The 57,671-nt window shown below is 48.2% G+C and carries 58 protein-coding genes, 1 tRNA gene and 1 other annotated feature (2 of these 60 only partly in view); of the genes, 17 read left to right on the top strand and 42 right to left on the bottom strand.

What is annotated here, in order from left to right; genetic code table 11:
- The 3 genes from BFJ94_RS11115 to BFJ94_RS11125 form a co-directional block, all read right to left on the bottom strand.
- Window positions 1-779: the 5' end (the start) of a ComEC/Rec2 family competence protein gene (locus BFJ94_RS11115; protein ID WP_120462734.1), read on the bottom strand. It extends 1,864 nt beyond the left edge of the window; 779 of the gene's 2,643 nt are visible here — the first part of the coding sequence; it begins with the start codon at window positions 777-779; its stop codon lies beyond the left edge, outside the window.
- A 119-nt stretch (window positions 780-898) separates the two neighbouring features.
- A complete protein-coding gene (locus BFJ94_RS11120; RefSeq protein ID WP_120462735.1) occupies window positions 899-1,423 on the bottom strand; it encodes a deoxycytidylate deaminase in 525 nt (174 codons plus the stop codon).
- Window positions 1,424-1,437: 14 nt separating this feature from the next.
- Entirely contained in the window at window positions 1,438-2,022 is a 585-nt protein-coding gene (locus BFJ94_RS11125) for a ComEA family DNA-binding protein (protein ID WP_120462736.1), read from the bottom strand.
- A gap of 214 nt (window positions 2,023-2,236) precedes the next feature.
- Here BFJ94_RS11125 and comER point away from each other — a divergent pair, with 214 nt between their 5' ends.
- The gene (comER, locus tag BFJ94_RS11130) at window positions 2,237-3,073 is read left to right on the top strand and encodes a late competence protein ComER (protein WP_120462737.1); all 837 of its coding nucleotides are present in this window, start codon (window positions 2,237-2,239) and stop codon (window positions 3,071-3,073) included.
- A 131-nt stretch (window positions 3,074-3,204) separates the two neighbouring features.
- Here the strand turns inward: comER and leuS are convergent, their stop codons facing one another.
- Complete coding sequence (leuS, locus tag BFJ94_RS11135; RefSeq protein ID WP_120462738.1) at window positions 3,205-5,643, bottom strand: leucine--tRNA ligase; 2,439 nt, start codon at window positions 5,641-5,643, stop codon at window positions 3,205-3,207.
- A gap of 67 nt (window positions 5,644-5,710) precedes the next feature.
- Window positions 5,711-6,003 (bottom strand) — a binding site (T-box leader).
- Between the two features lie 179 nt (window positions 6,004-6,182).
- Between leuS and BFJ94_RS11140 the strand changes: the two genes are divergently transcribed.
- A tRNA-Pro gene (locus tag BFJ94_RS11140) sits at window positions 6,183-6,256 on the top strand.
- A gap of 570 nt (window positions 6,257-6,826) precedes the next feature.
- Window positions 6,827-7,201: a hypothetical protein gene (locus BFJ94_RS11145; protein ID WP_120462739.1), complete on the top strand. Its 375-nt coding sequence runs from the start codon at window positions 6,827-6,829 to the stop codon at window positions 7,199-7,201.
- Here the strand turns inward: BFJ94_RS11145 and BFJ94_RS11150 are convergent.
- Window positions 7,196-7,402: a helix-turn-helix transcriptional regulator gene (locus BFJ94_RS11150; RefSeq protein ID WP_120462740.1), complete on the bottom strand. Its 207-nt coding sequence runs from the start codon at window positions 7,400-7,402 to the stop codon at window positions 7,196-7,198. The genes BFJ94_RS11145 and BFJ94_RS11150 overlap by 6 nt on opposite strands.
- A gap of 222 nt (window positions 7,403-7,624) precedes the next feature.
- Between BFJ94_RS11150 and BFJ94_RS11155 the strand changes: the two genes are divergently transcribed.
- The 3 genes from BFJ94_RS11155 (at window position 7,625) to BFJ94_RS11165 (ending at window position 10,509) form a co-directional block, all read left to right on the top strand.
- Window positions 7,625-8,452, top strand: coding sequence for an AraC family transcriptional regulator (locus BFJ94_RS11155; protein WP_120462741.1), 828 nt, complete (start codon window positions 7,625-7,627; stop codon window positions 8,450-8,452).
- A 187-nt stretch (window positions 8,453-8,639) separates the two neighbouring features.
- Entirely contained in the window at window positions 8,640-9,311 is a 672-nt protein-coding gene (locus BFJ94_RS11160; RefSeq protein ID WP_120462742.1) for a ThuA domain-containing protein, read from the top strand.
- 94 nt (window positions 9,312-9,405) lie between these two features.
- The gene (locus BFJ94_RS11165; RefSeq protein WP_120462743.1) at window positions 9,406-10,509 is read left to right on the top strand and encodes a Gfo/Idh/MocA family protein; all 1,104 of its coding nucleotides are present in this window, start codon (window positions 9,406-9,408) and stop codon (window positions 10,507-10,509) included.
- Between the two features lie 90 nt (window positions 10,510-10,599).
- On the opposite strand, the gene BFJ94_RS11170 is transcribed toward BFJ94_RS11165, so the two are convergent.
- Complete coding sequence (locus tag BFJ94_RS11170; protein WP_120462744.1) at window positions 10,600-11,265, bottom strand: bifunctional 2-keto-4-hydroxyglutarate aldolase/2-keto-3-deoxy-6-phosphogluconate aldolase; 666 nt, start codon at window positions 11,263-11,265, stop codon at window positions 10,600-10,602.
- 287 nt (window positions 11,266-11,552) lie between these two features.
- Between BFJ94_RS11170 and kduI the strand changes: the two genes are divergently transcribed.
- Genes kduI through kduD form a run of 3 tightly spaced genes read left to right on the top strand, consistent with a single transcriptional unit; the run spans window position 11,553 to window position 13,989 of the window.
- The gene (gene kduI / locus BFJ94_RS11175) at window positions 11,553-12,386 is read left to right on the top strand and encodes a 5-dehydro-4-deoxy-D-glucuronate isomerase (protein ID WP_120462745.1); all 834 of its coding nucleotides are present in this window, start codon (window positions 11,553-11,555) and stop codon (window positions 12,384-12,386) included.
- Window positions 12,387-12,438: 52 nt separating this feature from the next.
- The gene (locus BFJ94_RS11180; RefSeq protein WP_120462746.1) at window positions 12,439-13,221 is read left to right on the top strand and encodes a DeoR/GlpR family DNA-binding transcription regulator; all 783 of its coding nucleotides are present in this window, start codon (window positions 12,439-12,441) and stop codon (window positions 13,219-13,221) included.
- A gap of 15 nt (window positions 13,222-13,236) precedes the next feature.
- A complete protein-coding gene (gene kduD, locus BFJ94_RS11185) occupies window positions 13,237-13,989 on the top strand; it encodes a 2-dehydro-3-deoxy-D-gluconate 5-dehydrogenase KduD (protein WP_120462747.1) in 753 nt (250 codons plus the stop codon).
- A 79-nt stretch (window positions 13,990-14,068) separates the two neighbouring features.
- Here kduD and BFJ94_RS11190 read toward each other — a convergent pair whose 3' ends face one another.
- The 9 genes from BFJ94_RS11190 to BFJ94_RS11230 all read right to left on the bottom strand — a co-directional run bounded on the left by BFJ94_RS11190 (window position 14,069) and on the right by BFJ94_RS11230 (window position 24,872).
- A complete protein-coding gene (locus BFJ94_RS11190; RefSeq protein WP_120465195.1) occupies window positions 14,069-14,893 on the bottom strand; it encodes an alpha/beta hydrolase in 825 nt (274 codons plus the stop codon).
- A 107-nt stretch (window positions 14,894-15,000) separates the two neighbouring features.
- Window positions 15,001-15,819: an NAD(+) synthase gene (nadE, locus tag BFJ94_RS11195; protein WP_120462748.1), complete on the bottom strand. Its 819-nt coding sequence runs from the start codon at window positions 15,817-15,819 to the stop codon at window positions 15,001-15,003.
- 47 nt (window positions 15,820-15,866) lie between these two features.
- Window positions 15,867-17,366 (bottom strand): nicotinate phosphoribosyltransferase, encoded by a 1,500-nt coding sequence (locus tag BFJ94_RS11200; protein WP_120462749.1) that lies wholly within the window; start codon window positions 17,364-17,366, stop codon window positions 15,867-15,869.
- A gap of 17 nt (window positions 17,367-17,383) precedes the next feature.
- Window positions 17,384-17,944: a cysteine hydrolase family protein gene (locus BFJ94_RS11205; RefSeq protein WP_120462750.1), complete on the bottom strand. Its 561-nt coding sequence runs from the start codon at window positions 17,942-17,944 to the stop codon at window positions 17,384-17,386.
- 32 nt (window positions 17,945-17,976) lie between these two features.
- Window positions 17,977-18,762, bottom strand: a complete 786-nt coding sequence (locus BFJ94_RS11210) for an NUDIX hydrolase (protein WP_120462751.1) — start codon at window positions 18,760-18,762, stop codon at window positions 17,977-17,979.
- A 215-nt stretch (window positions 18,763-18,977) separates the two neighbouring features.
- Complete coding sequence (locus tag BFJ94_RS11215) at window positions 18,978-21,218, bottom strand: helix-turn-helix transcriptional regulator (protein ID WP_120462752.1); 2,241 nt, start codon at window positions 21,216-21,218, stop codon at window positions 18,978-18,980.
- Window positions 21,219-21,331: 113 nt separating this feature from the next.
- Complete coding sequence (locus BFJ94_RS11220; RefSeq protein ID WP_120462753.1) at window positions 21,332-22,963, bottom strand: extracellular solute-binding protein; 1,632 nt, start codon at window positions 22,961-22,963, stop codon at window positions 21,332-21,334.
- Window positions 22,964-23,019: 56 nt separating this feature from the next.
- Window positions 23,020-23,928, bottom strand: a complete 909-nt coding sequence (locus BFJ94_RS11225; RefSeq protein ID WP_120462754.1) for a carbohydrate ABC transporter permease — start codon at window positions 23,926-23,928, stop codon at window positions 23,020-23,022.
- 11 nt (window positions 23,929-23,939) lie between these two features.
- Window positions 23,940-24,872: an ABC transporter permease gene (locus BFJ94_RS11230; protein ID WP_120462755.1), complete on the bottom strand. Its 933-nt coding sequence runs from the start codon at window positions 24,870-24,872 to the stop codon at window positions 23,940-23,942.
- Window positions 24,873-25,177: 305 nt separating this feature from the next.
- Here BFJ94_RS11230 and BFJ94_RS11235 point away from each other — a divergent pair, with 305 nt between their 5' ends.
- The 7 genes from BFJ94_RS11235 (at window position 25,178) to BFJ94_RS11265 (ending at window position 32,373) form a co-directional block, all read left to right on the top strand.
- Entirely contained in the window at window positions 25,178-25,525 is a 348-nt protein-coding gene (locus tag BFJ94_RS11235; RefSeq protein WP_120462756.1) for a DUF2294 domain-containing protein, read from the top strand.
- 231 nt (window positions 25,526-25,756) lie between these two features.
- A complete protein-coding gene (locus tag BFJ94_RS11240; RefSeq protein WP_120462757.1) occupies window positions 25,757-26,836 on the top strand; it encodes an ABC transporter substrate-binding protein in 1,080 nt (359 codons plus the stop codon).
- Window positions 26,837-26,866: 30 nt separating this feature from the next.
- Entirely contained in the window at window positions 26,867-27,805 is a 939-nt protein-coding gene (locus tag BFJ94_RS11245; protein WP_120462758.1) for a nucleoside hydrolase, read from the top strand.
- A 142-nt stretch (window positions 27,806-27,947) separates the two neighbouring features.
- Window positions 27,948-28,769, top strand: coding sequence for an ABC transporter permease (locus tag BFJ94_RS11250; RefSeq protein WP_120462759.1), 822 nt, complete (start codon window positions 27,948-27,950; stop codon window positions 28,767-28,769).
- Between the two features lie 4 nt (window positions 28,770-28,773).
- Window positions 28,774-29,562, top strand: a complete 789-nt coding sequence (locus tag BFJ94_RS11255) for an ABC transporter permease (RefSeq protein ID WP_120462760.1) — start codon at window positions 28,774-28,776, stop codon at window positions 29,560-29,562.
- Between the two features lie 16 nt (window positions 29,563-29,578).
- Window positions 29,579-30,634, top strand: a complete 1,056-nt coding sequence (locus BFJ94_RS11260) for an ABC transporter ATP-binding protein (protein WP_120462761.1) — start codon at window positions 29,579-29,581, stop codon at window positions 30,632-30,634.
- A gap of 17 nt (window positions 30,635-30,651) precedes the next feature.
- Window positions 30,652-32,373, top strand: coding sequence for an adenine deaminase C-terminal domain-containing protein (locus BFJ94_RS11265; protein WP_120462762.1), 1,722 nt, complete (start codon window positions 30,652-30,654; stop codon window positions 32,371-32,373).
- Window positions 32,374-32,896: 523 nt separating this feature from the next.
- Here BFJ94_RS11265 and BFJ94_RS11270 read toward each other — a convergent pair.
- From BFJ94_RS11270 to spoVAC, 17 genes are all read right to left on the bottom strand, one after another.
- The gene (locus BFJ94_RS11270; RefSeq protein ID WP_120462763.1) at window positions 32,897-33,859 is read right to left on the bottom strand and encodes a sugar kinase; all 963 of its coding nucleotides are present in this window, start codon (window positions 33,857-33,859) and stop codon (window positions 32,897-32,899) included.
- Window positions 33,860-34,050: 191 nt separating this feature from the next.
- Complete coding sequence (gene rnjA, locus BFJ94_RS11275) at window positions 34,051-35,757, bottom strand: ribonuclease J1 (RefSeq protein WP_120462764.1); 1,707 nt, start codon at window positions 35,755-35,757, stop codon at window positions 34,051-34,053.
- Between the two features lie 169 nt (window positions 35,758-35,926).
- Window positions 35,927-36,706 carry a class I SAM-dependent DNA methyltransferase gene (locus tag BFJ94_RS11280; RefSeq protein WP_120465196.1) on the bottom strand — a complete coding sequence of 260 codons (780 nt, stop codon included), beginning with the start codon at window positions 36,704-36,706 and terminating at the stop codon, window positions 35,927-35,929.
- Between the two features lie 27 nt (window positions 36,707-36,733).
- Entirely contained in the window at window positions 36,734-37,639 is a 906-nt protein-coding gene (locus BFJ94_RS11285) for a CvfB family protein (RefSeq protein WP_120462765.1), read from the bottom strand.
- Window positions 37,636-37,983, bottom strand: coding sequence for a ribosome silencing factor (rsfS, locus tag BFJ94_RS11290; RefSeq protein ID WP_120462766.1), 348 nt, complete (start codon window positions 37,981-37,983; stop codon window positions 37,636-37,638). The genes BFJ94_RS11285 and rsfS overlap by 4 nt, the downstream gene beginning before the upstream one ends.
- A gap of 60 nt (window positions 37,984-38,043) precedes the next feature.
- The gene (gene yqeK, locus BFJ94_RS11295) at window positions 38,044-38,625 is read right to left on the bottom strand and encodes a bis(5'-nucleosyl)-tetraphosphatase (symmetrical) YqeK (RefSeq protein WP_120462767.1); all 582 of its coding nucleotides are present in this window, start codon (window positions 38,623-38,625) and stop codon (window positions 38,044-38,046) included.
- The gene (locus BFJ94_RS11300) at window positions 38,606-39,202 is read right to left on the bottom strand and encodes a nicotinate-nucleotide adenylyltransferase (protein WP_120462768.1); all 597 of its coding nucleotides are present in this window, start codon (window positions 39,200-39,202) and stop codon (window positions 38,606-38,608) included. The genes yqeK and BFJ94_RS11300 overlap by 20 nt, the downstream gene beginning before the upstream one ends.
- A gap of 67 nt (window positions 39,203-39,269) precedes the next feature.
- Window positions 39,270-39,560 (bottom strand): ribosome assembly RNA-binding protein YhbY, encoded by a 291-nt coding sequence (gene yhbY, locus BFJ94_RS11305; RefSeq protein ID WP_120462769.1) that lies wholly within the window; start codon window positions 39,558-39,560, stop codon window positions 39,270-39,272.
- A 65-nt stretch (window positions 39,561-39,625) separates the two neighbouring features.
- Window positions 39,626-40,489 carry a shikimate dehydrogenase gene (aroE, locus tag BFJ94_RS11310; protein WP_120462770.1) on the bottom strand — a complete coding sequence of 288 codons (864 nt, stop codon included), beginning with the start codon at window positions 40,487-40,489 and terminating at the stop codon, window positions 39,626-39,628.
- Window positions 40,490-40,660: 171 nt separating this feature from the next.
- Window positions 40,661-41,788 (bottom strand): ribosome biogenesis GTPase YqeH, encoded by a 1,128-nt coding sequence (gene yqeH / locus BFJ94_RS11315; RefSeq protein WP_120462771.1) that lies wholly within the window; start codon window positions 41,786-41,788, stop codon window positions 40,661-40,663.
- Window positions 41,785-42,312 carry a YqeG family HAD IIIA-type phosphatase gene (locus BFJ94_RS11320; RefSeq protein ID WP_120465197.1) on the bottom strand — a complete coding sequence of 176 codons (528 nt, stop codon included), beginning with the start codon at window positions 42,310-42,312 and terminating at the stop codon, window positions 41,785-41,787. The genes yqeH and BFJ94_RS11320 overlap by 4 nt, the downstream gene beginning before the upstream one ends.
- A 171-nt stretch (window positions 42,313-42,483) precedes the next feature.
- On the bottom strand, window positions 42,484-44,736 hold the full coding sequence (locus BFJ94_RS11325) for a DUF4129 domain-containing transglutaminase family protein (RefSeq protein WP_120462772.1): 2,253 nt from the start codon (window positions 44,734-44,736) through the stop codon (window positions 42,484-42,486).
- The gene (locus tag BFJ94_RS11330) at window positions 44,733-45,998 is read right to left on the bottom strand and encodes a DUF58 domain-containing protein (RefSeq protein WP_229716779.1); all 1,266 of its coding nucleotides are present in this window, start codon (window positions 45,996-45,998) and stop codon (window positions 44,733-44,735) included. Before BFJ94_RS11330 ends, BFJ94_RS11325 begins: the two co-directional genes overlap by 4 nt.
- Window positions 45,999-46,958: an AAA family ATPase gene (locus tag BFJ94_RS11335; RefSeq protein ID WP_120462774.1), complete on the bottom strand. Its 960-nt coding sequence runs from the start codon at window positions 46,956-46,958 to the stop codon at window positions 45,999-46,001.
- 511 nt (window positions 46,959-47,469) lie between these two features.
- Complete coding sequence (gene spoVAE, locus BFJ94_RS11340; protein ID WP_120462775.1) at window positions 47,470-47,820, bottom strand: stage V sporulation protein AE; 351 nt, start codon at window positions 47,818-47,820, stop codon at window positions 47,470-47,472.
- Window positions 47,817-48,839: a stage V sporulation protein AD gene (gene spoVAD, locus BFJ94_RS11345; RefSeq protein ID WP_120462776.1), complete on the bottom strand. Its 1,023-nt coding sequence runs from the start codon at window positions 48,837-48,839 to the stop codon at window positions 47,817-47,819. The genes spoVAE and spoVAD overlap by 4 nt, the downstream gene beginning before the upstream one ends.
- 1 nt (window position 48,840) lies before the next feature.
- A complete protein-coding gene (gene spoVAC / locus BFJ94_RS11350) occupies window positions 48,841-49,341 on the bottom strand; it encodes a stage V sporulation protein AC (protein WP_120462777.1) in 501 nt (166 codons plus the stop codon).
- A 445-nt stretch (window positions 49,342-49,786) separates the two neighbouring features.
- On the opposite strand from spoVAC, the gene BFJ94_RS11355 reads away from it, so the two are divergent.
- Window positions 49,787-50,860: a M42 family metallopeptidase gene (locus BFJ94_RS11355; protein WP_120462778.1), complete on the top strand. Its 1,074-nt coding sequence runs from the start codon at window positions 49,787-49,789 to the stop codon at window positions 50,858-50,860.
- A 350-nt stretch (window positions 50,861-51,210) separates the two neighbouring features.
- Here BFJ94_RS11355 and BFJ94_RS11360 read toward each other — a convergent pair whose 3' ends face one another.
- From BFJ94_RS11360 to BFJ94_RS11405, 10 genes are all read right to left on the bottom strand, one after another.
- A complete protein-coding gene (locus BFJ94_RS11360) occupies window positions 51,211-51,621 on the bottom strand; it encodes a hypothetical protein (protein ID WP_120462779.1) in 411 nt (136 codons plus the stop codon).
- A 71-nt stretch (window positions 51,622-51,692) separates the two neighbouring features.
- The gene (locus tag BFJ94_RS11365) at window positions 51,693-52,055 is read right to left on the bottom strand and encodes a type III toxin-antitoxin system ToxN/AbiQ family toxin (protein ID WP_205571019.1); all 363 of its coding nucleotides are present in this window, start codon (window positions 52,053-52,055) and stop codon (window positions 51,693-51,695) included.
- An 816-nt stretch (window positions 52,056-52,871) separates the two neighbouring features.
- Complete coding sequence (locus BFJ94_RS11370; protein ID WP_120462780.1) at window positions 52,872-53,696, bottom strand: hypothetical protein; 825 nt, start codon at window positions 53,694-53,696, stop codon at window positions 52,872-52,874.
- A gap of 38 nt (window positions 53,697-53,734) precedes the next feature.
- Window positions 53,735-55,648 carry a DUF2075 domain-containing protein gene (locus BFJ94_RS11375; RefSeq protein ID WP_120462781.1) on the bottom strand — a complete coding sequence of 638 codons (1,914 nt, stop codon included), beginning with the start codon at window positions 55,646-55,648 and terminating at the stop codon, window positions 53,735-53,737.
- An 11-nt stretch (window positions 55,649-55,659) separates the two neighbouring features.
- Window positions 55,660-55,992 carry a nucleotide pyrophosphohydrolase gene (locus BFJ94_RS11380; RefSeq protein WP_120462782.1) on the bottom strand — a complete coding sequence of 111 codons (333 nt, stop codon included), beginning with the start codon at window positions 55,990-55,992 and terminating at the stop codon, window positions 55,660-55,662.
- 57 nt (window positions 55,993-56,049) lie between these two features.
- Entirely contained in the window at window positions 56,050-56,289 is a 240-nt protein-coding gene (locus BFJ94_RS25610) for a DUF1963 domain-containing protein (RefSeq protein ID WP_205571020.1), read from the bottom strand.
- Between the two features lie 211 nt (window positions 56,290-56,500).
- Window positions 56,501-56,749, bottom strand: a complete 249-nt coding sequence (locus tag BFJ94_RS11390; RefSeq protein ID WP_120462783.1) for an Imm3 family immunity protein — start codon at window positions 56,747-56,749, stop codon at window positions 56,501-56,503.
- Between the two features lie 30 nt (window positions 56,750-56,779).
- Window positions 56,780-56,914 carry a deaminase domain-containing protein gene (locus BFJ94_RS11395; RefSeq protein ID WP_120462784.1) on the bottom strand — a complete coding sequence of 45 codons (135 nt, stop codon included), beginning with the start codon at window positions 56,912-56,914 and terminating at the stop codon, window positions 56,780-56,782.
- 109 nt (window positions 56,915-57,023) lie between these two features.
- Window positions 57,024-57,401, bottom strand: a complete 378-nt coding sequence (locus tag BFJ94_RS11400; protein ID WP_120462785.1) for a 1,4-dihydroxy-6-naphthoate synthase — start codon at window positions 57,399-57,401, stop codon at window positions 57,024-57,026.
- Window positions 57,402-57,406: 5 nt separating this feature from the next.
- On the bottom strand, window positions 57,407-57,671 hold the 3' portion of the coding sequence (locus tag BFJ94_RS11405) for a nucleotidyltransferase domain-containing protein (protein ID WP_120462786.1). The gene runs 95 nt beyond the window's last position; the window shows 265 of its 360 coding nt (coding positions 96-360); its start codon lies off the right edge, out of view; its stop codon occupies window positions 57,407-57,409.

A 57,671-nucleotide genomic window follows, 5' to 3' on the forward strand; every position in this document is an offset into this window, starting at 1 on the left:
GCCAGCCCGACTAGCAGTCCTTTCATATAACCTGCCTGCCATTCCGGAAATAGCTGCTCTACCCGGGCTCCTATCCGTTGCCGCAGCTTGTCCACTTCCCCCAGCAGAGCCGATCCGCTCAATCCCCCGGATTGAACCTCGATCGACGATGCTCCCGCTACCTTGAAGATCCAATGAATGCGCTTGGATCGCAAATACTCGCTATAGTCGAACCCGCCGAAGTTCCGCGCCTCTGCTGGCTGTTCTATGCTTCCAAGCAGCTTGACCTTCTGCCCCCGCCTCCAGGACGCTGCTATATTCTGCTCCGCCTGTGCGGCCAGCTTAACTTGTACAGCCACCCTCTCACCGGAAATGGCGGTCTTGGTCTTCCCTGCAGCCGGATTTATCCCCGCTTCAGCAGTAGAGTGGCGTTCAATGCTATGTATAGAAGCTGTGAAAGCAACCCGGTCGCCGTCAATTTTAATGGCAGATACGATGGTTCCCGCCGCTAGGACTGACATAGCGTCCTTCTTCATTCCCGACACTTTCATTTCTAGCACAGCGCTAATTTCACTAGTATTTCTACTATCATTAATCATCCAGTATACCACGCCAAGTGAGAAGGCAAGCCATAATAGAATCAGCTGTCTAGGTTTGTATCTCAGTACAATGCCAAACAATGGAATGAGCAGAGTGAGTCCGCCCCACATCAGCCACACTGAGCTTCCATGAAGCAATATGACGCTCCCACTCCCAGCAATCCAGCAGCAGGCTATCGCGGCCAATGGTCTATTTTTCATAAATTCTCCCCCTTCCTGGCATCTATCACATAAGCAAAAAAACAAAAACCCCACCTGCTAATAAGCAGATGAGGTTCTTCCTACATCATTGTGCATGAAAATCTATATTTAAGGCGCCTCTAGTTCTCCACCGAGCTCGCTGCCTCATGTGGCGGCTGATACGAGTCCAACCTGCGGAACTTGATCCCTACCTGTTCCATCATCGCCCTGACTTTATCGGTATCCTTCGGATAAGGACGATGGAAGACCACTTCTGTAATCCCACTGTTCGCAAGCATATTCGCGCAGGTCCAACACGGCTCATCCGTTACGTATACGCTAGAACCTTCGCGGTCGATGCGGTCGGTGAACAGCAGCAGATTCTGCTCTGCATGGATGGTACGGACACAGCGCTGTTTTTTGACCATGGTTTCTCGACCATCCTGGATGACCAGCTCATATTCCTCGGAGATCATACAGCCCGCTTCAGAGCAGTCTGGAACGCCAGAGGGCGCTCCATTATACGCAGTTCCAAGCAGTTTCTTCCCCTGCACCAATACAGCGCCGACATGGCGACGGCTGCAGCGGGAACGGGTTGACACCATATAGGCGATATCCATGAAGTACGTATCCCAGTCTTTACGTCTTTCATGATCATGAGTCATCGTTCGTTAGCCTCCTAGTTCAGCCCAATATACGGCTTCATTTTTTCAAGCATTTTTGTGCCGATCCCTTTCACTTGAGTTAGATCGTTAACCGACTGAAAAGAGCCGTGCTCGTTCCGGTAATGAATAATTGCCTGCGCCTTCTTCTCGCCAATTCCAGGAATCTCCTGAAGCTCAGCCAAGCCAGCCGTATTAATATTAATTAATCCGCTCTTGCCTTGAGTCTCAGCGACCGATTCATTCCCTTGCTTGGCGCCATCCGATGAAGTAGCAGCTTTTACATCTAACCGATCATTCTGTCCCTTATCGTTGACAGCTGCCCCTGTCCCTTCTCCAGTAGAAGTCTCCGTTGAGGGAGCTACCTGTTCTCCGCTTGAGATTCCGACCGCTTGCCTTGAAGTCTCCGCCGCATCCACAGCCGATTGGCTAGTTGCCCTATTCGCTCCGCTCATCGACTCCTCTAGACTCATGGCGACTTCTCGGTTCACCGGGGTCCAGCCCTCTATCCCGGACGCCCGGCTACCTCCCAGGGCCAGGAGCATTATTGCAGCGCCTGCCAGAGCAGAACAGATTGAGGTGATAATATAGCCTCTCTTCATTATATACACTCCATTCTCAAAAGAATCTGTACCGTGAGGTCATGAAGATCCAATCAAGATGCATACATATATAAAAACACTGCATAGAGCTCATATGTCGCTAACGAAACCACAGAACGCTCCCCCGTTCCGTTACCATTTTCAGCTGCCCTTTTTGGCGCAAATAGCGATACTCTGTTTCGTTAGAAATCTATGCACGAAAGGAGGGAACGGGATGAAAGTGGCTTTCATCGGAACAGGATCAATGGGCGGTCTGCTGATCGAAGCATTTCTACGCTCCGGTGCGCTACACCAAAGCTTCATTTGCATTAGCAATCGCTCGCAGCAAAAAGCAGAACAAATTGCAGGTCGCCATCCCGGAGTTCGTGTCGTAACCAGCAATGTCGATGCCGCACGGGAGAGCCAGATTATATTCCTATGTGTGAAGCCGCTAGACTTCCCTGGAGTCCTCTCGGAAATCAAGGATGTGCTGACTGAAGGGCAAATTATCGTCTCGATTACGAGCCCTGTACAGATTGAAATGCTCGAACGAGCCGTCCCGTCACGCATCGCCAAGATTGTTCCCAGTATCACGCACTCCGTCCAAAGCGGAGCCTCGCTCTGTATCTATGGATCACGCATCCAACCCGAGGATCGCCTCTTGCTAGAGCAGCTCATGTCATCCATCAGCACCCCGCTAATGATCAAGGAATCGCAGACCCGGATCGCCTCCGATATTTCCAGCTGCGGCCCGGCCTTTATCGCCTTTATTCTGCAGCGTTGGGCTGAGACGGCCGCCGAAATGACCAGTATCGATCGAGCCGATGCAATCTCTCTGGGGGCGCAAATGCTGCTCGGCACAGGGAAGCTGCTTACGGAAGGCGGACTCTCCCCGGAAGAGCTCCAGCGGCGCGTCGCCGTACCCGGCGGAATCACAGCCGAAGGGATCGCCATTCTGGACTTGGGGCTTCAGGACGTATTCTCCAAGCTTATCGACGCCACACATCAGAAATATAATGAGGATCTGGACAAATTAGACATATTGTTCAACGAAACATTTGATGATTATTAATTCAACGAGTTAACGAGCTTCCCATTATTTCAAGCGATGCTTCACTACATATTCTAATGTATATAGCAAGAAAGGAAGACCGCCGGGATCGGCCGGTCTTCCCAGTCCTTGTCTAACATTTATAAAATGGATTATCCGACGACGATATTCACGAGCTTGCCCGGAACCGCAATAACCTTGCGTACGGTTTTACCCTCAATAGCCTGCTTGACATTAGGCAGGCCCATGCTGTGCTCCTGCATGGCTGCTTGGTCGAGATCCTTGGAAATCTTCGTACGTTCGACGATTTTGCCGTTCACTTGAACGACGATCTCCACTTCAGCCTCAACGGTCCAAGCTTCATCATAGGTTGGCCATGACACATAGCTGATGCCTCCAGTATGGCCGAGGCGCTCCCATAATTCCTCAGCAATATGCGGTGCAAGCGGAGACAGCATCTGCACGAAATTCTCGGCAGCTTCCTTCGGAATACTATCCGCTTTATAAGCTTCATTGACGAAGATCATCAATTGGCTGATCGCGGTATTGAAGCGCAGAGCCTCAAGATCTTCCGTGACCTTCTTCACCGTCTTATGCCAGGTACGCTTGAAGTCATCGCTACCTGCCCCGCCGATCTTAGCATTCAGGCTGCCATTCTCAGTAACGAACAGGCGCCAAATCCGGGACAGGAATCGATGCGCTCCCTCAACCCCGTTCTCACTCCATGGCTTGGTTGCTTCAAGCGGTCCCATGAACATTTCATACATACGAAGTGTATCTGCACCGTAACGGTTCACGATATCATCCGGGTTAATGACATTACCGCGGGATTTACTCATCTTCTCGTTATTCGTCCCCAGAATCATGCCTTGGTTCACGAGCTTATGGAAAGGCTCCTTCGTAGATACGACACCAAGATCATACAGCACCTTATGCCAGAAACGAGCATAGAGCAGATGCAATACCGCATGCTCTGCACCACCGATATACAGATCGACCGGAAGCCATTCCTGCTGCTTCTCCTTGGAGCACAGCTCCTTATCATTACGCGGATCGATATAGCGCAGGTAGTACCAGCAGCTTCCCGCCCATTGCGGCATCGTATTAGTCTCACGGCGAGCCTTGAGTCCTGTCTCTGGATCTACCGTATTCACCCAATCCGTAACATTCGCCAATGGGGATTCACCGGTGCCAGACGGCTTGATATGCTCAACTTCCGGCAGGACAAGCGGCAGCTGATCCTCAGGCACCGGCTTCATCGTTCCGTCTTCCAAATGAAGGATCGGAATCGGCTCGCCCCAATAACGTTGACGGCTGAACAGCCAGTCACGCAGACGATAAGTTATTTTGCCATGACCTTTGCCGTTCTCTTCAAGCCAGGAGATCATCTTCTTGATGCCTTCTTCTTTATCCAGTCCATCGAGGAACCCGGAGTTCACATGCAGGCCGTCTCCAGTATAAGCTTCCTTGGACAGGTCGCCACCGGACACCACTTCGATGATCGGAAGATCGAATTGCTTGGCAAATTCATAGTCGCGTTCGTCGTGGCCCGGAACAGCCATAATTGCCCCAGTACCGTAGCCGGCAAGTACATAATCCGCGATCCAGATCGGCAGCTTCGCACCATTCGCCGGATTAATCGCATACGCACCTGTAAATACGCCTGTCTTCTCTTTGGCCAGGTCAGTACGCTCCAGATCGCTCTTATGAGCCGCCTGTTCCTGATAGATCTCTACCGAGTCACGTTGAGCATCGGTCGTAATCTTAGCTACCAATTCATGCTCCGGCGCAAGCACCGCATAGCTGGCACCGAACAAAGTATCCGGACGGGTCGTAAATACGACCAGCTGATCCTCATGCCCATCGATGTCAAATACGACTTCCGCCCCTTCGGATTTACCGATCCAGTTGCGCTGCATGTCCTTGATACTCTCCGACCAGTCGAGCTCCTCAAGGTCTTCCAGCAATCTCTCTGCATATTCAGTAATCTTCAGCACCCACTGACGCATCGGCTTGCGGATAACCGGATGCCCGCCGCGTTCACTCTTGCCGTCAATCACTTCTTCATTGGCAAGTACAGTACCCAGTGCTGGACACCAGTTTACTGGAATTTCCGCCACATAGGCGAGCCCTTTCTTGTAGAGCTGGATGAAGATCCATTGTGTCCATTTATAGTATTCCGGATCAGTTGTGCTAATCTCGCGGTCCCAATCATAGGAGAAACCGAGCGATTTGATCTGACGCCGAAAATTGTTAACGTTCTTGATCGTAATATCACGTGGATGTTCGCCGGTATCCAGTGCATGCTGCTCCGCTGGTAGGCCGAAAGCGTCCCAGCCCATCGGATGAAGCACGTTGTAGCCGCGCATCCGCTTATAGCGTGATACGATATCTGTGGCCGTATAGCCCTCAGGATGGCCGACATGAAGCCCTGCACCCGAAGGATAAGGGAACATATCTAGTGCATAAAATTTCGGTCTGCCCGCTTCTTCGCGAGTCTTGAAAGTGTGATTCTCTTCCCAAAACGCCTGCCATTTTGGCTCAATCGATTGGGCTTGATAAACGTCATGAGGTACGTTCTTGTCCGCCATGATTCTTGAATCCTCCTCTTAAACATCTCCTGAAATGTAAAAAACCTCTCCATCCATAGCGTTTATCGCTAGGGACGAGAGGAAATTTCCCGTGGTACCACCCTAGTTAGCGTCGGACATGCTTTGCCCTTCGCTCCCTTATGTACCCAGTAACGCGGGTAAGACGATGATGTTACAGAACTGTGCCACTGTGCCAAAACACTATCGACATCAGCACCCTGACCAAGATGGCCAAAGCCAGATCCGTTCGCATCATGACTCCGAGGTGAGTTCATTTGCCCGCTCCAACCGGCTTGCACCAACCGCCGGCTCTCTGAATGGTGCAGAAATCAAACTAATAATCCTCATCAAAGTCGCATATATCCAATGAGTCACCCTATATTATATAGAAAGTTTCTTCCAAACGCAACAGCCCACGTAATAGCCCTGATTTTTCAAAACTCCATCCCTTTACAGGTTTTCTCAACAGGAGTATAATTGCAGTTGTTCCCTTCAGTTCATCATTTGCTGCACTTGATGAGTGGATCGGATTCTAGCGCCGAGACGTGGCTCAGCTTGGTAGAGCGCTTGCTTCGGGAGCAAGAGGTCGCAGGTTCAAATCCTGTCGTCTCGATTTTTATAGTAAATAAGGGTTTCTGGACTTTCGAGCATTAATTCGTTTAGTGGTCAGAGGCAGAAGCTGCTCTGTAACTACGGACAACTACCTGATGGATTATCGATCTTGGGGAGTTGTTTTTTTGTGTTTGCAGCATAATCGGTACGAATAGATGTATAAAAGCAGTTATATCACGGGTGAACAGCAAAACGCACCAATATAGCTGCATATTCACACTTATCTTATTAAGTAACTTTAGTGTTGGAGGATGAGGCATTGCTGGGACACTAGCGACTATTGATCACTTTTCAGAACACTTGAGTGTTTTCTAGAGCCACTTTTGAACAGAGTAACTTCAAGCAACTTTGTTTAAATGCAGAGGGTACACCTATTTCGCAAGAAAACCGTTAAGCACCACTTATAATTGTATTTCGTACATCTAAATAAATTATTCCTGCGATTATAACCGAAAATCAGCATTCTAAGTGTAAGTTTTGCAATTAAAGTAACGCTGGGATCGGTTGGTGAGGATTTAGTTGTACATTGTGCTATTAACTAATTAGGCGAGGTTAAAGGAGAGTTCTTATCATGACTAGGAAAAATATTGCTTTAGCATCTCTGTCTGTTTGCCTGATCGTGGCAGTTATCTTCCTTTTTTATCAGCAGCTTCAACTCCATCAGGATCCGAAAGTCTATAGCCTCACCGTTGAAACAGCGGACTTACGGATTAAGGACATCGAAGTTGTTGTCTATCCTAACTCTGTGTATGTATCAGATCACGATTTGGAGGTCATTGGGGAAGATAAACAATTTGATGGTGTAGCATACAGCGTTTCTATCGGCGGAAACATGGTACTGTCGAATAGTCAAGCCGATGATCCATTTACTTTACCCGACGCCCTTCAAGGCAAGTTGCACTATACAACCACTGGCGACCATGGGAAAAATGTAATTCGACTATAACACTTCATCCTCCTCATAAATAAAAATATCTTCGATCGCCATATTGAAATATTTAGAAATTTTAAATGCCAATAGAATAGATGGGTTGTAGCGTCCATTCTCGAGCGAACCGATGGTTTGCCTTGAGACCTCTAGGGCCTCCGCAAGATCCTCCTGCTTTATCCCTCGTACTCTTCTGATTTCTGCCAATCTGTTTTTCATCTTTTCCCCCAGTTACAGCAACGATTTTCACGTTCGTTATGGAAAGCTCACTTTCCATATATAATATGGCACTTCCACTCAGTAATGTAAAGCGCACTTTCCATCAGGTATTAAAAACATTCCCCCATTAGACAAAAATCCCCCTACTCGGTATGATGAACTAAAGCTACTATCATGCAAAAAACAAATTACAACTTCAACTTAACAACAATGGAGATACATATGATATCGGTCTATCAGAACTGGAATATGGATGCTGAGCTTCCGCTGGTGATACATCGGATTGTGAATCTGTCTTTTTATCCGCATTTTCATAATGAGATTGAATTTGTCTATGTGGAGAAAGGCGAGATGGTCGTTGGAGTCAATGAAGAGCGACGTCTGCTTCGGGCGGGGGATATGGTCATTTGCTGCAGTAACGATATCCACTATTATGAGAGCAAAGATGCGGAATCCGAGGTATTTATGTTGATTTGTAAGCCAGAGCTGATCGGCACAGCCAAGAGCTGGCCTGTTGATTTCCGGTTCGCGTCCCCGTTTATCGATTCGACACCATCAGAACTGTCCCGGGTTCGTCATTTAATGCTGCAAATACTTCAGGAAAAAGAAAGCGCCATCACCGGCTACCCTATGTACATCAAGAGCTATCTACTGGAGTTGTTCGGGACATTATGCAGACATCTCCCCACCGTTCCCTTTGAGCGCAGCTCCAACCAGCGGTTCGAGAGCAAGCGGGCTAAGTTTCAACAAATCATTACTTTTATCGAAGCGAATTATTCCCTGGACCTGTCCGTAGAGATGATGTCAGAGCGGTTCGAGATGAATCCGTCCCACTTCTGCCGTTCCTTCAAAAAAGTAATCGGAATGAACTTCAAAACCTACCTCAACACGATCCGGGTACTTATGGCGGAGCATATGCTCGTTAACACACACGCCAGCATCACGGACATCGCACTGGAATGTGGATTTGGCAGTATCCGTACCTTTAACCGGGTGTACAAAGAGCTAAAAGGCTGCTCTCCCTCGGACACCCGCAGCAATATTCACTAGAAATATGTATGTTGAATAAGGAGGCGACCCCTGATTAAAAATTCCATTAGAAAATTGGGCTAGAATTTTTTTTGTGAGAACGCATTTTTTGACTATATTCCTGCAGAAACTGGCGAGTGCGAAGGATGTCTTTTTTCTATAATGTCCGTAAGCAATATCAATCTTGAATTATGGAGGACAGATAACTATGAAAAAAGCATTGATCGTCTGGGGCGGCTGGGATGGACATGATCCGGAGCGAGTTGCTGCTGTTTTCAGTAATATTCTACGAGAGCATCAGTTTGAAGTGGAGGTAGCCAATACCCTTGATGCATTTGCAGATGCCGAGAAATTGCTCGGGCTGGATCTGATCGTACCTGTGTGGACGATGGGCGAAATTTCCGAGACTTATGTAAACCATGTGTCAGCGGCAGTACAAGCCGGAACCGGGTTAGCTGGATGCCACGGCGGGATGTGCGACTCCTTCCGTAATAATGTGGATTGGCAATTTATGACTGGCGGACAATGGGTGGCCCATCCAGGTAATGATGGCGTCGAATACAAGGTAGAGATTACTAACTCCTCCAGTCCGATCGTTGCAGGAATCTCTGATTTCACAGTGACCTCGGAGCAGTATTATTTACATGTCGATCCCGCTGTCGAAGTGCTGGCCACGACCCGATTCCCTGTTGCTGATGGTCCGCATCGTCTGAACAAAGCCGTGGATATGCCTGTCGTCTGGACAAAACGCTGGGGACTAGGACGAGTATATTATAATTCCCTGGGACATCAAGCCACGATCGTAGAGCTTCCTCCGGTGAAGGAACTGATGGCGCGCGGATTGCTCTGGGCAGCGGAAGGCAAGCAGCAGGTGCAGTAGGTACTGTAGGATTGAGCCAACAAAGGTGGCACGCAATGTAATAATAAGCTTGGCTGAAAATCAGTACGACAACGCATAAAAGGGGGAGACATCCATGAGTAGGCAGAAAGTCGGCATTATTGGCTGCGGTAAAATAAGTGACATCTACATGCAAAACTGCACCAAATTCGGAATTTTAGAGCTTACCGCTTGTGCTGACCTGGATATGAACCGGGCACAGGCACAGGCTGAAAAATACAATATCCCACGGGCCTGCACCACCGAAGAACTGCTTAGCGATCCGGAAATCTCCATCATTATTAATCTGACGATTCCGGCGGTGCATGCAGAGATTTGCCTCCAGGCACTTGAGGCTGGCAAGCATGTGTATGGGGAAAAACCGCTAGCGGTTACACGCGAGGAAGGGCAGCGGATTTTGCAGACGGCAGCGGAGAGAGGACTGATCGTAGGCAGTGCGCCGGAGACCTTCCTCGGCGCGGGCATCCAGACGGCCTTGAAGGTCATCGAAGAGGGTACCATTGGCCGTCCGGTATCAGCGACCGCCTTCATGATGAGCCGCGGGCATGAGCACTGGCATCCTGACCCTGAATTTTACTACGCAGAAGGCGGCGGACCGCTTTTTGATATGGGACCCTATTATTTAACAGCGCTGGTTCAACTGCTCGGCCCCATCTCCCGAATCGCCGGGATCACCGGAATGGCTCTGCAGGAACGGACCATATCCAGTGAGAAAAAGTGCGGCAAGAAGATCCCTGTTGAGATTCCGACCCATGTTGCCGGAACGATGGAATTCAGCAGCGGGGCTATTGCTACATTAATTACGAGCTTCGACATCTTCGGGGGCAGCACCCTCCCGCCGATTGAAATTCACGGCACAGCCGGGACGCTACTCGTTCCTGATCCGAATACGTTCGGCGGTCCCGTCAAATATCGTAAACTTGGAGAGGAAGAGTGGACGGAGGTACCGCTGCTATCTGGGTATAGTGAGAACACCCGCGGTATCGGCGTCGCCGACATGGCCTATGCCCTGCAATCCGGCCGGCCACACCGTGCTAATGGAGAGATGGCTTACCATGTGCTAGAAGCGATGTGGGGCTTCCATGATTCCTCCGACTCCGGGCAATATTATCAAATGCAGAGCAACTGCACACGCCCAGCGCCGCTGCCGATCGGACTTGAACGGTACACTTTGGATTAAAAGGCGGACAGCCAGCGATCATGCCAACAACAAGAGCAAGCCTCTAGGCCTTTATTGCCTTGAAGCTCGCTCTTTATCTTTTATAGTAACTTAGATCCCTTTTGCCTGACGATAAGCTTCAACATAAGCAGCAGCCTTGTTGCGGATCAGCGAGAAGTCCTGCTTCTTCACCGCTTCATTCGTTAAATCAGAGCCGATCCCGACTGCGACCGCACCCGCCTTGATCCACTCGCCCAGATTATTCAGCGATACACCACCCGTTGGCATAATATTCGCATGTGGTAATGGACCCTTGATTGCCTTGATTACGGATGGTTCATACAGATTACCCGGGAATAGCTTGATAATATCCGCCCCTAGCTCAAGCGCTTCGTTGATCTCCTTCACCGTCATCGTACCCGGCATCACCGGTACACGATATCTGTTACATAGGGTCACTGTCTCAGGACTGAGGAACGGAGATACAACAAATTCTGCACCGTTAAGAATTGCAGCACGCGCTGTCTCAGCATCCAGTACCGTTCCTGCCCCAATAATCGCATAGGTCGACTCATCCGCTGAATTCCATGTATATTTACGAGATAATTCTTCGATCGCTTTCAATGCGTAAGGAACCGTCATCGTGATCTCGATGACTTTGATACCGCCGGCGATAGCCTCTTCGGCCATAGCGACAACTTCCTCTGCCGACTCCCCGCGAAGAACGGCAACGACACCTTCCTCAACAATCTTCTGAATAAGCTGGATTTTCTTCATATTGGTCTCCTCACTCTCAAATATTTATGAGATTTACTAGCTGTCTATTGGATATCGAACAAGCCATCGTTCACTTCCGTTCACAAGCCCATTCACAAAACCACAATACTCCATTTACGTCCATATATCCATAGTTTTTTTGTTAACAAGCTCCAAACCCTTCACTACAATCCTAGAATACATCACAATTCTCAAAAAATAAACACAAATGAACTTGATAAATGAACTCAAATGGAGTAAATTGAACAATATAAGAACTTATCATTTTGTAAAGGGGACTTTTTCAAATGGAAAGACGTTATGCTTCTCATCCAAATGAGGCTAAGCAATTCGATACGGAGCGCCTGCGCGAGGAATTCCATATTCCAACTTTGTTTACTCCTGATAAATTGGAGCTTGTACTATCTCATGAAGACCGTCTTATTGTCGGCGGAGCAAACCCGGTTCACCAAGCTGTTAAATTAGAGACTGACCTGAAAGAGCTTGGCGTGTCCTTCTTCCTTGAGCGCCGTGAGCTCGGGATTATCAATATCGGTGGTGCCGGAAGCGTTACTGTAGATGGAACAAATTACGAATTGGAGAACAAAGAGTGCTTATTCGTAGGTATGGGCAGCAAAGAAGTTATTTTCAATAGTAAAGACGCTGCTAACCCTGCCAAGTTCTATCTGAACTCCGCACCAGCTCACAAGGAATTTCCTACCGCCAAAGCTACGCTGGCAGATGCGGAATCGGCTGATCTGGGTTCGATCACCAATTCCAATGAACGTACGATCTACCGTTTCATTCACGAGAACGGCATTCAGAGCGCACAACTGGTTATGGGTATGACCTTGCTCAAACCGGGCAATATGTGGAATACAATGCCTGCTCACGTGCATCCTCGCCGGATGGAAGCTTACTTGTATTTCGATCTTCCTGAAGATGCTGTAGTCGTTCACCTGATGGGCGAACCCACCGAAACGAGACATATCATCATGAGAAATGAAGAAGCGGTCATCTCCCCAAGCTGGTCGGTTCATAGCGGTGTCGGAACAAGCAACTATACATTCATCTGGGGCATGGCTGGAGACAACAAGATCTACTCTGATATGGACCCGGTAGATATGAAAGAGTTAAAATAGAAGCACTTCTAATTATAGAGAAAAAGATGTTTGAAAAGAAATGAGGCTAGTTATGAACCCGATCCGGCGTCACGAGAAGATTATGGAAGTATTGTTGATGAATAAAGAGGTTACAGTAGCGGAGCTAAGCGAGCGTCTGCAGGTGACAGGCAAGACGATCCGCGAGGATCTGTCCAAATTGGAAGAGCAAGGCTTGATCCGCCGCATTCATGGAGGAGCCATTCTTGCCCAGGATGATCAGTTCGGCATTCTGCCCTCCAGAGAACCGCTCGCCAAAAATGCAGACGCCAAGGTTGAGATTGCCCTAGAGGCCCTCCGTCATATTAACAAGCATGATATTATCGCGCTTGACGGTGGCAGTACGACGCTTGAGATTGCTCGTCGTCTGGACAATCAGCCGCTAACTGTAGTTACCAACGATGTCTATATCATTAGCGAGCTTGCTGCCAAAGACCAAATCCTTCTCGTCGTGCCTGGAGGCTACAGGGTTCGCAATATGCTTGCCGGATCAGAGGCGACCTCCTACATTCGGCAGCTGAATATTCAAAAAGCCTTTATATCGACAACCGGTGTTCATCCTGAACATGGTCTATCTATATATACCGGTGATTTAATTGATTTCAAGCGTGCATTAATAGATACTGCCCGTGAATCTTTTGCAGTTATCGATCATCATAAATTCGGACAGACCGCTCTGCGAACCTTCGCATCTCTGGATGAAATCAGCGCTATTATTACCGATCGCGGGCTTAAACCCGAGACGGCGCAGCAGTACAGAGACATGGGCATCCGACTTCTGACCAGTGACTACAAACACGGTGAATCCAATCCATAAGGAGTGTTTTATCCGATGAATTTATTCGATCTTACAGGCAAAACAGCCCTCGTTACCGGCGCAGCAAGCGGACTGGGTCAAGGCATAGCATTAGGACTAGCAGAAGCAGGAGCAGACGTTGTCTGCGCTTCATACAGCACCAGCGAGGAGACTGTGAAGGCCATCAATGGCATGGGACGTAAGGCTTCAGACCTCGTCGTTGACCTGAGCGAGCATTCCATTCTGCAACAGACTTTCGACAAGGCTCTTGAACTGACTGGCCATGTCGACATTCTCGTAAACAATGCCGGCATCATCCGCCGGACTCCGGCCAAGGATCATAGTGAGAAGGACTGGTTTGATGTTATCGATCTCAACCTCAGCACCGTATTCCTTCTGTCGCAAATCGCTGGCAGACATATGATTGAAAGAGGCAGCGGCAAAATTATCAACATCTGCTCGATGCTCTCCTACCAAGGCGGAATTAATGTACCTGGCTATACCGCGTCCAAACATGGCGTAGCTGGCTTGACGAAGGCCTTTGCTAATGAATGGGCTGATAAAGGCTTGCAAGTAAACGGTATCGCTCCAGGCTATATGGCTACTGACAATACTGCGCAAATTCGTGCAGACGAGGATAGAAATGCTTCGATTACCGAGAGAATCCCTGCCGGACGTTGGGGAACACCTAAAGATGTGCAAGGCCCGGCTGTTTTCCTCGCATCCTCTGCTTCCGACTATTTGAACGGACATGTTCTCTGTGTTGACGGCGGCTGGATGGCAAGATAATCCAAGAAAAATAAAGAGCTGCCTGTGGTCATGCAAATGGCCTCGGGCAGCTCTTCTTATTAGATTGAACAACAAGGAATCAAGCTTCAAACAGACAGTTCAACCATTGAATACAAAGATCCATCCAGGTTGCTACGTGAGGATTGATCTGTTCTTCATTTGTGGCTGTGAGCTTGGTCGCCAGCGATAGTCCATGCGGACCTTCTGGATAGATGTGCAGTTCAAACGGAATTCCCTGCCTGCGCATAGCTTGGGCAAATAACAGGCTATTCTCCACGGGAACTAATTGATCCTCGAATGTATGCCAAATGAATGCAGGCGGAGTTTTCTCATTCACCTGTTCCTCTAACGACATCTCCGCCAGCAATGATGCCTCCGGTTCCGCGCCTAACAGATTATTAAAAGAATCCCGATGCGCATGCTCTCCGCTTGAGATCACCGGGTAACTCAGAATCAACGCATCAGGTCGGTTCGTTTCAGCTTGATCATCATATCCGTCCTGCAGGAACGGTTTATCCCAATGGACTCCCAGGCTTGCGGCCACATGTCCCCCTGCAGAAAATCCGCAAACCGCAATCTTATCTTTTACAATATTCCATTCCTCTGCATGCTCCCGAATCAGTCGGATCGACCGCGACACATCTAATAACGGCTGTGGATGCTTCCGCGGCGCAACGCTGTAATGCAGGACAAAGGCGTGGAATCCCGCGGCATTGAACTCCAGGGCGATAGGTTCAGCTTCGCGCTCGGAGGTATACCCGTACCCACCGCCAGGACAGATCAGAACCGCTCCCCTTTTTTGCTCACCCTTTAAAATATAGGTCTCTATCTTAGGTGTAAAACCGTCCTCCAATTGGCCAGTATATGTATCCTGATCCCATACTTCAACGATTCTCTCCATCATCTTGTCCTCTCCTCTATGCTGTATATCCTTCATACCATACTGCCATTATACTGCAAATCCCCCTTATGATAGCATAAAAAAAGCCCTTTACAGGGCTTGATGCAGATCTATTTCCACCATTCATCATAAGGAGCGACGGGCATCTGGCGTTTATGCTCGCTACGCAAATAGCGCTCCTCGATGCTAGCCTGGGTCCCGGCATCGATCGATTGACCGGTCAGATAGGCATCCAGATCTGAATAGGTAATCCCGAGCTCAGCCTCGTCCGATTGCTGTGGCTTATCATCGAGCAGATCAGCGGTAGGCACTTTCAAATACAAGCGTTCAGGCGCACCTAGCTCTTGGAGCAGCTCACGCCCCTGGCTCTTAGTGAGACCAGCCAGCGGTACGATATCCGCTCCGCCGTCACCAAATTTCGTATAGAAGCCGGTTACCGCCTCGGCCGCATGATCCGTACCAATCACAAGACAGCTCGTCTCCCCGCCTATCGCATATTGAACCATCATCCGCATACGCGCCTTGGCATTGCCCTTGTTGAAGTCAGACATCACGTGACCGATGGACTCTTTAACCTGCTCGGCAAAAGCGAGAACCGGCTCCTGAATATTAACGACCAGTGAATGATCCGCTCGAATAAAAGCGAGCGCTTCGGCCGCATCCGCTTCATCCTGCTGGGTTCCGTAGGGCAAACGGACTGCATAGAAGGTCGCTTCATAGCCCTCTGCCCGCAGTTCCTCGACCGCAAGCTGGGCCAGCCGACCAGCCAGCGTGGAATCCTGGCCTCCGCTGATACCGAGCACAAAGCCCTTGGTTCTTGTCTTGCGGCAGTAGGCCTTCAGGAAATCAACCCGCTGCCGGATCTCCTCTTTAGCCTGGATCGTCGGCTTTACATGCAATGCCTTAATGACTTGTTGTTGGATACTCATTTGATAGCTCCTCTCTTATTTATGCAAAAATGCAGCTTCACTACTACCTAAGCCTGGCCTCTTTGGCTGACCTGCTGCTTGATGTCGGCGATCAACCGCATTTTATTATCCCAGCACGCCTGGCTCAAGTCTACAGGATACTCGGCCGGATTCAGCATCCGCTTGTATTCATCCCATAGCAGCTCCAGATTCTGAGCTGTAAATTGCTGAATCTCCGCTAGCTCCGGCAGCTTATAAACCAATTTGCCTGCTTCGAAGATTGTCCGATGCAGCTCGCGCGCTTCGAAATTAGTGACGAACTTGGCGACATGCGTGTGCACCGGATGAAACATCTTCAGTGGGTCCTCCTGCTGCGGATTCTCATGCTCCAGTGTGACATAGTCGCCTTCCGATTTCTGATTGCCTGTATTGATGATGCGGAACACTTTCTTACGTCCAGGTGTCGTCACTTTCTCCGGATTCGAGCTGATCTTGATCGTATCCTGCATCTGGCCGTTCTCATCCTCGATGGCGATCAATTTATATACTGCGCCCAGAGCAGGCTGGTCATAAGCCGTGATCAGCTTGGTTCCCACGCCCCATACGTCGATCTTCGCCCCCTGTGCCTTCAGGTTCATAATTGTATGCTCATCAAGATCATTGGTCGCGTAAATTTTAGCCTGCTTGAAGCCGGCTGCGTCGAGCATCTTGCGCGCTTCCTTCGACAGATAGGCCAGGTCTCCGCTATCGAGGCGAATGCCGAGGAAGTTGATCTTCGGGCCTAGCTCCTTGGCGACCTGAATCGCCGTAGGTACTCCTGATCTCAGCGTGTCATAAGTATCCACCAGGAACACGCAATCCTTATGGGCTGCCGCATATTTGTGAAAAGCGGTATATTCATCGCGATAAGCCTGAACCATCGCATGGGCATGGGTACCTACCGTCGGAATGCCGAATAGCTTGCCCGCTCTGACGTTCGAGGTCGCTTCAAAGCCGCCGATATAAGCAGCTCTTGCCCCCCAGATCGCAGCGTCCAGTTCCTGCGCCCGGCGGGTTCCGAATTCCATGCTGAGCTCATCGCCGATCACCTGCTTGATCCGCGACGCCTTCGTGGCAATCAAGGTCTGGAAATTGACCATGTTCAGCAGTGCCGTCTCAATTAACTGAGCTTCGCCGAGCGGAGCCTCGATCTGCATCAGCGGTTCATTGGCGAAGACAAGCTCTCCTTCCTGCATCGAGCGAACGGTTCCAGTGAAGCGCAGCTGTTCCAAGTAGGCCAGGAACTCCTCGCCATACCCGTCTTCCCGTAAAAAATCGAGATCGCTCTTCGTAAAGCGAAATTCATTGAGATAGCGGACCACCCGCTCCAGCCCGGCAAACACGGCATAGCCATTCTGAAATGGAATTTTGCGAAAATAGACCTCAAATACGGCTTTACGCTCATGAATTTGATCCTGCCAATAAGCTTGAGTCATATTGATTTGATATTTATCGGTATGGAGAGTATGGCTGTCATCCGCATATGCGGCTGGCGGCAACAGTACCTCTGCTTCACGGCTATGTTTCATGGCTTGTTCCTCCCGTTCTACTGAATATCCGCTCCTAATGATCCTTTGAAATGACGCAGCGCCCAGACATGCCCTTCCTGATCGAAGCTGGCTACAGCCGCTTCATGGATCACGATATGGAAGCCTCGATTGTAAGCATCCACCGCCGTATGCAGCACGCAAATATCCGTGCATACCCCAACCAGATGAAGCTCGGTTATTTCTCGAGCACGGAGCTGGATTTCAAGATCCGTCCCCGCGAACGCGCTGTATCTCGTCTTATCCATCCAATACACATGTTCAGATGCCTTGTGCTGCTGATAGACCGCCTCCAATGCGCCATACAGCTCACGTCCCTTTGTACCCTCGAGATTATGCGGCGGGAACAGTTTGGTCTCGGGATGCAGCTGATCCCCCTGTCTATGAAGATCAATCGCGAACACAACATAATCATTATTGCCAATAAACTGTTTGGTAATGTCGACCATCGCCCGCTCAATCGCCTGTCCAGGCTTACCGCAGGTCAGCGCCCCATCATCAGCCACGAAATCATTCGTGTAATCAATATTGATTAATGCTCTTTTCTTCACATCTGTCATCCTGAAAACCTCCCTGATTTTAGCTTCGTAATTTACTTTCTAACATGGTAAAGCGAATGATTCACATCGGCCGTCGTTTCAACGAAGTGGTACAATTGCGTCGGCTTCTTGGAGGTACGGGTCGTCTTCTTGCCGGGAACCTCTTGAATGAATGGCAAGGATTTGATTTTGCGGGCAAAGGATGCATCGAGTGCAATCGCTGAATCATCGGTAACAGTAAGCAGCACCGCTTGTAGCTCAGAGTATGTGAACTCTTCGGGCAGGAACTCCTTCGCCGCCGTCGTCTCCAGCAATTTGCGACGGATCACATCGATCGCATCGCGGATAATCTGTTCATGGTCAAAGGCCAGCTCCAGCTTCAGCACCTCCTCCACCGGGAACAGCTCGACTTCACTGGCATCATCCCCGCTCTGACGCTGCTTCAGAAGATGCTCCGGTACGATGGCATAATGTGCGTTAGAGATGATCCAGCCTCGCGGATCACGCCCCGGTGTGTCATACACGCCATAATGCTCCAGATGAATGCTATCTACTCCGGTCTCTTCCTTCAACTCCCGGGCAGCCGACTGGAACGCCGTCTCATCCGGATTCACGAAGCCACCGGGCAACGCCCACTTGCCTGCTTCCATATTCGGGCGACCCTCGCTATCCGTCATGCTCCGCTTGATGAGCATAATATACAGCTTCATAACCGGGGGCTTGAACGGTTCGGACTGACCCGACAGAATCGTAAACACCGCGATATCAGACGTATAACCATCCGGCGTCCGGTACTTCTTGACATCATATTGCTCTAGTGCCTGTTCATTAGATCCCACACAGCGGCCTCCTTCTTCTTAACATTTAACATATTGTTAATTGTAATTATACTGACCTTGTTCGCTAAAGTCAACCATATTTATGCAATTTAGGCTCTCACGGCCATGAAAAAATCGCCAGGCAGAACTCCCCCCTGACGATTTTCCCGAAAATAAGTGTATTTCTGCAACTAACGTATAACTTAATCCCCGGATTGTATGGATGATTCATCCTTTCACATCGCAATATCCACATATTCATCGGGCTTGATACCTTCGTATCGGATAAAGGCACGTTTGAAGGAATAGACATTCTCGTAGCCCACACGATGGGCGATATCATCGATGCCGCATTTCCGTTCTCGCAGCAGCTCCTTAGCTCTCTCCATACGGAGCCGACATAAGTAATCATAGAAATTGATTCCGGTCACCTCCTTGAAGATTTTCGATACCTTGGAGACCGACATTTGGTATATTTCAGCAAGCTGCTTCAACGAGACGTCGGCGCTGGTGTAATTCTCGTTGACATATTGCAGCAGCTGGCTGCCGGTTTCAATCGTCATCATCGAATTCGAGTACCGATTGCGTTCGCAGATCAGGGTTACAACTTCATACATATAGCTCCACATCTCCCCGGCATCCGCCCCTTCCGCTTTAGCAGCGAATTGCTTCACGTAAATGCCGGTATCCAGATTCAACTCATGCAGCACCCGCAGTATCGTCTCCATCAGTAAGGAGACCAGCCGGATTGTACTCGCCTCCGACAAGCAGCGCTTTCCGTTCTCCGCACTGATTTCATGCAGGATTTGTATCGATGTATCCAGGTTCCCGATCTTCAGGTTATTGATCAGCTGCACTTCCCAATCTGTCGGATAGTAATATTCCACGATGGTCTGAACGGCTTCCTCCTGCAAGTCGGGCAGATGGTCACGCGAGAACAAAATATACTGTAGACTTTCATTGGCCGCATAATACGATTTACTGATGCCGACTAATCCCTTCTCAACTGTCCCGGACAAGACATAAGGATGAAAATCGCAGGCCTGCTCGATTTCCTCTGTGATACTAAGCACGATTTGCTCCATGATCCCCTCCTGCCCAAAGACATCTTCCGAGGATAAAATCAGCGCCTTATCCGCATGAGTCACTTCGAATAGCTCATAATCCAGCCCATAGCGCTCCATCACCTTCTCGACAATCACTAACGTCATCATTTCGATTTTGCGGATTTGGCAGAAATCCGAAACGTCGCGGAGGGCATGGAAGCTGATCAGCACTGTACAGTAATACATCTCATCGGTATAGCCGATGCCCATTTTCTTCAATCCATTCATCTGCTGCTCATCCGTAAAATATCCTTTGAGCAGCCGTTGGAACAAGTTCGATTTGGCGGCCTTTTCGTAGTCCTGCATCGATCGCTGCAGCTTCTCATTTTCAAGCAGCAGCCGATCAAAGGATTGCTCAATGTAATTGTATTCGGAGCCGGAGCTGAGACTGCTCTTGACGTCATCATAACGGAGCGCGGCGGAAAGCTTGTTCAGCAAGGCCCCTAACGGGCGATAGCTGATCTTGGCCAGCAAGAAAGCCGTTAGCGCGCCAACCGCGGCGGAGATGAGTATCGCCAACAGCGAACTGAACAGATTGTTGATACCGATCACACTGTTATCGAGATAAGAAATTTTATATTTCAGATCACTCTCTAGCGAAGGCACCACAAGCTCATAGCTGTGCTGTCCCCCCTGCTCCCCTCCGCTTAGCCCAGCCTGGGTCTGCCTGTAGATCGCCTGTCCTTGCGTCGTTATTAAAATATCCGTGGACTCAATACTACCGAACCGATGCATATAATCCTCGAAGTAAGCGCTATCAATAAATAATACAAGCACTCCGCGCGGCTGATTCACCACCTCCAGGCTTTGAAAGACCGGAATGACATGCTTGCTGTTCCCCCATAGCCTCATTGTTTCCGGCGGCAGCACCTTGAAATACTGTTGATCGAGCATGGCGCTCTCAAGCTGTTGCCTCGTCTCATTATCGAATACCGCAACGTTAGAAAAAAAGTCATCCTCCGTAAAGGCTCCCCAGGAGGTAAAAACCTGTCCTTTCTCCGGGAACACAATCATGCCAAAGGAGAGGATATTCAAAGAGTTAATGGAATTCTCGAAGTTTCGGCGAATCTCTAGCATTTTCAGAAAATCAAATTCATTCTCATACACATCTGTATTCTGCATCATTTTCCGCACCCAAGACTCTTCGCTCAGCCGTTTGCCTAATTTTTTGAGCTCCTGTAATTTATCATCGACGACGACCGCAATCCGATTGGCATCCGAGATATGCTTGTCATGCAGCCGCTGCCTCTCCTCCATAATGTTCCGCTGTACATTCAAGCTGCTGAACACAATGATGGGAATGATCAGGATCACGGTATAAGATAAAAATATCTTTCGAAACGTGACACTTCCAAAGCTTCCATGCCGCAAAAGCTGTCCCCTCCTCCAGTTATTGATCACTCGTATCATGTAGCAGAAGGAGGAAAATGGCGAACTCCCCTTAATGACCGGAGAGAACGCCTATTTTCCCAATAGTATAATCGTTATTCGATGCTATTATATCTATCAAGCAACTGCTGGTCGATCTCCATCAATTGGTCCAGTCCCAGCTTCTTCAGCTCGGAAATATAATCATCCCAATCATCGAGTGATTTCTGACCCAGGGCCAGCTTGGTGGCCAGCTCTTCCGAATAGGTTCTGAGATTCGTTAAGATCTTCGTCTTGTTCTCAAGCTGCTGATCATCTGGAATCGCCAGGTAGTTAGCGTTCATGTTGACGAAATACGGCTTGTATTTCAGCATTTTCAGCTCATGATCCGCTTTCCCCTTGGACACGCCAGACAGCTCGAATTCCAGATTGGCGAATTGGACGCGAGGGAATACCGTATCTCCGAACAGCGGACGCCCGGTAACCTGGCCCGATTTAGCCAATTCTTCGTCCGATCCGTTGTTGATATATACTTTCGCCCCATTCTCATCTCTTTTGTAGGTCTGCCCCTCGATCCCCCAATATAGCAGGTCAGCATATTCCTCAGAGTAGATCATATCGAAAAAGCGAATAGCTGCTTCTACATCCTTGCATTCTTTGGTGATCGCATATTTCTGCCAGACCAGAAATGGCGGTTCCAATTGTGCGGCCGGGGTAATATGGTCAGCGGCTTGAAGCGGCATCAACGGGAGGAAGTCCCCGCCACCATTGATCGTCGGCTCCAGATAAGTCTCCAGATTGTAGTCGCTGATGGATGCAACCTGGTTTTCAGATATTTTCTGCTGCTTCTGCTCCCCGGTTGCCCCGATCAGGCTTGTATCGAGCACGCCTTCCTTGACAAGCTGCTGCAGATAGCGGAAGTAATCCTTGATGCCTTCTTGATACCAGGGGGATACGACTGTTTTATTCTCTACATCTACTGCCGTAATATCAGTCCCCAGTCCGAACCATTGAGCGATAGCTCCTTCAAATTTACTAGTATCATAGATGAGAACCTCGTCCTGCTTGCCATTGCCGTTGGCATCCTGCTCTCTCAGCGCCTTTAATGTATCCAAATATTCCTGGGCATTGGTCGGAACCGGGAGATTCAGCTTATCCAGCCAATCTTTGCGGATCAGCATGCTTAAGGCCACTGGTGCGGGATCCTTATCCTGATAGGTTTTTTTGTGCAGATCGCTGAACCAGTACATTTTGCCATCAGGGGAGGTCGTCGTTTTTTTGGCATAAGGGAATTCTTGATCATACATCTTCTTAATATTGCCGTTGCTGTATTGCTCAATCAATGGATTCAAATCCAGCAGCACGCCCTGCTTCGCCAGATTCAGAACCGTCGTGTTATCCAGCGCTGAAATATTCACAATGTCGGGAAGAGAGGAGCCTGAAGCCATTCGGGTCTGAATGACCACATTATATTGCTCGTTCGGCACCAGCTCATACTCCAGCTCCAGCCCAGCTTCCTGAATCATTTTATCGACTTCTGTCCATACCGGATATTTCTCTCTCTCCTCGAACTTAATGTACTTATTGGAGCCGGTTGGCCCAAGCAATTTCAGCTTGCTGACGGTCTTCTCCTCCGCCGAAGAACTGCCTTCTTCTTTTTTTACCTCGCCGCCACCACAGGCCGTGATGGTCCCAAACACAAGAACTGCCGCCATCAGAGACATCAATGATCTTTTCCAACGTTTCATATTTTTGATTCCCCCTAGAAATATTAATAACGCAAGAAATCGCTTACATATTCATGCTACTCTTTTAAGGAACCAAGCAGCGCTCCCTTGATAAAATACTTTTGGAAAAACGGGTACGTAAATATAACCGGTAAAGTCGTGAACACGATGATCGCATACTTCAATTGAATATTGGATAGCATGTTGGCCACTGCATTCTTGGCATCATCCAGCGACAGCATCTTCAAATCGACCGATTGCTGCACGACAACCCGATACAGATACATCTGCAGCGGATGAAGCTTCTCATTCGGCAAATACACCAGCGCATCAAACCAGCTGTTCCAGATACCGACAATTGAGTAAATAGCGATAACCGCCAGGATCGGTTTGGAAATCGGAATGATGATCTTGAACAGCAATTGCAGATGGGAAGCGCCGTCGATAAAGGCGGATTCCTTCAGCCCATCCGGAATGGTCGTGAAGAAGGTCCGCACCAGAATGATGTTCCAAATGCTGACCATGCCCGGGATAATGACCGCAAACATCGTATTGTACAATCCAAGCTTATTTACGAGCAGGTAAGAGGGAATAAGTCCGCCCCCGAAATACATGGGGATCAGCAGATACGCGACCACCCATTTTCGCCCCTTCAGATTTCGTACCGTTAACGGGTAAGCTCCTAATACAGCCATTAAGCAATTTAATAAGGTACCGGCACTGACATAAATCAGAGTGTTGGAGTAAGCCCACCACATTTTCACATCTTTGACAATAAGCTCATACGAGCCGAGGTTGAAGCCCTTCGGATACCAGAAGACATTCATGGCCGCTACTTCTTGCGGTGAACTGATAGACATGATGATGACAAAATAAAATGGGTACAATGTGATTAAGCAGATGATGAACGCGATCGTATAAAGGATAATGTCAACGACGATTGAGCCTTCTCTGATCTTGTTCGGATTTCTACGGATCGAGGCCATCGTACTCCTCCTTACCACAAGGCATAGTCTGAAAATTTACGGCTAAGCGTGTTAGCGATATACAGCAGTGTAAAGTTAATTAATGATATGAATAATCCAACCGCCGTCCCCATGCTGAAATTGCCGCCAAGCAAGCCATCGCGGTAGAGATAGGTGCCAATGACATCTGCTGTTTCATACACCATCGGATTGTATATCAACAGAATAAATTCACTGTTCGCCGAGAGCAGACTGCCAATCGCAAAAATAAGCAGGATAAAGATGGTCGGACGGATGGATGGCAGTGAAATATGAAGCATTTGCTTGAAGCGATTCGCTCCATCCATTTTGGCTGCTTCGTACAAATTCGGGTCGACTGAGGACATGGCTGCCAAGTACAAAATACTGCTCCAGCCAAATGACTTCCATATGCTCGTGATCGTATAAATCGCCGGAAAGTAGGCCGGCTCGGTATTTAAAGCAATTGGCGTTCCGCCGAACATCTGGATGATGACATTAATAATCCCGTCCACATTAATGAAGGACAAGACCATACCAGCCACGACAACGTTGGAAATAAAATGCGGTAGATAGCTGGCTGTCTGCACGAACTTTTTGAAGACGCCATTCTTCAGTTCATTCAACAATAAAGAGAAGATTATAGGCACCCAAAAACCGAACACAAGATAATAGAAACTAAGCAGAAACGTATTACGTATCAATCTTCCGAAATAAGGTCCATTAAAAAAATTGATAAAATGCTTGAGTCCTACCCAGTTCGTATCTGCAAATGATAAGAAAGGTTTTCCCGGGTAATAATCCTGGAAAGCGATTACAATTCCATACATCGGAATATAGCTGAAAATAAAGAGATGTACTAGAACGGGAAGCATTATCAGGTAAAGCTGAACATTGTCACGGATGTGAAATGATCGACGCTTTCCCGGTTGACTGATAGCTCTCATGATCTTCCCCTTTCGTTGAAGCGATTGCGGTTAGTATTGGGCCCGTTCCGCACTTTCAATATAGTCACGCCCTGATTTGAAAGGCAAGCAACATAATTTTCTCGGGCTCGCAATATTTTCACAGGTAAGCTCCCATTGTCTGTAAAGTTCGTAAATTAACTGAATTTCACAGCTATAAAAAGTGGAAAATCGATAATATTCACTCAAAATCCGAACAATAAGCTTGCAAACTCGTCGTTTTTTATGTATTATAATTCTTGCGTGAACTCCTCATCACCAAAATCATTTAAAGTTTGAGGTGACTCATGGTTCATACTGATTCCAATGAATTTAAGCAGAAGCTGAGCCAGGTATATAATGAGGTGTCCAAGGAATTGTTCGGCTTCGGTACTTCATTATTGAAGACCAGCGTACATCCTGAAGGAATCGTATTATATGCCAGACATCGTCGTTCTCCCCGCTCCACTGCTCTGGAAGGCGAGATTCCGGCTTTGAAATATGAGGTCGACTTTTATATGTCGATGATTTACAAGAAGAAGCTAAAATCCCGGCTTGAGGATGAGCTTGGACTTCAGATCGAAGTGCTGCTCCGGGATTATGATCCTGCCACGCAGTGGGCTGTCACGAACATCCTTTTAAAGGATGAAGTTTAAAAAGACCGCTTTTGATCACGCAATATAAGTAGACTAAACTAGCGGCGCTTTCCTTCTGATTACATCTTAAGGATTGTCCGCACCCGATCCAAAAAGCAGATGCGGTTATTCTTTGTTTACAATGAATAAGTGCTCTAGTTAGAGATTTTCTTCTACCTAGAGTGCTTTTCTTTTTTTCAATGCAAAATAGATTTATCAAAAACACTGAAAAAAACATTACAGGAGTGAATTATGGTGAAAAAAACATGGATTAAAGGCCTTCTCGCTTGTAGTCTTGCCACGGTTGTACTGGCTGGATGCGGAAGCAATAACAGTGACGGAAAGAGCGCGGAGGGAAATAATTCGGGAGGCAAACAACAGAAGCTGGTCATCTCCACCTGGGGCTTCGCAGAAGACTTCTATAATAAAGAGGTCTATGAACCGTTTGAAAAAGCACATAATGTCAAGATCGTACTGGAAACTGGCAATAACGCGGATCGTCTGAGCAAAATCATGCAAGGCAGCTCCGATGTCGATGTCATCTATCTGTCTGACTACTATGCACAGCAGGGCATTGAAGCCGGCGTCTTCGAAAAGATCGACCGCAGTCATTTCAAGAACCTGGACCATATTTATGATATCGCCAAGGCGCCTAACGGCGAGGACTACGGTCCCGCTTATACGGTTGGACAGCTCGGCATCGCTTATGATCCGCAAGCGACCGGAACGACCATCGAATCCTGGAGCGACCTGTGGAAGCCTGAGCTAAAGGGCAAGCTGACGATGCCAAGCATCACCTCGACCAGCGGTCCGATGATGGTGGATGCCGCATCCAAAATCTCGGGAAGCGCAGACTTTAATGAGGATAAAGCATTCGAACAATTGACCGCGCTGAACCCGAGCGTCGTGAAATATTATAGTAAAACCTCTGAATTCGTGAACATGTTCACCCAAGGTGAAGCAGCAGCCGGGCCGATCATGCAAATGTATCTGAGCGATCTGCAGAAGGCGGTGCCTGGCATTGAATTCGTTACGCCTAAGGAAGGCGCCTATGCCATCATCAATACGCTTAATGTGGTGAAAGGAAGCAGGAACAAACAGCTGGCGGAAGAGTTTATCGATTGGCAGCTCAGCCAAGAGGTGCAAGAGAAAGCAGCTAAAGCCAAGGTGGATTCCCCGGCGAACAAAGATGTAAAACTGACAGATGAAGAAGCCGTCGGCGTTACTTATGGAGCAGATGTCGTTGAGAATCTGCAGACGCTGGACATGGCGTTTGTGAACAGCCATCTGAAGGCTTGGACAGACCGTTTCAATCGTGAGGTTACTCGTTAATTAGTGTTATTTAGTGAAAGGGGAGTTAACGTGAGGAAAGCCATATTAGATGTAGATACAGGCGTCGATGATGCGCTGGGCATCATGCTGGCGATCCGCAGCGGTGAGCTCGATGTACTCGGAATTACGACGGTTAACGGCAATGTATCGCTGGAGACAGCTACGAATAATACCTGCAAAATACTCGATTTGATCCACGCCGATCCTGCTATTGCCGTATATCCGGGAGCAGCGCAACCGCTGCTGCGTCACCCCGTGTTCGAGCACCGGATTCATGGGCAGGACGGGCTCGGCGGAGCCTTGGCTAATATGCAGCCCGTAGACCGCGTCAAATCCGACGAGTTCGGTCCTGACTTTATGATTGAACAGGCCAGACGGTATCCGGGAGAAGTGACGCTGATCGCCACCGGGCCGCTGACCAATGTCGCACTGGCGCTGGCCAAACGCCCTTCGCTTGTCCATGAGCTGAAGGAGATCATCATCATGGGCGGCGCCGTGCAAACCTATGGCAATATCACGCCAGTGGCCGAATACAACATGTATGTTGATCCAGAGGCGGCGCGGCTTGTCCTGCAAGCTGGCTTCCCGAGGCTGACCATGATCGGCCTCGACGTGACCCGCCATGCGCTGCTGACGAGCGAGCATATCGATGCGATCGGCCCATCGGAAATTGCCGATAACGTCCGTCAGAGCACATCGGATTACATGCAGCGCTACTTCGAGCGTAACGGCGTGCAGGCCTGCGCCATGCATGATCCGCTCGCCGTCGCCACCGCCATCTGGCCTGAGCTGGTCGAGACCGCGCAGCACTATGTCGATGTCGAGACCCGAAGCGAGCTATGTGACGGACAGACGGTATGCGATTTTCAAAACCGCCTTCAACGCGAGCCTAATGTAAGTGTCGGCCTGAAGGTGGACTCGAAGCAGTTTATCAACCGATTTATCACCGTCCTGCGCGACACAGATTAAAGGGTAACCGACTCTTTTTGAAAATTGCAATTAATTAAAAGGATATGAATTCAAGATTCGATGTCGAGTTACTTCTTGACTTGACTTCGTGATCAAAAGTGAACTTTTTTGAACTACCTCTAAAAACAGGAGATTGCCATTCATGAAAAAGCGATACTTATACCTGCTCCTTGCACCGGGTTTTCTATTCCTGACATTGTTCATGATCATCCCGCTGCTCCTGACGGTCGGCTCGACTGTATTCCGGGACGGCGGCTTCTCGATCGGGATTTACACGCAATTTTTCAAAGATGCGTATTTCCTTGATATTCTCGGCACGACCCTGCTCGTCAGTGTGATGACTACCCTGCTGTGCATTTTCATCGGTTTTCCGGTCGCTTATTATTTATCCAAGCAGCCGCCACGTAGAAAGGGGATTATGCTTGCACTAGCCATATTCCCGTTATTAACTAGCTCGGTCGTCCGCTCCTTCAGCTGGATGATCATACTCGGCAAGAACGGCCTGGTCAACAATCTGCTGACCTCCTTCGGTCTCGTTAAGGAACCGATCAGCATTCTATATACGCCTACAGCTATGATTATCGGGCTTGTACACCTGTTCCTGCCTTTGATCCTGATTACGCTGGTCGGCGTGATGGAGTCCATCGATCATGATTTGGTGCAGGCAGCGCAAAGCCTGGGCGCTTCCAAGCTGACTGCGTTCCGTAAGATCATCTTCCCGCTCAGCATACCGGGACTGATCGTCGGCAGTATCCTGGTCTTCGTCGGCAGCCTGACCGCCTATACAACACCAGCTCTGCTGGGTGGCAAGAAGCGTGTCGTGGCTACATTCCTGTATCAGAATGCCATTACGCTGAACGATTGGCAGGCGGCATCGGCCATCGCGACCATCATGATGATCATTACCTTTATCGTCATTGGACTGATGAATAAAGCTGCGGCCAAATTCAAACCGAAGGAGTAGAGCCATGAAGAACAAAAATCCTGGGCTTGCCCTGTTTACCTTTCTCGTCTATGTATTCCTGCTCGGGCCGCTCGTGATTATCGCAGTGACCTCCTTTGAGCCTGGAACCGTGCTAAAATTTCCGCCGACTGGCTTTTCGTTGCGCTGGTATAAAAATATTTTTGAAGTCGATATGTTCATGAGCACGTTCAAAACTTCGATTCTCGTCTCGCTGCTGGGCAATCTGATCGCCATTCTGCTCGGCATCCCTGCGGCTTACGCGCTCAATCGCGCATCCTTCAAGGGCAAGGAGACACTGAACGCGCTATTCCTGTCTCCCCTGTTGATTCCGGGGATCGTGCTTGGTTTTACTTTGCTGAAATACGTCGTGATCACATTCCATATTCCGGTTTATGCGGCGCTATTAATCGGACATACCGTCATTATGCTGCCATTTATTATTCGTGTCATCGGGTCCAGCCTGGCTGGCTTCGATTTCGCTATCGAGGAAGCGGCGCTCAGTCTCGGCTCCAGCCGCCTGTCCACCTTCTTCAAGGTCGTGCTGCCCAATATCAAATCCGGCATTATCGCCTCAGTGCTGCTGGCCTTCCTGGAGTCGTTCAATAACGTGGACATTTCATTATTTATGACCGGCCCTGGCGTTAGTACGCTGCCGATTCAAATGCTGACTTATGTGGAGAATTATTTTGACCCGACCATCGCGGCCATCTCCGTGCTGTTGATGCTGATTACGGCAGGCTTTATGTTCTTGATCGAGAGACTGCTCGGACTCACCTACTTCACTAAACAATAAATGGAGGCATACATTGATGGATTTATTGCAACTGGACAACATATCGGTCGCCTATGATCAGCAATATATTTTGAAGGACTTCAACCTTTCCATCGAGAAAGGCCACCTTATTTCCCTGCTCGGTCCCAGCGGCTGCGGCAAGACGACAACACTGCGGTTAATCGCCGGTTTCCTTGAAGCCACGGACGGCAAGTTCAGCTTTGGCGGTCAAGACTATACCCGCGTTCCGATCAATAAACGCAACTTCGGCTTTGTATTCCAGAGCTACGCCTTGTTCCCGCATATGTCGGTATTCGATAATATTGCCTTTGGCTTGCGGCAGCGCAAGGTCAAGGAAGATGAGATCAAGAAACGGGTCATGAATATGCTGGATGTCGTGAGTCTCAGCGGATTTGAGAAACGTTTCCCGCAGGCGCTCTCCGGCGGACAAAGACAGCGCGTTGCCATCGCGCGTGCACTAGTGATTGAACCCGATCTGCTGCTGTTCGACGAACCGCTATCCAATCTGGACGCTAATCTCAGAGTCAACATGCGCGTGGAGATTCGCCGCATTCAGCAGGAGCTGGGGATCACAACCGTCTATGTATCGCATGACCAGGAAGAATGCTTCTCGATCTCCGACCGGGTTGCCGTTATGAACAAAGGCATCATCGAACAGCTCGACAAGCCCTCGGTCATCTTCCAATACCCGAAATCGGAGTTCGTGGCCCGCTTTATCGGCTTTAACAATTTCATTGATTTCCAGCAGCGTGAAGACGAAGGGGCATTCCACAATCTGCGCAGCGGAGACTACCAATTCCATGCCGCTAAAGTACCGGGAATGCCAGTCTCCATGAAGGGAGCGATCCGTCCAGATGATATTATCGCCGGAACGCTGCAGGAGATTCAGCCCGGCGATAATGTGCTGACAGGCAAGGTTAAAGTTAGCACTTATCTGGGGCGCAGCTATCAATATGTCGTCGTTACACCGCTTGGCGAATTTACCGTGAACAAGGAAATGCAGCAGCCCTATCTGAGCGGGCAAGAAATCCGTCTGTTGTTTCCATCGGAGAAACTCGTACTGGTCGAATAACAATAGGGGGAACAGATATGCAAGCAGACTTGCTCTTATTACAGCCTCATGTGTATAACAGCTATTTCAAGCAATGGAAGCAGCAGAATGTAGCGATTAAGGATGGAAGATTTCTATATGTTGGCCCGCGCGGTGAAGATACGTTTCAAGCAGAGAAAGTGATAGATGCACGCGGCCTGTACATGATTCCCGGCTTTGTCGATATCCATCTGCATATCGAGAGCACGATGATTACCCCGGAATCATTCTCGCAAGGCCTGCTTCGCAAGGGCATCACGACCATCGTGCCGGAGCCGCATGAAATGGCCAATGTGTTCGGCATTGAAGGAGTTCTGGAGATGATTAATGCAAGCCGGAACTGTACTGTAGATATGTTCTACGCCATTCCAAGCTCCGTGCCGGCCACGTCACTGGAGACGACCGGCGGGGCGATTGAGATCGAGGATATGGATGCCCTGCTGGCTACCGGCGATGTGATCTGCTTAGGCGAAATCATGAACTATGTAGACATCATTCGCGATCCGGAATGCAAGACCAATCAGATTCTAAAGCATATGCGAGAGCGTTATCCAGACCTGGTCATCGAAGGCCATGTGCCGAAGCTGCTCGATCTGGATCTGGCCCAGGTCATCTATGCCGGGGTCGATTCCGACCATACGCATCAGACAGTTGAAGGACTAGAAGCCCGGATCGGTGCGGGCATGTTCATTGAGATTCAAGAGAAATCGATGACCCCGGAAGTGATAGACTATCTGATTCAGCATGACGTATCCGAGCATTTCTGCTTCGTGACCGACGATGTAATGGCCGATTCCTTCCGGGATCTCGGACACTTGAATCAGATCGTACGCAAGGCGATCCAGATGGGCATGGCCCCGGAGCAAGCGATCTATGCAGCCACCTTCTCCCCTTCGCGCCGGATGCGGATGCATGACCGGGGAGCGATTGCGCCAGGTAAAATCGCCGACTTCCAGCTCGTATCCAATCTTGGCGAGCTAACGCTAGAGTCGGTGTACAAGAAAGGCTCGGAAGCTTATTCGGCCTCTGATTCGGTTACCTCCTTGCAGGCAGCCGTAGCGTACCGCTTCCCGGATCACTTCTATCACAGTGTGAAGCTGCCTGAGCTTAGCGAAGCAGACTTCGCAGCTGCGGTTGACGTAGCGGATGGTACTTATCGCTGCCGGGTGATGACCGTGGCCGACGGTTCGACATTCACCCAGGAAACTCAGGTTGAATTGACAGTTGCAGGCGGACTACTCCAATGGGAGAACAGCGGCTGCGGAATGATCGCCACCTTCGAGCGCTATGGCAAAGATGGCGGAAGGGCGTACGGTCTCATTACCGGGGATACGATCAAAAGGGGTGCTGTCGCCACGACCTACTCGCATGACAATCACAATCTGCTGGTGGTCGGCCATAACATACAGGATATGCTGCTGGCGGCAAATACGGCTATCAAGCAGCAGGGCGGCTTCTGCGTCGCTCTGGACGGGGAGATCAAAGCTAACATGCATCTGCCTGTCGGCGGCATTCTGACGGAAGAGCCGCTGGACATCGCTGCTGAGTCGGTGAAACAACTGCGCGAGGCGATGCAATCGCTGGGCTACGAGCACTATAACCCGATCATGTCCATCGCCACCCATTCACTGCCGGTCAGCCCTTACTTGAAAATCACCGACCACGGCCTGATCGACGTAAACAGCGGCAAGGTCGTGCCGTTGATCGTGGAGCGGGTCTAAATGACGAAGAAGCCTAGCATAGTTTGAAAGCCCCTTCCCATAGAGATAGAAAAGCCTGCGATTTTGCAGGAATTTCTTCAATATTTCTACCCGCGATGGTAAATTCCTGCGAAAATGCAGGCTTTTTCCTCTCAGCGGGTAGAATTCGCGGAAAAGAGTACAAAAGCCTGCATATTTGCAGGCTTTTCCTATTTACAGTTGATTTTATATGCTAATTCCTGCATATTTGCAGGCTTTTGGTTGAGAACGGAGCAGTTCCGCAGCTCTAACGAAACTCCATATCGTTATTTCCACGAAATCAGCACCCACTCAAATCTAACGAATCACCATATCGTTATTGGAGTGAAAATCCGCCATTTCGCCCCTTTTCAGCCCCAATAGCGGTGCCCAGTTTCGTTAGATTTTGAAAGGGCCTCTTTTGGCGCAAATAGCGCTACATAGTTTCGTTGCAATTTAAACGGGCTGGGTATAACTGGGGACACTTGGGCATACCCAAGTGTCCCCGAGATATGCATCAGGTTACTTACCGCTCCACATGCGCCTTCCCGGCAAGCAGCCGCTCGATTTCAGCCGCGCTCGGCAGACCTTCCCAGTCCCCAATCGCCTGGATCACTTGAGAGCCGATCAGATTTCCGAGACGAACCGCTTCCTCAATCGTATATTCCTTCAACAGACCCGCTAGAAATCCGGCACAGAAGCCGTCACCCGCTCCAACCGTATCGATCACATGCTCCACCTTATAGTAAGGAATCGCCGTCAGCTTGCCGTTCTCCAGTATATAAGTCTCATCATCGCCGCCTTTAATGATGCTTACCGCGGACAATTCACCAAGTCTGGAGATGATCTCCTCCATCGACTCCGTCTCATAGAGCAGCTTCAATTCATCCAGTCCTGGCAGGAAATAATCCGCCTTCTCCGCCAGTGGCAGCAGCACCTTTCTCGCCTCTTCCACACTCCATAGCTTCAAGCGTAAATTCGGATCGAAGCTCACCTTCACGCCGTGGCGCTTCGCCATATCCATCGCCGCTGCAGCGGTCTCCGCACAGGATGCGCTTAACGCTGGCGTAATCCCGGTGATATGCAGAATTTTCGCTCCGGCGATATATTCTTCATTCAGATGCTCGGGAGTCATCTTACTCGCCGCCGACAGCTTGCGATAGTAATAGACAGAGCTTCTTCCGGCTACATTTTCCCGGATCATCAGCCCGGTTGGCGCTTCTTCTGTGAAGGAGGCACGCGACATATCCACACCCTCACCACGCACCATTTTATAGATACGATGTCCGAACGGATCATCGCCAAGCTGGCCGCACCAGCCAGCGGAATGTCCAAGCCGCGACAAGCCGATGGCTACATTCGTCTCAGCTCCGCCAAAGGACGGTGTCAGATTTGAAGTATATTCAAGCCCCTTGCCCCCCTCAGCGATCAATAATGCCATGCTCTCCCCGAAAGTGACTACTTCCGGAGATGAATTGCGGTAATGCATTCGTCTTCACCATCTCTTTCAATCTGTATCTGTCATAATATAAAACTTGTCTCCATTATCTCATTCCCAGACCGATTAGACTATGTATATATTAACTTTTTTATGAAAAAAGAACCTAAATAAACCCCCAAACACACCTAAAGCGCCAAAGGGGAACTTAAAAGAACATTTCCCTCTGACGCTTTATTAGCTTAAACCTCCAAAATCGAAGGCATAATATGCGGAGTCCGACCTACCTCTTTTATGAAAAATCTGCGCAGTACCCGGTTTGTCGTCTTCACCCAGGCATTGCTGTCATAAGGGCCGTGCTCTCCCTGCCTCTTCAAGCTTCGCCGCAGTGCCATCTCCGCCCGTCTGAGTAAAGGTCTGGCATCCTGCATGTATACAAAGCCCCGGGTTACAATATCCGGCCCGGCGAGAATTTGGCGGGTTTCAACATCTACCGTCATCACGACGATGACGATCCCCTCCTGAGCAAGCTCTTCCCTCTCTTCTACCAATTCTTCCTCGAAAGTCCTAATCTCTCCATTGCTGACGATCACTTCGCCCGCAGGAACGCTGCGACCGCGTTTGGCACGGTTGCGGTAAATCGATAATGTATCACCGATATTCATCAGGAACACTTGCTCCTCGTCCATCCCAGTCTGCATGGCTAATTTTTTATGTGCGAGCAGCATCCGGTATTCCCCGTGAATCGGTATAAAATATTTCGGCTGAATAAATCTCAGCATTAGCTTCAAATCCTCGCGGCAGCCATGCCCTGAAGCATGAATGGCGAATACAGGTCCATAAATCACATTCGCTCCAGCACGCATTAATAAATCGATACAACGATTGATATTAGTCCCATTGCCCGGAATAGGAGATGACGAGAACACGACCGAATCCCCCGGATAAATGGAAACCGAACGGTGTGCCCCGGAGGCAATACGGCTTAACGCTGCATTCGGTTCACCTTGACTCCCCGTACAAATAATCAAAATCCGACGATCCTCGTATTTATCAATATGCTTGATATCGATTAACATACCGTCCGGGACACGGATGTATCCCAAATCCTGACCGATCGCAAATACCCGCTCCATACTTCGACCGATAACGGCAATTTTCCGATTGCTCATAATCGCTGCATCCACAACCTGCTGCAGACGGTTCACATTGGAAGCGAACATGGCGAACAGAATTCGGCCATGACAGTTATGGAAGGTATCCAGAATAGCGTTGCCGACCCGATGCTCGGAAGGGGTGAAGCCCTCCTTCTCACTGTTCGTGCTATCCGCTAGCAGGGCAAGCACACCTTCACTGCCAACACTAGCCATCTTCGCGATATTAGCCGGATGATCTTCCGGCGTGAAATCGAATTTGAAGTCGCCCGTGTGGACGACCGCTCCGTATGGAGTATCTACAACAATACCAAATGCATCGGGAATGCTATGCGTTGTGCGGAAGAAATGAACCGCCAAGTGCTTGTAGGCAAATCTGTCATTCTCCTGGAAAACATGCAATTCCGTTTGCTCCAGCATTCGGTACTCTTCAAGCTTCGCTCTTACCAGTCCAATCGTAAGTGGTCCCCCATAGACCGGAACCTTGATCTGGCGGAGTACAAAAGGCAGGGCCCCAATATGGTCTTCATGTCCATGCGTCAGAAATAAACCTTTAATTTTATGCTGATTCTTAATTAAATAACTGACATCTGGAATAATGTAATCGATTCCCGACAGCTTGGAATCGGGAAATTTCAGCCCAGCGTCGATAATAATGATCTCATTCCTAAACTCAATGCCATACATGTTCTTACCGATTTCCCCGAGACCACCCAGCGAATAGATCCGTACAGGCGGTTGGGAAGGCTTGGAACGCCGGTAATTCTTTACCGGTTTTGAGACTTCTTCATTCATTATGTGCTTAATCCTCTCTAGAAAAATGCAGACGGGGCTAGATTAATTATACTGAAATCTACAACTAATAACTATTTAATTTTTAGGAGAACTCCAGAATCACTGGAAAAAGACGCTCCCTTATGCCGCTCAAAGCAGCTAGACAGCGCCCTTTTGAAAATATAATATATTACTTCACTGCTACATAGAAGAGTCGAGCCACATCCTCGCTCTCTTCTGCCTCGACCCACGTGAAGTCGGCATAGCAGTGAACCTCACGGAATCCGCATCGCAGCAGCTCCTGCTTCATCCAGGCCGGATCATAGGCCCGCTGAATGTGATACTCCTCAAAGCGGCGATAGAGATCCGCCCCCGGTTCAGCTTCCCTGGCGAAGATCGTCAAGTGATGCTCAATCTCGCATTTCTCATCCTCGAACTCGCAGGTCCATATGTACGAGATCGCATCCTCATCCAATACAAATGGCTGCTCCTCATCGTACCGCCGCAGCGTATCCGGATGATGCACATCGAACAGGAAGGTCCCGCCCGGCTTCAGCCCTTGGTAAGTGCGCTGAAAGGTGCGGATCACCTCCTCCTCTTCGAGCAAGTAATTGATGCAATCGCAGAAGGAGATCACCGAATCCACCGGCTCAGGCAGCTCCCAGGCCGTCATATTCTGCTGCACCCAGTTCACTCGGCCATCATGGTAGAGACGAGCTCCCTGCGCGGTAGAATCCAGCCGCTGCCTCGCTACGGACAGCATGTCCGCCGACAGATCGATCCCGGTTACGGTCAAGCCTGAATCCAGCAGCGGGATCGTGATGCTTCCCGTCCCGCAACCCAGATCGACGACCGTCTCCGGCTGGCCATAACGCTCCCAAGCCTCATGAGCGAAGGAGAGCCAGTCCGAATAAGGCATATCCGCCATAAGCTCATCGTACACATACGCGAATTTTCGATATGAGGTCAAACTTTCCAATCCTTCCACCTGACTTTCCTACTCTTGATCGGCTTGTTCCTGCTCCGCGGACTTCAGATAGGTCCAGCTCTCCTTCTGGATGATCTTGCCTTCCTTCATCAGCTTGCCGAGCGCCCGCTTGAAAGCCGCTTTGCTGATGCCGAATTTCTGCTTGATCAAATCAGGCGGCGTCGAATCGGAATAAGGCATCCCGCCGGTCGAACGGCTCTCCAGGAAGGATAGAATCCGCTCCGCATCTTCATTGCGGCCAACCTCCTTGCGCTGGAACATGGACAGATTGACCCGTCCGTCCTCCTCACGCACATGTGTGACACGAACCCGGACCCGTTCCCCTAGCCGGAGCAGACGGGACCGTTCAGAGGAATGGATCATGCCGATCGCTCCGAAGCCGAGCACTCCTCCATCCACGACCACAAAAGTACCCATTTGCAGCGGTTTATAGACGATTGCTTCCTGCCACTGATTATTCCAGCTTGTCGGGGCATGGAAGGCAAGAGGAGCCAATTCCTGCTCTCCAGCGAGCTTGGCCTTCAACCGGCCTTGCTTATCATGCTCCATAATGACATACACATGGTCCCCGACCTGCGGATGCAGCTCATGCATTTCTGGCAGCTCGCGAATGGGCAGCAGCAGCTGGCGTCCCAGTCCCATCTCCAGGAAGCAGCCGAGCCGTGGATGAACGTCAGCCACCTCCAGGAGCGCCAGCTCTCCCAACGTCAGCGACGGACGCTTCATCGTTGCCGCCAGCCGATCCTCCGTATCATAGAAGAGGAATACTTCCACTATGTCCCCTGGCTTAACTGGCTGTGTCAGCTCGGAATAATGAAGCAGTACATCCCGATCCCCATCCGTCAGAAAATAGCCATAAGGAGATACTTCCCGATCAACCGGAAGCGATACGATCGTACCTGCAATCAGACTCATACGTTCTCCACTACTTTGGCATCGGACCAAAGACGTTCGATATTGTAATACTCGCGTTCATCGCGATGGAAGACGTGAACGACGACATCGCCTAAATCCATCAGAACCCAACGCGCCGAGTCCATCCCTTCGATACCGCGAATATTGGCGCCAAGGTCCTGAGCCCGTTTGCGAACCTCCGTCGCGATTGCCTGTACCTGGGTATCCGAGTTACCGTGACAAATAATGAAATAGTCGGCGATCAATGAGATTTCTTTTAAATCCAAAACAACGATATTCATCGCTTTCTTATCATCTGCCGCTTGATATGCTGCATTCATCAATTCCTTAGGTGATACTGCCATCCAATCTACCTCCTGCAAATATTTATATCCTAAACTAATGCTTATTACCGCTTGATGCCACTACTTGCCTTCCCGGTCAAGCTGTCTGACCAGGTCATTGCGAGCCAGCAAGGTTAACGGAAAAATTATCTTCCCCTTCTCGATTAAGAACGAAATGGTGGAATCGAATCCGGCCAACAGCGCCTGCTCTAGATTGTGCTCGGCCAGCTCACGGATGTGCTCTACACCGGGAAAATTACGCCCGGGCTCGATATAATCCGCCAGGCAGACGATCTTATCAAGCAGGGTCATGCCTACCCTTCCAGAGGTGTGATAGCGGACAGCATCAAGCACTTCGGGATCATCGATCCCATACTCCTGTTCAGCCACGAATGCCGCTACCTCGGCATGCAGCAGCTGTTTGTCATAATCCAGCAACTCGGGATTCAATCCCTGCTCGCGGACTACCGCCTCCTGCCGCTCGACTGGCCAGAATTTGGCCAGATCATGCAGCAGCGCAGCCAAATCCGCCTTGATCGGATCCGCGCCATAGCGATGGGCCAGACGAACGGAGGTTTCTATTACGCCCTCCACATGCGTCCAGCGTCTGGCCGGCATTTGCGCGGACACTATGTCTAACAGCTCATTTCGAGTGTACCGCATACAAATCGCTCCTTACGATATATTCATAGACCTCTTCTGTCACCATATAGCGGACCGAATGTCCGCTTGCCCTCCGCTTGCGGATCAGGCTGGACGAAATATCCACCAGCGGCATATCCGCCAGCAGCACCGCGTCCTGAATGAAGGAGGGGAGAAGATCAAGCTCAAGGAAGCTGCCCGGTCTTTGCAGGCCGATAAAGCGCAGCATCGTTACCAGTTCCTCAATTCCTTCCCATTTTGGCAAATAATTAACCATATCCGCACCGATGATGAAATAGAATTCAAGATCGGGATGAAGCTGCTTCAGCTCCCGGATCGTATCGATCGTGTAGGATACACCGCCGCGCTTAAGCTCGACATCCAGCGTCCGAAAATCAGGATGACTCCGCACCGCGGCCGCGACCATTTCAAGACGTTCCTGTCCGCTGACACCGGATTTGCTCTTATGCGGCGGAATATGGGAAGGCATGAACCAGACCTCATCCAGCGCATACTGCTCACGCGCCGCTTCAGCCGCCAATAAATGGCCCAGGTGGATCGGATCAAACGCTCCCCCCATTATACCAACTTTTCTCATCAGGTCTTTCCTCCTGCTGCTCTCAAAGACGGTTCTGTTCCATAAGTCCGCTGTTAGAACCCGTACTCTAAGGCAGTTCGATCTGCTTGTACTCTTTGGATTCCTTATAGAGAATAATCGTCCGGCCGATCAATTGTACCAGCTCTGCCCCAGCACCAGCGGCCAATTCCTCGGCGATTTCCCGTGGGTCATCCAGGTTATTGTTCAACACCGACACCTTGATCAATTCGCGACGCTCCAGCGCCTCTGAAATATGACGGATCAGCTGATCATTCGTTCCTCCTTTGCCTACTTGAAAGATAGGCTGAAGCCCATGGGCCAGTCCACGCAAATAACGCTTTTGTTTTCCACTTAACATCTACCATCAAAACCCCTTAAAGTTATTGAAAATCTTATCCTACCATAAAACTCAAGTACTTGGCTCTAGTCCAAGCTGGCCAATACGGCCGCCTTCATCGCCTCGATGGGCGCTGGCTGACCCGTCCAGTATTCAAAAGCATAGGCCCCTTGATACACAAACATGCCAACGCCGTTGTGAACGGTACAACCCCGCTGCTTCGCCTGCCGCAGTAGCTCCGTCTGCAACGGATTGTAGATTAAGTCGCTGACGACAATCCCTTCCGGGATGTAATCAGGAGCGATCGGCATCTCTGCGGTACGCGGATACATTCCGACTGAAGTCGTATTAATGAGAACATCGATGCCCGGCAAATGCGATTCGATCTGCTCCAGCCCGCAGCCCTTGATATTTCCTAAATGCGCCCATTCGGCAGCCAGCTTCTGCGCTGTACTCTCAGTGCGGTTAGCGACGATCACCTGACCGGGCTGCTCCTGCAGAAGGGCATATATAATGCCTCGCGCCGCTCCACCCGCACCGATCACCAGTACCTTGCGTCCAGCCAGATCAGGAACCACCTCATCCTTCAGCGAACGGATGTATCCCATACCATCGGTATTATAGCCCTTCAGCAGGCCTCCGTCATTGACGATCGTATTGACAGCTCCGATATAGCGAGCGCCCTCATCGATCTCATCGATATAATCCATTACCTCTACTTTATGTGGAACGGTCACATTAACACCGCGGAAGCCAAGCGCTCTGATTCCCAGGATCGCCTGGCGCAGATCACCGCGCTTCACATGAAAAGGCAAATAAGATCCTCGCAAGCCGGATGCCTGCAAGGCCGCCGTATGCATTGTCGGGGATTTGGACTGGATGATCGGATCACCCATGACACCCAGCAATAGCGGTAAGTTATGATCCCGCTCAGGATTTGTCTTCCCCATGTCGTTCTCCCCCTTGATCATTAAAGCAGATATATCTTGAAATTGCCTACTGCATCTATATAAGTTGAGCTTGATTTATTAGAATCCAACAGGTAGAAATCCATTCGCAAAGGCGAGCGCTCCGCTTCTCCAGAATCATTTCACCCTCTTGCCTATTCCTTGCAACCTTCCTTAAATTATCGAAGGGCGCAGCATAACCTTGATTCCCTTCGGAACATGTACCGCGACAACCGCTCCGATATCATTGTTCACCTTGATCCAGCCCAGACCGGAAATGAAGATGTCCACCTTCTGGCCTCTGGGAATTTTGAATTCATGCCTGGTCCACTCCGGCAGCTTGTCCAGATTGTCACGGGTAGGCGGCGCCAGCAGCTCTCCAGCATGGTCCGCGAACAGCTCATCCGCCCGCTCCAGCTTCGTACGGTGCAGCTTGATCCGCGAGCTGCTGAAGCAGGTGAAGGATTGGCGCTCCCCATGAATGAAATCGAATCGGCCGAAGCCGCTGAAGAAGATGGTCTGGCCTTCATTCAATTGGTATACCGCCGGCTTAAGCGACTTGTCCGGCATAATCGTCGCCAGATCCTGCGGGCTGACAAGCTCGCTGTACCGCGAAGTATACACGATCCCCGGCGTATCAATGATCGCCCCGCCATCATCGAGCGGAATTTGTACCATATCTAAGGTCGTTCCGGGATAACGCGATACCGTCAGCTCCTGATCCAGATCGCTATAATCACGAATCAAGCGGTTGATCAGCGTTGATTTACCTACATTAGTGGCACCGACGACATATACATCACGATCACCCCGATGCTTCACTACCGCCTCCAGCAGTCTGTCAAAGCCGCTATTCTGCTTGGCGCTGCAAAGGATGACGTCCTCCACTTTCAGGCCCATCTCCTTGGCTTCCTTCTGTACCCAATTACGAATCTTGTTCCAATTCGATACCTTGGGCAGCAGATCGGTCTTATTCACCGCGAGCAGTACCGGGTTATTCCCGATAAAACGCTGCAGACCGGAAATGATGCTACCTTGAAAATCAAATAAATCGACGATATGAACAACGAGTGCCTTTTTCTCGGCGATTTGACCAAGCAGTCTTAGGAATTCACTCTGTTCCACTGCAATGCTAGATGCTTCATTATAGTTCTTAATGCGGAAGCAACGCTGGCATATCAACGGCTCCCTCTCCAGCGCCTGTGCCGGAGTATATCCCGGTTTGGATGGGTCCTCCGTCTGCAGCTTCACGCCACATCCACTGCAATGAAGGGCTTGTTCTTGTACCTGGGCTTCTGTCATTTTGTCTTATCCTCCTCAAGCCATAATCCCGTCTTACCCAGACGTCGTTTCACGATGCGCTCCAGCCTGCGGTTAATCCGGGTACCGAAACCTTCATCGGTTATAGAAATCGGCAGTACCAGAACCGTATATAAACCTTGCCGATTACCCCCGAATACATCCGTCATCAGTTGGTCTCCAACGACGATCGTTTGCTCCGGACTGAGCTCCATCATCTGCATCGCTCTTCGGAACGGGGCTCCGACCGGCTTTCTTGCCTTATGCACGAATTCAATATTTAAAGGGGATGCGAATACAGACACCCTATGAAAATTGTTGTTCGACACAATCACCAGCTTCATCCCAGCTTGCTTCACCTTCTCGAACCAATGGGTTAACTCTGGTGTAGCCGATGGTGCTTTGGCTCCTACGAGGGTATTATCCAGATCGGTAATAATCCCGCGGTACCCCTCGGCATATAGCTTATCCAAATCGATGTCAAACACGCTATCTACACGCAAATCAGGCAAAAACTTCTCAAACAATTCGTTCACCTCGGTTTCATACGACACACTATACCATAATCTTTCCCCGACTTCCTTATATTTTAAAAAAGAAAATGCCCCCGGCGCAAGCGCTCAGGGACAAGCCTGTTACATTTGTTGAGCCTATGGGTTGAACTGAGGATTGTACGGCTTGAAGCAGCCTAGTCCTTGCTAATTCTTTAGCTCAACGCCTTTAGATTGTTCCTTCCTATGACCGATGCGAGACAGACTGTCACAGAGCTGCTGTACGCTCAGCCAATCATCCTCTGTCGCCGATTCGGGACTGTAGAGCGCTCCTTCATACTTCTGTAACAAATGCTCAAGGGTGACCGACAGCTCCGGCTGCTTCGCGCTGATTTGCTCGAATATTTCGCGGACCGTCTCATGTTCCTTCCGCTCGAAGCCCTGCCGCTGCCATTTTTTCACGGTGCGTAAGGTCGCATAGACCATTTTATCTCCGTAAGTCAAAGGTCTGCCCAAGCGCCAACGAAGCAGCCCGTAATAGATCCGTTGCCGATACTTGAACAACAGCCAGCAGAGCATGACCAAGAGAATTCCCAGCGATATATATCGAATCTTCTTATAATGTACGGTCATGAAGGAAGGGGTCATGTCTTCTGTTTCCTCTGGCAAGATCTCTTCTTGGTTCAATTCATCCGGGGCGATCTCTTCTTCCTTCTCGCCCTCATATAATAACGGAGCCATGAAACCCGGCGTTGCTTCGAATGGAATCCAGCCATACTCCCCGAAATATAATTCAGCCCAGGAGTGTGCATCGGAATTTTTCACCTGATAAGCCGTATTGCCTGGTCTAGCCCTCAAATCCTCGGGGTCTGCCTGAATCCCCGGACCATACCCCTTCACCCAGCGCGCCGGAATGCCTTGTGACCTTGCCATCATCACCATCGCTGTCGAGAAATAATCGCAATAGCCCTCCTTCACTTCAAACAGGAAGCTGTCGACGAAATCCTTGCTCTTGCGCAGAGATACGTTTGGATTATTTGTATATTGGAAGCTAGTACGCAGATACTCCTGCAGCAGCTCCATTTTCTTGAAGGGGGTATCCGCCGTAGCCGTAATCTCCGCTGCCAGATCTTTAACCCGCTGTGTTAAAAAGGACGGAACCTGCAGATACTGCTCATCGATCGCAGCTGAATATAACTGTTCATAACTGGCACTGCGCAGCTTCTCTAATGGAATAACAGGTATTCTCGAGGTCACCTTATATTTAACCGGGTAGTCCGGCTGATCGTCGCGGAAGCCTCCTCCCCAGCGAAGCTCCGCCTCCTCCCTAGCCCAGGACAGCTTAGGTCTGCCTTGTCGCCGCTCATCCAGCAGAGTGATCTCTGTCATGAAATAACCACCGAACAGAACGGGATAGACTTCCTCCGAGTCCATCGTAATGATCTGCTCCACTTGTCTCATTTCCATATTTCCAGTCTGTTTCTCAGTAAGAGCGATGGTGTCATTTAAACCTCTAAGCACTTCATAATCTCGATTTTCCTTGTCAAAATCAGCCCAGCCGTTCCCGGTATAGATGCGCCTGGTCTCTCCGCGCCAATAAGAAGGCAGTGAGGATTCGATCGACATGACCGGATCATAGCTGAATTCGAAGCCGCCACCAAGCTCGGTATCATCCCGGCTATAGCCGGAAGTAACCGCCTCTTGTCTGGATTGATCCTTTTCCTTGACCGCACTCGATATAGCCGTCTGTGCCTCTACGCTGCCAACTTGTCCGCCGCTGCGTCCCTTCCAAGCTGTGTATGGATCAGTCAATATCGGAGCCACCGGGGGTACACTCGTACCGATGAATAGTATGCCGGCAAAAAGGAGCAGAATATTGGAGATGATCTTGAACGGATGCTTGCGCAGCTTAAGCCAGCCATAGGGATAAGATAGTTGGTAATTCCGTAAGTGAAGGCAGACTAGCCAGCCTAGTCCGGCGAACACCGTCCAGGCTACATTTTTCCATAAACGATAGGGAGAAAATGAATCTAATATAGCAAATGCAATCAAATCTGCAGCCAGAAATAACAACACGGTCCTGTGTGTTCTCAGCAGTCTGAATATTAATTCGAACAGAAGCCAAGCCCCTAATGCGAACCAGATATAGGGAACGAACTCCGTGAATATTTGCCAGATCTGATCTGGATAAAGCTCTCCATACGGCATATAGATCCCGTACCTGATTAGCATCATTCGACAAATGAGAATAATGGAAATTAATTTAGCGATATTCCGCCATACAACATGCAGAGGCAAAAGATCGATAATCGCAATGACGATCAGCGTCCAGGCCACGATATCGGTCGTCTGCTGGAACCAGATCGGCTCCGTAAAGGAAACCCACTGCATGACCAAAATGACAACCCATACCGTCATTAAGATGCGGTACCAATACACCGGCTCATCCGGATGCTTCAATGATAGCCACCTCCTAACTGAACAGGCAGCTCTTGCAGCGCCGATATGGCGATCCCCTCGATCCCATAACGACCATGACCATGCATGGATTCAGAACGAATAGGCGAGTCTATCTCCCTTGAAGGACACGCCGTATGAATATGGTAGGGAATCAACTGACGGCCTTTCGCCCAGCGCACCATATTGAATAAATTCTCATCGGCCAGAGGGGTGACAATAATAACAAATGCTCCTGCCGGGAATAGTTCATGTCTTTCCTCCAGTTGGGTAGTATAATCCCCGGTACCATCCGCATTAACATCTATTAATCGCTGCAGCATCTGATGGCGGTCAAATGGACTGTCTGTAGGCGCGTTGCCCCATAACTCTCTGCCGAGAATACAGAGCCCCATACTGATCTTTTCCCGGCCGCCATATTCCAATAGAGAAGCCGCTGTCGACACGGCCAGCTCAAATTGCTCCCGCTGGGTATAATGGATCGTATGAGCATCCAGGACAATCATCGTCTTGGGAATCGACTCCCGTTCGAACTCCTTGGATTTCCACTCACCGGTCTTGGCAGTTGCATTCCAATGAATTCTTGAGATTCTGTCGCCGTAGATATAATCTCTGACTCCGTTAATCTGTGTCGTCTCCCGGCAAGACTGTAGCAACGTCGTCTCAGGCCCTGAATATCTTGAATGATGACCAAGCAGCTGCCAGCGCGGGATAAAGACCCTCTGGGGCAGCACGTAAAACTCTCCTTCCGTCTGGAATTTCCCTTCATGCTCCAGCAGCCCAAAAATATCTTGGGAACGGCATTCCGTCGCCTTAAAGTTGTAGCGTCCTCTTTCCAGTGGCGGCGTCTGATATATTAGCTCTGAATGACTGCCCAACCTGGGTACAACACTGTCTTCATATTTCCATGAATCTCCGTTATGCTTCTGCAGTTTCTCTCTGACAATCAGATAAGGCAGCGGCACAAATGTAGGCAACTGTAATCTCAGCCGCACTTCAACCTGAGTGCCTGCTTGCAGCGCTATTTTGGCTATGGGCTCACCCTTTACGGTCAGAATTCGCTGTCCCTTCACCCGCTCAACGCCTGCTATACTGCAGATGAACCAATAGATCATGAGCACATTCACCATTGCAAACAGCATGATCGATGTTTTGCCGCCCTGAAATAATACGTACAGCAGGCATACCAGCCATAATGAAGCCGCTTTCCAGAAATTGCGGGATACGAGTCCTGTTCTTACAGTATTCCACATTACACGCATCATTTATCTCCCTACGGCCACGGGTACATGAGTCTGCCGTAAAATCTGTAAGAGCACATGATCTCCGCTCATATTATTATTCATTCTGGACTCCGGACGCAGCAAGATCCGATGCCCTAGCACATAAGGACCCAGGATTTTGACATCATCCGGGAGCACGTACTCACGGCCTTGCAGAAAAGCGAATGCCTTGACCGCGCTCAGGAAAGCGATCGAAGCCCGGGGCGAAGCACCGAGCAGAACATCTGGATGCTCTCTCGTTCTCCGCACAACCTCAAGCAAGTAATCCATCACCATTTCACTAATATGAACAGTTCTGATTTGCTGCTGGATCTGCGCAATCTTCTCCATGGTCGTAACGGATCTTAATTGCTCAACCGGCTGTCCCTGCATATGAGAGAGCAGCATGCTCTTCTCCGTGGCCGCATCGGGGTACCCGATCTGAATCTTCATCATAAACCGGTCCAGTTGGGCTTCGGGGAGATGATACGTACCTTCAAAGTCAATCGGATTCTGCGTCGCGCAGAGCATGAAGGGATGCGGCAGTTCATAGGTCACTCCGTCAGCGGTCACACAGCGTTCCTCCATGACTTCCAGCAAGGCGGATTGGGTCTTCGTCGTCGCCCGGTTGATCTCATCGACAAGCAGGATATTCGTCATCACCGGACCCGGCCGGAACACAAAGCGCTCTTCATGCGGATGGAACACCGAGACGCCTGTAATATCGCTAGGGAGAATATCGGGATTACACTGTATTCTCCGATACTCGCCATTGATCGATTTGCTCAGAGCCTTGATCAACTGTGTCTTCCCGGTGCCAGGGACATCTTCTATTAAAACATGCCCTCCAGCCAGCAATGTCGTCAACAGAAGCTCAATTTCAAATGATTTGCCAAGTATACAAGCTTGCAGGTTATCTCTGATGGCAGATAATGCTCTCATCAATGGTTCATTTTTTGGCATGAACTCGTTCCCCTCCAATCAATGCATATCCTATATCTACCTATTTTACATGATTCAGCTAGACAAAGTACACCAAGGTTCTCCATCGAACGGTAACGAAATGTTAGAAGAAGTCGATGGATTGGTGTGCAGGATGAAAAGAGGCTAGGGGCTGTCTCAAAAGTCGATCCTCCGACTTGGGGCCTCTTTTGCGTGCCCAGAAATGTGAACATCCCCTTGTTCTGGCCGGGTCACTCGGACACGGACATTATTGTCCGTTAGCGTTGATCCTGTGATACTCCCGCCCTGTAACGGACAATAATGTCCATTACAAGAGAAATTGCCGCGAAAAATTGCATTTTGCGCTTCTAAGGGTCAAAAGTGTCCGTTGGAGGAACATAGTTGTTGTTTTCATGCCCTAACGGTCATTTCTGACCGCTTGATCCGTGCGATCACATCACTCCTCTGATTAACGTTATTTCTCGCCAAAAGGGGCTGCCCTTATTGGACAGCCCCTTGATTAGTTATGGAATTATCCCTTTGGCCTTACGACTAGCGCGGCGAGGAAGGAGAATATTATCGCCGCCGAGATCCCGGCGCTGGTCACTTCAAAGATCCCGGTGATTACCCCGATCCAGCCATCCCGCTGCAGCTCTGACAGGGCTCCATGAACGAGGGAATTGCCAAAGCTGGTGATCGGAACGGACGCTCCGGCCCCGGCGAATTTGACGAGCGGATCATATAATCCGAACGCATCCATCACTGCGCCGAGCACAACCAGCGTACTCATCGTATGTGCAGGGGTTAATTTGAAGATATCGAACATAATTTGCCCGACAACACAGAACAGCCCGCCAACCACAAAAGCCCACAGAAAAATCATGATGAGCTCGCCTCCCTTTCCAGAGCAACCGCATGGGCGATACAAGGAATGCTCTCCCCTTGCTGATAAGACAGCGGAGATAGCAAGGCCCCCGTCGCAATGACTAAAACGCGGTTCAGCTCACCTTTTTTCATTTTTTTCAGAATATGTCCATAAGTAACTACTGCTGAGCAACCACAGCCGCTCCCCCCGGCCAAGACAAAATTCTGCCTGTCCCGGTCGAAGATCATCAGGCCGCAATCATTGAATTCCGTCTTATCGATGGATAAGCCATCCTTGCTTAGAATATCCTTAACGATAGCATGTCCAACGGATGCCAGATCACCCGTTACGATTAAATCATAGTCCTCCGGCTTCCGACCCGTATCGCGAAAATGAGCTACGATCGTATCCGCTGCAGCCGGGGCCATCGCGGCTCCCATATTGAAGGGGTCCTTGACTCCCATATCCTGAATTCGCCCAATCGTCGCATGGGTAACACGCGGGCCCGAGCCTGCCGAGGCAACCACGGCACAGCCCGAACCCGTAATGGTGTACTGAGCGGTCGGCGGCTTCTGAGAACCATATTCAGTCGGGTAGCGAAACTGCTTCTCCACCGTGCAATTATGGCTCGCTGTCCCGGCCATAGCGTACTTGGCTCCCCCGGCATCAACGATCATCGCAGCGAGCGCCAGGCTCTCCATGGAAGTTGAACAGGCGCCGAATACTCCAAGATATGGAGCGCCAACATCACGGGCGGCGAAGGTGGCGCTAATGATCTGATTCATTAGATCTCCGCAGACGAAGAATTGGAGCTGTTCCTTACTGATGCCAGCATGTACAAGCGCTAATGAGGAAGCATGCTGAAGCAGCTTGCGCTCCGCCTTCTCCCAGGTCTTCTCATCGATCTCCAAATTGTCGTAAATATGATCGAAGGTTGAGGATAGCGGTCCATCCCCTTCTTCAGGCCCTACTACAGTCGCGGCCCCGATAATCGTCGGTTTACTGCGAAATTCCCAGGTCTGTGAGCCGATCAGCATGCTAATGCACTCCTCCCAGACCAAAGATCACATGTACCAGCCCGACGATAAAAGCCGCTACCACACCGAAGACAATGACGGAGCCTGCTAATTTAAACATGTTGGCACCTACGCCTAGCACCAGTCCCTCTGCCTTGGATTCAATCGCTGAGGAGCACATGGAATTGGCAAATCCAGTGACTGGAACGGCCGAGCCTGCGCCTGCCCACTGGGCGATCTTATCATATACTCCAAGGGAGGTCAGAATCACGGATATGATAATCAATACGGCGACGGTCGGGCTGCTCGCCTCCTTGGCTGACATTCCGGCAAAGGTCATAAATAACTGCTGAATGCACTGGCCAATGAAGCAAATGAAGCCCCCAACCAGAAAGGCCTTCAGGCAGTTCCAGAAAATATTCGTCTTCGGCTTATGAGAATCGGCGATCTGCTTATAGTCCTGTTCGGTCAAGGATATGGAGTTCAGCCTGAACCGGGTGCCTGATTTTGATTTGGTTGGCACGATTGTCCCTCCTTCTTACAACTTAATTCCTCTCCTGACGGTGTATATTCATTATTTGCCACATCGCCGCTTGTTATGTTTGGAAAATCATCCATATCGATTGTTCGAGCTGTCTTTAAAGCAAAAAACAGTGTCTCCCAGTCGCCTGAGAAACACTGTTCATCTAATTGCTGTATGAGCAATCTACAGATACTGCAAGATAAGAATAAGTAAAATAAATAGCAGAAAGATGACGATCCAATCCTTGGAATAGCGCTCCATCTTCGTTGCCTCCCAATAATATCCTTCACTTAATCGCAGTATATGCTCCAGTCATGGTCGATGTGCGGTATTCGCCTAGCTTGGGCTTATCCGGGTTAATAAATAGACAATACGAGCAAGATGGCGCATACTTAAAGAGGTTGTTCAACTCGCAATTTATTTAACGCAAGGAGAGATACGAATCATGGACAAAAAAACGCTGGAATTATTCAAGCAATTAACCGAATTTCCTGCGGCACCGGGCTTTGAACGTGAACTGCGTGCCTTTGTAAAGGATAAGATGTCCGCCTATACGCCGGAATTCCTGCAGGATCGCCTAGGCAGCTTATTCGGGGTACTGCGCGGAGACGATAACGGCCCCAAAGTCATGGTAGCCGGACATCTGGACGAGGTCGGCTTCATGACGACGGGAATCAGCGATCATGGCATGATTTCCTTCCAACCGCTCGGCGGCTGGTGGAGTCAGGCTGTACTGGCGCAGCGCCTGCAAATTATTACACCACAAGGCAGAATCATCGGTGTAGTCGGCTCAACCCCGACTCATTTGCTGAGTGAAGCGGATCGCAGCAAGCCCGTCGATTTGAAGACGATGTATCTGGATATCGGTGCGGATAGCCGCGAACAGGCTGAAGCAGCAGGCGTCCGTCCAGGTCAGCAAATCGTGCCGATCTGTGAATTTACCCCTATGGTCAACCCGAAGAAAATCATGGCCAAGGCATGGGATAACCGCTACGGAGTCGGCTTGGCTATCGAGCTTATGGAAGCACTCCACAAGGAAAAATTGCCGAATACGCTCTACTGTGGCACAACGGTTCAGGAGGAGCTGGGATTGCGCGGAGCTCGCACTTCCGCTAATATGATCCAGCCTGATATTTTCTTCGGCCTGGATGCCAGCGCAGCCAACGACACGACCGGAGACAAGAAAGCATTCGGACAGCTGGGCGGAGGCGCTTTGCTGCGGATCTTCGACCCTACGATGCTGACCCATCGCGGCATGGTCGAATATATCCAGGACACAGCGGATACACATAAGATCAAGTATCAATACTTCGTATCCCCTGGCGGTACGGATGCCGGCCAAGTTCATCTAAGCGGCAGCGGCGTACCTTCCACCGTCATCGGCATTTGCTCCCGCTACATCCACACCTCGTCATCCATCATCCACACCGATGATTACGATGCCGCCAAGGAACTGCTGATCAAGCTCGTTAAGGGCCTTGACCGCACAACCTTGAATACGATTCTGGAGAATAGTTAATTAGATGAGAGGCGAGTCCCCCGTTCAGCGGAAGCTGGGTGGGGGACTTTTTTGCTTTTTTGGGAAAGGTCATCGCGCATAAACGGCGCTTGGTGATAAAGCCTGCAAATATGCAGGAATTTAGTAAAAATTCCAACTCAAGAGAGTAAATTCCTGCGAAAATGCAGGCTTTTTCTTCAAATCAGCTCGATTTCAATCAGAACGGCCTAAAAGCCTGCACATTTGCAGGAATTTCTTAAAAATAGGAGGTTTCGGGTTAAAAACCTGCATTTTTGCAGCTTTCGATTTTGCATGGAGAGTTTGTACGCGGTATATTGCATCAACTTAACTGAACACAGCTAAATTCGGATTCAATTGAGAAGGCGAGTTAAAATATAGCCTGCCATCCCACAGAAAAATAACAGGTAAGCCCAAACTTCATAACCCGTGTAGGTACCAAAGGCCAGAGCAAGGAGATGTTGGCAAATGGTTAAAAGTAGAAACACTAGAACACCTAATAGAATGAAGAGAGGTTTATCTAAAACTGCTGCAAACACAAACAACACTAATGTCGATACATTCAAAATCGTATAAATCCAATTGACTGGAATGATAAAAAGAACTCCCATTCCATATTCATATTTCATTTGATGCTTATCCATAATCTCAACCATAATTACAGTGTTCAAACAGACCAAATAAACGACTAATAAAACTGTCCAAATTATCGCGTGCACTCTAGCACTACCTAGAAATTCCGGGATTATATTATTCAGAGCCATCCCTCCCTTTTATCAGCTGGAATTTGTAATTTTGGGCATACCAATTTCATGTAATATTACTCATTCCAGAACTACAATACCAATTTATTGTATAAATATACACCATAGTTGCAGCATCGTTTGTTCAGTTTAGGCTGCTTATCACTTTTCACAATCTGATACAGCCTTTTAGCCTTTTTCTTGATAGTATCTTCATGTTTGCGAATGAACAAGGCTTGCTGCATTAGTAGTTGTCTATATTTCTCGTCCGATACTGCGGCAATATCCATCGGAATAATAACCTCAGGAATTGTAGGAATCATGTTGTTAAGATTGATAATTCCTAATTTCCCCTGTTTTATTTTTATGACATCAGGTGCTGACTCTGCTATGTACTCATGTTTTGGTTTAGGGGACGATAGTGGAGCGAAATAGGAAAGGCCGTTAATTTCCAATACAACGCCAATAAATTTCCTGTTTTGAGAGGGTCCTTAGATACTAGATGGTCAAACTGTCGAAGATAATCCAGATAAACTTTTTCGATTCCGCAGATTTTGAGTGTTTTACTCATCAGATCCTTCCTCTTTTAAAAATAAGGAGAGTAGCAATAAACGCCACCCTCCTTTTGCTTTTTCCGTACCTCACTTATACGGCAGAGGATATCCTACTTTTTTCCAAAACTCTCTTTAGAGAAAGCTTAACCAATGGATTGGTTCTTGTCAAGAAGCTTAAGGTTCTTTCCGTCCCGCAGAAAAGTAGAAAGTGAGCCTGAATCTCATGCCTGCACCACGCATCCAATCCTTGAAGATCGTTACTGATCGTTCGCTCATTTATATCGAACGAACAGGCTAGAAAAGAAACCGTCGATGGGTGTCGGCTTTCCTACAACTTCTGAAGCACCAAATATTCGCGTATAGTAAGCATCGCCAGCTCTGTTCTGTCCCTGCATACTGTCTTTTGAATGCCAATTATCTAAAGAGTACTAAGCAAGATAAACTCACTATACTTCCGCTAGCAGAAAAGCCTCCGCTCCCCAATTTGTAGGCGGGACGACGATCTTTGTAGCTTTTGGATATTGCAAAAGTTGAATAATAAGTAAGGTCAATTAAATAACCCACTTGCTGGGAATAGATGCTTCCCTGAGGATCCTCTTTATAGAAGTTTTTAGTAATCAACTTGATAATGTCCGCTGTAAGTAGCAGCAGGCTCTTTAGGCAATTAACAACCGAAATTGGATATCGATATTTCACTTAAGATAGTTTGGCCGAGATTTATACCACTGGTTTCCCCATACATTTTTTTGCAGCATAATGGCCATAAATGAATATCACTCCCAAAGCGATTATTCCTCTGAACCATGCTTCTGTAAAAATCACAGCTACAGGCAATCCGGGTACAAACATAAAAAATAAGATCCAATTTTTAAAGGAATGTTTAAATCGTTTTTTGACAAAGCCTTCAGTAATAATCAAGTACAGCAAAACAATATAAAAGAGTGCCGCGAATACCACGGAAAATATCCAGACTTGCTCCTTAATCGATGTGGCACTTAGTAGAGATATAGCAAACAGTACTAACAACATAAGGAAAATTATATTCACGTAAGTATGAATAAAAGGGACTCCGAATGGGGCTAATTTTGTTTTTATGTAATGATCAACAGCCATAAATATGTCTTTATTTTCTTTTAATGTAACGGAGTCAAGTTGTTTTAATTTTAGCCTCAAGATTTCTTCCTTTATCTCTTTATGAAACTCATTTAATAGATCCTTTTTCACAGCTTCATCTGTTATCTCTTTAAATTTGTTGTATTTTTTTATAAATTCATAAGGAAGAATAGATGTAGCTTTAGAAATTTGTTCGGTAACCGTAAACAAATCAGACTCTTCATTAAAGTATTTATATATCTCTAATTCTACATCCGAATAGATGTCGAGTGCTTTTTCTATCCGTAGTTGAATTGATTTAGTATCTTCGAGGTAGTTGCTTCTGAGCTCCTTATACATCCAGAAAACTAATACTAATAGAACTATAGCCACAGCAGCGGTTATAGTATCTGGAAATAGTGATTTGACAAGATCAATTATATAACTCAATCTATCACCCCTTAATGAACGCTGCTCTATCGATTGAACTATTGTTTAATATAAGATGACTCAATGGCTTTAAACTCCTTAGTTGTTTCTACCAATATTACCTTACCTAACTGCCCAATTATATAGTTCCGCAGCTCCGGGTTTCGGCAATACAGGAAACAACCTTTCATTCCTCTAGAGATTAACACTTTGTATATATTTTTAATTAGCTTTGTCAGTTGGTCATTGTCCTTTTTAAGTCCCTTTTTCCCTTGTTTGTCCTTATACTCTTCATAGTCAGCATAAATACGCATCGATTGCGGATCATATTTCAAATCATTACCGATGATGACGCCAACATAATCAAATTCCAACCCCTGCGAGGTGTGAACACAACCAATTTGTTCTAATCCTCTTTCGTCAATCGCCCAAGTGGAAAGGGCACGTCCATTCCAAGGCATCTTAAAATCATGTTCTGGAATATCAACATCCTCGATTTCTCCATTTGGATTACCAGCTTTGGCATTCGTCCATTCCCAAGCGTACCCCGCTAGCATTCTAGCTTTGTAGCCTTCACTTACTTTCTCTTTAATTAGTTCATAAACAGAATTAGGATTATCCATCAATAAGAACTGAAACGCATCTTGATCCCATCCATCAAAGTTTCCTGTCTCTCTAATCTGGAAAATATGATCAATCCAATTCAGAAATCCTTCTGCTCCCGAACATCTAAATTGTGCAGACAAGGTGTACTCAAAGACTTGTGAATGATTCATTTCTGCGATTCGCTTAATTTCTTCAACTGTACCAATGTCATCAGGCCTAATACGTTGATTATCATCAATAAAAAATACATTCACTTTGGATGCTTTAATAATATCCTCAATTTGATTCACGCCTTGATACATATATGCACCCTTCCCCTTAAGACGATGAGCCTCATCAACGATTAGTACATCAAAGAAATCGGCAGGAGCATTGTAAAATTGACCTGAGCCAGCGAATAGTCCTCTAGCTCTTGATTTATTTTTTGTCTGTTGTTTAACTAAGGTCTCAACCATAGCTGTCCTGAATGAGGCATTGGGAGCAACGAACTTTACATTCAGCTTTTTCTTTAGAAGGCCGCCTAATGCATTCATCGAAATGACAGACTTCCCTGTCCCTGGCCCACCTTTTACGATCAATGTCTTCTTACTCGTTATTTCCTTAGCCTCACTCATAATTGATTCATATGCAATTTTCTGCTCATCTAGCAAAATGAATTCAGAATTTCCTTTAAATAACCCATCAATATGTTCAATTAGCTTCTTGGAAGGACGAATTCTCCCATTTTCAATTAAATAGAGCAGGTTTATCCCGTTTCCTTTGCCGGTATGCTTGTGGATAAACTCCTGCAGCTTAATGGTATCTTCAGACAGAAATAAAGGTGATTGCTTGATGATCGAATGATATTGTTGGCTTTGAAGTGGATCTGGTTGTGGAGTTCTATAATTATGTAGGTATGAGCACGAATAACTATGAATATTTTGACTTTGAATCGCCTCATTCATATCCTCTAATTGCTGTCGATATGACCATGCCTGATAGGAAGGATGTGTCATTTCTCTTTCTTTTCCTCCAACATAAGCAAGTACCACATCCTCACGGTCGGTTGCTTTTGCTGAATCCCATTGCTTCAACTCTACGATTATAAAATTATTATATCCGGCATCGTCCTGCCCGGTTACAATAAAATCAACTCGCTTGCTCGTAGCTGGAATATTATATTCAATCATAATTCCACAATCATCTGCTATCCTTGAGTTACGAATGACACGCTCCATAAATTGCATGGAATTATTCCATGCTCTAATTTCACCACGACTCGGTCGCATTCCCATCTTTTTGATGAATGCCTCTTCTATCGATATAGTCAATAAATTACTGTCAACTTTCTCACGAAATTCAAGAGCACTGCTGCTATAAATAATCATTAGATGCACCTCTACAAGTCAGTATACTTATCCTTCTTACCATACGCCTTTTCTACGGGATATTTTACTTCATTCTTTTTCAGCTTGTTTAGAATCAACTCTTCAATGCTTATATTTAAAGTCTCCGCCATATAGATCGAATAAATGAGTACATCTGCTAACTCGTCTGCAATATTATCTTTCTTCAAATCTAGAGCTTCCTCCGGTGATTTCCATTGGAAATTCTCTAGGAGTTCAGATGACTCTATGCTTATTGATATAGCCAAATCTTTTGGATTATGAAATTGCTCCCAATTACGGTTTTGACGAAAGGCAAGGACCTTTCTTATGAGTTCTTCATTCATGATTTAACTCCTTTCGATAAAATATCTTAACAGTAGATTGTTGTAGTGGCGTATATATTATTTGTATCTAATGGAATTTATTAGCACAAAAAAACCAACATCATCAACAACATTCCCAGAATCCCCAAACATAATACCGCATTCATCATCGATATCCAGTTGTAACAAAAGGAAATTATCATCATCAAAACCCATATATTCATTCTGAATAAAATAGGGATAACCACCAATTCTACTATCACTACTATAACAATCATCACTCAGTTTCTCATATTCTACTTCTGAAAGCTCATTCATAAAAGTTCATGAAATAAATCTAATGAAGAAGACATAGGCATTTCCCTTGTTTAAAAATACATTTTTCATTTTCATAAGGATTTTTCTTTAATAACTGTTCTTCATTTTCTTCATGATCTTCTATATATTTTACCAGGATAGGGCTTTCTAAACCAAACATGTTTACTTAAATCTATAGCATCATCAGAACCCAAATCGCTAGCGAAGTTATTTATATCAAAGTTCTTAGTAATACTTCTAACTTCATCATATGTTCGTTGAGAAGGACTCCTTTTTCAATCTGTAAACGAGCTAGAGTAACATAAAATATAGTCTTCTCAGTTTCCCCTTCCTCAATAACATTGGCAAATTCATACAAGCATCGTCCTCCTGCCTGAAGAGCATTTAGCCCATCTGTCATATAATTTTCGAAGACTTCATTGATATATTCTGTTAGTTCTTTATAATCCCACTCCTGCATTCGTTTCTCCTTCCCTGCTGTCCTATTTAACTACTTTACCACCGTTTGTAAAAACGTTTCTGTAATATTCGGGTATTCTCTTCTAAAGTCGAATATTACATCAGTACAACTTTGGCAAGTAAGTCGCTCTGTAAACAGATTTATTGTCCCTTCCTCATCGTTCAAGTTGGAATAAGCCTTTAAAAGTTTATCAAGTGTTTGTTAATTGTTTAGTGTTTGGTTGGTTGTATTGCACGATCTTGTTGTTGCTCTGTAAACCCGCAAGTTTTAATCTTTAACGATGATCAAAATTATAACCGCCTTTTCTTGGTAGCAAGTCTTCAAAATCGCACGATGCTATTGCTTTAAAATCAGCGTCCCATAACCCTGTCAGCAAATTAGATATTTCAAATACATAGTTACGGTCAATCACATTTTCAGTTGGTTCAATTTCAAGGTAGTACTTGTAATATAGAAAGCCATCATTCCCTTGATTTCTTTTGTCTTTATCGAAATCACCGTTATTGAAAATAAATATTCCTGCTTGCTTCGTCAATATGCTCGAACCGCTAATAGTACCCATAACAATGTTTGAGACTGTATCTAGTAACATCTCTTTATCAACATCGCTATCTACAAAAATTTTAGTAAATAAATCATATTCTTCTTCCAACGAAATCACCTCAGATCATTTGATTGGTGTAAACGGGGGATTGTCAAAAGGTCCACTGTTTTAATAATTGAAATATCGACATCCATACCTAGCTCTTGTTGGAGTTGTTCCCTAAACTTGCTCAATTTCGCTTCTCCTGATTGAATTTTCCCTGTTTCAATAGCATGAAGCATTGTTTTCTCCTTAGCAGACCCTGGATTAGGTGGTTTAACTTTACTAAAAGAGCTTTGTATTAATTCATCAAATTTCTCAGATAGAACCCTTATAGAT

Source organism: Paenibacillus aceti (assembly GCF_003614185.1).
GTDB classification, from domain to species: Bacteria; Bacillota; Bacilli; order Paenibacillales; family Paenibacillaceae; genus Fontibacillus; species Fontibacillus aceti.

What these genes read in the sequence shown, in the direction of transcription:
- BFJ94_RS11355 (WP_120462778.1), top strand. Translation starts at nt 49,787, where the DNA reads ATGGACAAAAAAACGCTGGAATTATTCAAGCAATTAACCGAATTTCCT.
- BFJ94_RS11160 (WP_120462742.1), top strand. Translation starts at nt 8,640, where the DNA reads ATGAAAAAAGCATTGATCGTCTGGGGCGGCTGGGATGGACATGATCCG.
- BFJ94_RS11180 (WP_120462746.1), top strand. Translation starts at nt 12,439, where the DNA reads ATGAACCCGATCCGGCGTCACGAGAAGATTATGGAAGTATTGTTGATG.
- BFJ94_RS11390 (WP_120462783.1), bottom strand. Translation starts at nt 56,749, where the DNA reads ATGCAGGAGTGGGATTATAAAGAACTAACAGAATATATCAATGAAGTC.
- leuS (WP_120462738.1), bottom strand. Translation starts at nt 5,643, where the DNA reads ATGGCGGACAAGAACGTACCTCATGACGTTTATCAAGCCCAATCGATT.
- yqeH (WP_120462771.1), bottom strand. Translation starts at nt 41,788, where the DNA reads ATGACAGAAGCCCAGGTACAAGAACAAGCCCTTCATTGCAGTGGATGT.
- BFJ94_RS11335 (WP_120462774.1), bottom strand. Translation starts at nt 46,958, where the DNA reads ATGCCAAAAAATGAACCATTGATGAGAGCATTATCTGCCATCAGAGAT.
- kduD (WP_120462747.1), top strand. Translation starts at nt 13,237, where the DNA reads ATGAATTTATTCGATCTTACAGGCAAAACAGCCCTCGTTACCGGCGCA.
- BFJ94_RS11380 (WP_120462782.1), bottom strand. Translation starts at nt 55,992, where the DNA reads ATGAATGAAGAACTCATAAGAAAGGTCCTTGCCTTTCGTCAAAACCGT.
- BFJ94_RS11225 (WP_120462754.1), bottom strand. Translation starts at nt 23,928, where the DNA reads ATGGCCTCGATCCGTAGAAATCCGAACAAGATCAGAGAAGGCTCAATC.
- kduI (WP_120462745.1), top strand. Translation starts at nt 11,553, where the DNA reads ATGGAAAGACGTTATGCTTCTCATCCAAATGAGGCTAAGCAATTCGAT.
- BFJ94_RS11150 (WP_120462740.1), bottom strand. Translation starts at nt 7,402, where the DNA reads ATGAAAAACAGATTGGCAGAAATCAGAAGAGTACGAGGGATAAAGCAG.
- BFJ94_RS11220 (WP_120462753.1), bottom strand. Translation starts at nt 22,963, where the DNA reads ATGAAACGTTGGAAAAGATCATTGATGTCTCTGATGGCGGCAGTTCTT.
- BFJ94_RS11300 (WP_120462768.1), bottom strand. Translation starts at nt 39,202, where the DNA reads ATGAGAAAAGTTGGTATAATGGGGGGAGCGTTTGATCCGATCCACCTG.
- BFJ94_RS11330 (WP_229716779.1), bottom strand. Translation starts at nt 45,998, where the DNA reads ATGATGCGTGTAATGTGGAATACTGTAAGAACAGGACTCGTATCCCGC.
- BFJ94_RS25610 (WP_205571020.1), bottom strand. Translation starts at nt 56,289, where the DNA reads ATGAATGAGCTTTCAGAAGTAGAATATGAGAAACTGAGTGATGATTGT.
- BFJ94_RS11285 (WP_120462765.1), bottom strand. Translation starts at nt 37,639, where the DNA reads ATGAGTCTGATTGCAGGTACGATCGTATCGCTTCCGGTTGATCGGGAA.
- yqeK (WP_120462767.1), bottom strand. Translation starts at nt 38,625, where the DNA reads ATGCGGTACACTCGAAATGAGCTGTTAGACATAGTGTCCGCGCAAATG.
- spoVAE (WP_120462775.1), bottom strand. Translation starts at nt 47,820, where the DNA reads ATGATTTTTCTGTGGGCTTTTGTGGTTGGCGGGCTGTTCTGTGTTGTC.
- BFJ94_RS11190 (WP_120465195.1), bottom strand. Translation starts at nt 14,893, where the DNA reads ATGATGGAGAGAATCGTTGAAGTATGGGATCAGGATACATATACTGGC.
- BFJ94_RS11230 (WP_120462755.1), bottom strand. Translation starts at nt 24,872, where the DNA reads ATGAGAGCTATCAGTCAACCGGGAAAGCGTCGATCATTTCACATCCGT.
- BFJ94_RS11170 (WP_120462744.1), bottom strand. Translation starts at nt 11,265, where the DNA reads ATGAAGAAAATCCAGCTTATTCAGAAGATTGTTGAGGAAGGTGTCGTT.
- BFJ94_RS11120 (WP_120462735.1), bottom strand. Translation starts at nt 1,423, where the DNA reads ATGACTCATGATCATGAAAGACGTAAAGACTGGGATACGTACTTCATG.
- BFJ94_RS11165 (WP_120462743.1), top strand. Translation starts at nt 9,406, where the DNA reads ATGAGTAGGCAGAAAGTCGGCATTATTGGCTGCGGTAAAATAAGTGAC.
- BFJ94_RS11155 (WP_120462741.1), top strand. Translation starts at nt 7,625, where the DNA reads ATGATATCGGTCTATCAGAACTGGAATATGGATGCTGAGCTTCCGCTG.
- BFJ94_RS11260 (WP_120462761.1), top strand. Translation starts at nt 29,579, where the DNA reads ATGGATTTATTGCAACTGGACAACATATCGGTCGCCTATGATCAGCAA.
- spoVAD (WP_120462776.1), bottom strand. Translation starts at nt 48,839, where the DNA reads ATGCTGATCGGCTCACAGACCTGGGAATTTCGCAGTAAACCGACGATT.
- BFJ94_RS11265 (WP_120462762.1), top strand. Translation starts at nt 30,652, where the DNA reads ATGCAAGCAGACTTGCTCTTATTACAGCCTCATGTGTATAACAGCTAT.
- rsfS (WP_120462766.1), bottom strand. Translation starts at nt 37,983, where the DNA reads ATGGCAGTATCACCTAAGGAATTGATGAATGCAGCATATCAAGCGGCA.
- BFJ94_RS11360 (WP_120462779.1), bottom strand. Translation starts at nt 51,621, where the DNA reads ATGGCTCTGAATAATATAATCCCGGAATTTCTAGGTAGTGCTAGAGTG.
- comER (WP_120462737.1), top strand. Translation starts at nt 2,237, where the DNA reads ATGAAAGTGGCTTTCATCGGAACAGGATCAATGGGCGGTCTGCTGATC.
- rnjA (WP_120462764.1), bottom strand. Translation starts at nt 35,757, where the DNA reads ATGAATGAAGAAGTCTCAAAACCGGTAAAGAATTACCGGCGTTCCAAG.
- BFJ94_RS11205 (WP_120462750.1), bottom strand. Translation starts at nt 17,944, where the DNA reads ATGACAGATGTGAAGAAAAGAGCATTAATCAATATTGATTACACGAAT.
- BFJ94_RS11270 (WP_120462763.1), bottom strand. Translation starts at nt 33,859, where the DNA reads ATGCATTACCGCAATTCATCTCCGGAAGTAGTCACTTTCGGGGAGAGC.
- BFJ94_RS11125 (WP_120462736.1), bottom strand. Translation starts at nt 2,022, where the DNA reads ATGAAGAGAGGCTATATTATCACCTCAATCTGTTCTGCTCTGGCAGGC.
- yhbY (WP_120462769.1), bottom strand. Translation starts at nt 39,560, where the DNA reads ATGTTAAGTGGAAAACAAAAGCGTTATTTGCGTGGACTGGCCCATGGG.
- aroE (WP_120462770.1), bottom strand. Translation starts at nt 40,489, where the DNA reads ATGGGGAAGACAAATCCTGAGCGGGATCATAACTTACCGCTATTGCTG.
- BFJ94_RS11250 (WP_120462759.1), top strand. Translation starts at nt 27,948, where the DNA reads ATGAAAAAGCGATACTTATACCTGCTCCTTGCACCGGGTTTTCTATTC.
- BFJ94_RS11145 (WP_120462739.1), top strand. Translation starts at nt 6,827, where the DNA reads ATGACTAGGAAAAATATTGCTTTAGCATCTCTGTCTGTTTGCCTGATC.
- BFJ94_RS11375 (WP_120462781.1), bottom strand. Translation starts at nt 55,648, where the DNA reads ATGATTATTTATAGCAGCAGTGCTCTTGAATTTCGTGAGAAAGTTGAC.
- nadE (WP_120462748.1), bottom strand. Translation starts at nt 15,819, where the DNA reads ATGAGTATCCAACAACAAGTCATTAAGGCATTGCATGTAAAGCCGACG.
- BFJ94_RS11200 (WP_120462749.1), bottom strand. Translation starts at nt 17,366, where the DNA reads ATGAAACATAGCCGTGAAGCAGAGGTACTGTTGCCGCCAGCCGCATAT.
- BFJ94_RS11255 (WP_120462760.1), top strand. Translation starts at nt 28,774, where the DNA reads ATGAAGAACAAAAATCCTGGGCTTGCCCTGTTTACCTTTCTCGTCTAT.
- BFJ94_RS11240 (WP_120462757.1), top strand. Translation starts at nt 25,757, where the DNA reads ATGGTGAAAAAAACATGGATTAAAGGCCTTCTCGCTTGTAGTCTTGCC.
- BFJ94_RS11235 (WP_120462756.1), top strand. Translation starts at nt 25,178, where the DNA reads ATGGTTCATACTGATTCCAATGAATTTAAGCAGAAGCTGAGCCAGGTA.